Annotated in this window: 58 protein-coding genes and 1 tRNA gene; 25 read left to right on the forward strand and 34 right to left on the reverse strand. The window is 43.6% G+C overall.

Translation table 11 applies throughout. From position 1 onward, the window contains the following. Positions 1-52 precede the first annotated feature (52 nt). The 10 genes from ACM0OZ_RS31295 to ACM0OZ_RS31340 all read right to left on the reverse strand — a co-directional run bounded on the left by ACM0OZ_RS31295 (position 53) and on the right by ACM0OZ_RS31340 (position 9,722). Positions 53-1,357, reverse strand: coding sequence for a hypothetical protein (locus ACM0OZ_RS31295; RefSeq protein ID WP_414586726.1), 1,305 nt, complete (start codon positions 1,355-1,357; stop codon positions 53-55). Positions 1,358-1,646: 289 nt separating this feature from the next. Beyond that, on the reverse strand, positions 1,647-2,249 hold the full coding sequence (locus ACM0OZ_RS31300; RefSeq protein ID WP_414586727.1) for a thiamine pyrophosphate-dependent enzyme: 603 nt from the start codon (positions 2,247-2,249) through the stop codon (positions 1,647-1,649). Then, the gene (locus ACM0OZ_RS31305; RefSeq protein WP_414586728.1) at positions 2,228-2,689 is read right to left on the reverse strand and encodes a hypothetical protein; all 462 of its coding nucleotides are present in this window, start codon (positions 2,687-2,689) and stop codon (positions 2,228-2,230) included. Before ACM0OZ_RS31305 ends, ACM0OZ_RS31300 begins: the two co-directional genes overlap by 22 nt. 45 nt (positions 2,690-2,734) lie before the next feature. Beyond that, the gene (gene aepX, locus ACM0OZ_RS31310; RefSeq protein WP_414586729.1) at positions 2,735-3,658 is read right to left on the reverse strand and encodes a phosphoenolpyruvate mutase; all 924 of its coding nucleotides are present in this window, start codon (positions 3,656-3,658) and stop codon (positions 2,735-2,737) included. 116 nt (positions 3,659-3,774) lie between these two features. Continuing rightward, on the reverse strand, positions 3,775-4,668 hold the full coding sequence (locus ACM0OZ_RS31315) for an aspartyl/asparaginyl beta-hydroxylase domain-containing protein (protein WP_414586730.1): 894 nt from the start codon (positions 4,666-4,668) through the stop codon (positions 3,775-3,777). A gap of 250 nt (positions 4,669-4,918) precedes the next feature. Beyond that, a complete protein-coding gene (locus ACM0OZ_RS31320) occupies positions 4,919-6,109 on the reverse strand; it encodes an ATP-grasp domain-containing protein (RefSeq protein ID WP_414586731.1) in 1,191 nt (396 codons plus the stop codon). Continuing rightward, positions 6,102-7,349, reverse strand: coding sequence for an MFS transporter (locus ACM0OZ_RS31325; protein WP_414586732.1), 1,248 nt, complete (start codon positions 7,347-7,349; stop codon positions 6,102-6,104). The genes ACM0OZ_RS31320 and ACM0OZ_RS31325 overlap by 8 nt, the downstream gene beginning before the upstream one ends. A 280-nt stretch (positions 7,350-7,629) precedes the next feature. Beyond that, the gene (locus ACM0OZ_RS31330; RefSeq protein ID WP_414586733.1) at positions 7,630-8,877 is read right to left on the reverse strand and encodes an ATP-grasp domain-containing protein; all 1,248 of its coding nucleotides are present in this window, start codon (positions 8,875-8,877) and stop codon (positions 7,630-7,632) included. Positions 8,878-8,994: 117 nt separating this feature from the next. Next, on the reverse strand, positions 8,995-9,294 hold the full coding sequence (locus tag ACM0OZ_RS31335) for a hypothetical protein (protein ID WP_414586734.1): 300 nt from the start codon (positions 9,292-9,294) through the stop codon (positions 8,995-8,997). Positions 9,295-9,350: 56 nt separating this feature from the next. Further along, on the reverse strand, positions 9,351-9,722 hold the full coding sequence (locus ACM0OZ_RS31340; RefSeq protein ID WP_414586735.1) for a hypothetical protein: 372 nt from the start codon (positions 9,720-9,722) through the stop codon (positions 9,351-9,353). 210 nt (positions 9,723-9,932) lie between these two features. Here ACM0OZ_RS31340 and ACM0OZ_RS31345 point away from each other — a divergent pair, with 210 nt between their 5' ends. After that, positions 9,933-10,130, forward strand: a complete 198-nt coding sequence (locus ACM0OZ_RS31345) for a hypothetical protein (RefSeq protein ID WP_414586736.1) — start codon at positions 9,933-9,935, stop codon at positions 10,128-10,130. A 467-nt stretch (positions 10,131-10,597) separates the two neighbouring features. On the opposite strand, the gene ACM0OZ_RS31350 is transcribed toward ACM0OZ_RS31345, so the two are convergent. Further along, the gene (locus ACM0OZ_RS31350) at positions 10,598-10,948 is read right to left on the reverse strand and encodes a transposase (RefSeq protein WP_414586737.1); all 351 of its coding nucleotides are present in this window, start codon (positions 10,946-10,948) and stop codon (positions 10,598-10,600) included. After that, the gene (locus ACM0OZ_RS31355; protein WP_414586738.1) at positions 10,933-11,169 is read right to left on the reverse strand and encodes a hypothetical protein; all 237 of its coding nucleotides are present in this window, start codon (positions 11,167-11,169) and stop codon (positions 10,933-10,935) included. The genes ACM0OZ_RS31350 and ACM0OZ_RS31355 overlap by 16 nt, the downstream gene beginning before the upstream one ends. Before the next feature lie 261 nt (positions 11,170-11,430). Here ACM0OZ_RS31355 and ACM0OZ_RS31360 point away from each other — a divergent pair, with 261 nt between their 5' ends. The 5 genes from ACM0OZ_RS31360 (at position 11,431) to argF (ending at position 15,179) form a co-directional block, all read left to right on the forward strand. Continuing rightward, complete coding sequence (locus ACM0OZ_RS31360; protein ID WP_414586739.1) at positions 11,431-12,045, forward strand: IS5 family transposase; 615 nt, start codon at positions 11,431-11,433, stop codon at positions 12,043-12,045. Between the two features lie 30 nt (positions 12,046-12,075). Then, complete coding sequence (locus ACM0OZ_RS31365; protein WP_414586787.1) at positions 12,076-12,228, forward strand: transposase; 153 nt, start codon at positions 12,076-12,078, stop codon at positions 12,226-12,228. Continuing rightward, positions 12,221-12,781, forward strand: a complete 561-nt coding sequence (locus tag ACM0OZ_RS31370; RefSeq protein ID WP_414586740.1) for an IS630 family transposase — start codon at positions 12,221-12,223, stop codon at positions 12,779-12,781. Before ACM0OZ_RS31365 ends, ACM0OZ_RS31370 begins: the two co-directional genes overlap by 8 nt. A 461-nt stretch (positions 12,782-13,242) precedes the next feature. Further along, a complete protein-coding gene (locus tag ACM0OZ_RS31375) occupies positions 13,243-13,536 on the forward strand; it encodes a transposase family protein (RefSeq protein WP_414586741.1) in 294 nt (97 codons plus the stop codon). Positions 13,537-14,192: 656 nt separating this feature from the next. Continuing rightward, positions 14,193-15,179 carry an ornithine carbamoyltransferase gene (argF, locus tag ACM0OZ_RS31380; protein WP_414586742.1) on the forward strand — a complete coding sequence of 329 codons (987 nt, stop codon included), beginning with the start codon at positions 14,193-14,195 and terminating at the stop codon, positions 15,177-15,179. Between the two features lie 234 nt (positions 15,180-15,413). On the opposite strand, the gene ACM0OZ_RS31385 is transcribed toward argF, so the two are convergent. The 6 genes from ACM0OZ_RS31385 to ACM0OZ_RS31410 all read right to left on the reverse strand — a co-directional run bounded on the left by ACM0OZ_RS31385 (position 15,414) and on the right by ACM0OZ_RS31410 (position 21,031). Then, the gene (locus ACM0OZ_RS31385) at positions 15,414-15,656 is read right to left on the reverse strand and encodes a helix-turn-helix domain-containing protein (protein WP_414586743.1); all 243 of its coding nucleotides are present in this window, start codon (positions 15,654-15,656) and stop codon (positions 15,414-15,416) included. A 102-nt stretch (positions 15,657-15,758) separates the two neighbouring features. Further along, positions 15,759-16,472: an HAD family hydrolase gene (locus tag ACM0OZ_RS31390; RefSeq protein ID WP_414586744.1), complete on the reverse strand. Its 714-nt coding sequence runs from the start codon at positions 16,470-16,472 to the stop codon at positions 15,759-15,761. A gap of 148 nt (positions 16,473-16,620) precedes the next feature. Continuing rightward, positions 16,621-17,667 (reverse strand): c-type cytochrome biogenesis protein CcsB, encoded by a 1,047-nt coding sequence (gene ccsB / locus ACM0OZ_RS31395; RefSeq protein WP_414586745.1) that lies wholly within the window; start codon positions 17,665-17,667, stop codon positions 16,621-16,623. Between the two features lie 120 nt (positions 17,668-17,787). Beyond that, entirely contained in the window at positions 17,788-19,512 is a 1,725-nt protein-coding gene (locus ACM0OZ_RS31400) for a DUF3352 domain-containing protein (RefSeq protein ID WP_414586788.1), read from the reverse strand. Positions 19,513-20,142: 630 nt separating this feature from the next. Further along, positions 20,143-20,772, reverse strand: coding sequence for a chorismate lyase (locus ACM0OZ_RS31405; RefSeq protein WP_414586746.1), 630 nt, complete (start codon positions 20,770-20,772; stop codon positions 20,143-20,145). Between the two features lie 178 nt (positions 20,773-20,950). Next, positions 20,951-21,031, reverse strand: a tRNA-Leu gene (locus ACM0OZ_RS31410). Between the two features lie 442 nt (positions 21,032-21,473). Between ACM0OZ_RS31410 and accC the strand changes: the two genes are divergently transcribed. Continuing rightward, positions 21,474-22,826 carry an acetyl-CoA carboxylase biotin carboxylase subunit gene (accC, locus tag ACM0OZ_RS31415; RefSeq protein ID WP_414586747.1) on the forward strand — a complete coding sequence of 451 codons (1,353 nt, stop codon included), beginning with the start codon at positions 21,474-21,476 and terminating at the stop codon, positions 22,824-22,826. 77 nt (positions 22,827-22,903) lie between these two features. Here accC and ACM0OZ_RS31420 read toward each other — a convergent pair whose 3' ends face one another. Further along, on the reverse strand, positions 22,904-23,194 hold the full coding sequence (locus ACM0OZ_RS31420; RefSeq protein ID WP_041037722.1) for a YggT family protein: 291 nt from the start codon (positions 23,192-23,194) through the stop codon (positions 22,904-22,906). Between the two features lie 272 nt (positions 23,195-23,466). On the opposite strand from ACM0OZ_RS31420, the gene psbX reads away from it, so the two are divergent. The 7 genes from psbX to ACM0OZ_RS31455 all read left to right on the forward strand — a co-directional run bounded on the left by psbX (position 23,467) and on the right by ACM0OZ_RS31455 (position 27,308). Next, a complete protein-coding gene (gene psbX / locus ACM0OZ_RS31425) occupies positions 23,467-23,583 on the forward strand; it encodes a photosystem II reaction center X protein (RefSeq protein ID WP_069350153.1) in 117 nt (38 codons plus the stop codon). 318 nt (positions 23,584-23,901) lie between these two features. Continuing rightward, positions 23,902-24,825 (forward strand): Ycf66 family protein, encoded by a 924-nt coding sequence (locus tag ACM0OZ_RS31430; protein ID WP_414586748.1) that lies wholly within the window; start codon positions 23,902-23,904, stop codon positions 24,823-24,825. Positions 24,826-24,871: 46 nt separating this feature from the next. After that, entirely contained in the window at positions 24,872-25,432 is a 561-nt protein-coding gene (locus ACM0OZ_RS31435; RefSeq protein ID WP_414586749.1) for a TolB family protein, read from the forward strand. A 109-nt stretch (positions 25,433-25,541) separates the two neighbouring features. Continuing rightward, positions 25,542-26,069, forward strand: coding sequence for a TolB family protein (locus ACM0OZ_RS31440; RefSeq protein WP_414586750.1), 528 nt, complete (start codon positions 25,542-25,544; stop codon positions 26,067-26,069). Positions 26,070-26,186: 117 nt separating this feature from the next. Further along, entirely contained in the window at positions 26,187-26,744 is a 558-nt protein-coding gene (locus tag ACM0OZ_RS31445) for an ISAs1 family transposase (RefSeq protein ID WP_414586751.1), read from the forward strand. Continuing rightward, entirely contained in the window at positions 26,720-26,944 is a 225-nt protein-coding gene (locus ACM0OZ_RS31450; RefSeq protein WP_414586752.1) for a hypothetical protein, read from the forward strand. Before ACM0OZ_RS31445 ends, ACM0OZ_RS31450 begins: the two co-directional genes overlap by 25 nt. 142 nt (positions 26,945-27,086) lie before the next feature. After that, positions 27,087-27,308: a transposase gene (locus ACM0OZ_RS31455; protein ID WP_414586789.1), complete on the forward strand. Its 222-nt coding sequence runs from the start codon at positions 27,087-27,089 to the stop codon at positions 27,306-27,308. A gap of 145 nt (positions 27,309-27,453) precedes the next feature. Here the strand turns inward: ACM0OZ_RS31455 and ACM0OZ_RS31460 are convergent, their stop codons facing one another. Beyond that, positions 27,454-27,594, reverse strand: a complete 141-nt coding sequence (locus tag ACM0OZ_RS31460; protein ID WP_414586753.1) for a hypothetical protein — start codon at positions 27,592-27,594, stop codon at positions 27,454-27,456. Positions 27,595-27,608: 14 nt separating this feature from the next. Next, on the reverse strand, positions 27,609-28,613 hold the full coding sequence (locus ACM0OZ_RS31465) for a succinate dehydrogenase/fumarate reductase iron-sulfur subunit (protein WP_414586754.1): 1,005 nt from the start codon (positions 28,611-28,613) through the stop codon (positions 27,609-27,611). 1,305 nt (positions 28,614-29,918) lie between these two features. On the opposite strand from ACM0OZ_RS31465, the gene ACM0OZ_RS31470 reads away from it, so the two are divergent. The 8 genes from ACM0OZ_RS31470 to ACM0OZ_RS31505 all read left to right on the forward strand — a co-directional run bounded on the left by ACM0OZ_RS31470 (position 29,919) and on the right by ACM0OZ_RS31505 (position 39,207). Then, complete coding sequence (locus tag ACM0OZ_RS31470) at positions 29,919-30,386, forward strand: AbrB family transcriptional regulator (protein ID WP_414586755.1); 468 nt, start codon at positions 29,919-29,921, stop codon at positions 30,384-30,386. Positions 30,387-30,656: 270 nt separating this feature from the next. Next, positions 30,657-31,541, forward strand: a complete 885-nt coding sequence (locus ACM0OZ_RS31475; RefSeq protein ID WP_414586756.1) for a lysostaphin resistance A-like protein — start codon at positions 30,657-30,659, stop codon at positions 31,539-31,541. A 188-nt stretch (positions 31,542-31,729) separates the two neighbouring features. Further along, on the forward strand, positions 31,730-32,779 hold the full coding sequence (locus ACM0OZ_RS31480; RefSeq protein ID WP_414586757.1) for a caspase family protein: 1,050 nt from the start codon (positions 31,730-31,732) through the stop codon (positions 32,777-32,779). A 95-nt stretch (positions 32,780-32,874) separates the two neighbouring features. Further along, on the forward strand, positions 32,875-33,855 hold the full coding sequence (locus ACM0OZ_RS31485; protein ID WP_414586758.1) for a hypothetical protein: 981 nt from the start codon (positions 32,875-32,877) through the stop codon (positions 33,853-33,855). Next, complete coding sequence (locus ACM0OZ_RS31490; protein ID WP_414586759.1) at positions 33,840-34,826, forward strand: AAA family ATPase; 987 nt, start codon at positions 33,840-33,842, stop codon at positions 34,824-34,826. The genes ACM0OZ_RS31485 and ACM0OZ_RS31490 overlap by 16 nt, the downstream gene beginning before the upstream one ends. Positions 34,827-34,828: 2 nt before the next feature. After that, complete coding sequence (locus ACM0OZ_RS31495; protein WP_414586760.1) at positions 34,829-35,965, forward strand: hypothetical protein; 1,137 nt, start codon at positions 34,829-34,831, stop codon at positions 35,963-35,965. Between the two features lie 237 nt (positions 35,966-36,202). Continuing rightward, positions 36,203-36,823, forward strand: a complete 621-nt coding sequence (locus ACM0OZ_RS31500) for a hypothetical protein (protein WP_414586761.1) — start codon at positions 36,203-36,205, stop codon at positions 36,821-36,823. Positions 36,824-36,831: 8 nt separating this feature from the next. Then, positions 36,832-39,207, forward strand: a complete 2,376-nt coding sequence (locus ACM0OZ_RS31505) for a pentapeptide repeat-containing protein (protein WP_414586762.1) — start codon at positions 36,832-36,834, stop codon at positions 39,205-39,207. A gap of 203 nt (positions 39,208-39,410) precedes the next feature. Here ACM0OZ_RS31505 and ACM0OZ_RS31510 read toward each other — a convergent pair whose 3' ends face one another. From ACM0OZ_RS31510 to ACM0OZ_RS31525, 4 genes are all read right to left on the reverse strand, one after another. Next, positions 39,411-40,535 carry a geranylgeranyl reductase family protein gene (locus tag ACM0OZ_RS31510; protein WP_414586763.1) on the reverse strand — a complete coding sequence of 375 codons (1,125 nt, stop codon included), beginning with the start codon at positions 40,533-40,535 and terminating at the stop codon, positions 39,411-39,413. Between the two features lie 1,154 nt (positions 40,536-41,689). Beyond that, positions 41,690-42,238: a ribosome recycling factor gene (frr, locus tag ACM0OZ_RS31515; protein WP_041037706.1), complete on the reverse strand. Its 549-nt coding sequence runs from the start codon at positions 42,236-42,238 to the stop codon at positions 41,690-41,692. After that, positions 42,225-42,953 carry a UMP kinase gene (pyrH, locus tag ACM0OZ_RS31520; protein WP_414586764.1) on the reverse strand — a complete coding sequence of 243 codons (729 nt, stop codon included), beginning with the start codon at positions 42,951-42,953 and terminating at the stop codon, positions 42,225-42,227. Before pyrH ends, frr begins: the two co-directional genes overlap by 14 nt. A gap of 70 nt (positions 42,954-43,023) precedes the next feature. After that, complete coding sequence (locus tag ACM0OZ_RS31525) at positions 43,024-43,356, reverse strand: hypothetical protein (protein ID WP_414586765.1); 333 nt, start codon at positions 43,354-43,356, stop codon at positions 43,024-43,026. A gap of 974 nt (positions 43,357-44,330) precedes the next feature. Between ACM0OZ_RS31525 and ACM0OZ_RS31530 the strand changes: the two genes are divergently transcribed. Further along, positions 44,331-45,254, forward strand: a complete 924-nt coding sequence (locus ACM0OZ_RS31530; protein WP_414586790.1) for an alpha/beta fold hydrolase — start codon at positions 44,331-44,333, stop codon at positions 45,252-45,254. Positions 45,255-45,533: 279 nt separating this feature from the next. Here the strand turns inward: ACM0OZ_RS31530 and ACM0OZ_RS31535 are convergent, their stop codons facing one another. Together ACM0OZ_RS31535 and ACM0OZ_RS31540 are read right to left on the reverse strand one after the other, a co-directional pair. Next, complete coding sequence (locus tag ACM0OZ_RS31535) at positions 45,534-46,952, reverse strand: LCP family protein (RefSeq protein WP_414586766.1); 1,419 nt, start codon at positions 46,950-46,952, stop codon at positions 45,534-45,536. A 296-nt stretch (positions 46,953-47,248) separates the two neighbouring features. Then, positions 47,249-47,683 carry a hypothetical protein gene (locus ACM0OZ_RS31540; protein ID WP_414586767.1) on the reverse strand — a complete coding sequence of 145 codons (435 nt, stop codon included), beginning with the start codon at positions 47,681-47,683 and terminating at the stop codon, positions 47,249-47,251. Positions 47,684-47,787: 104 nt separating this feature from the next. On the opposite strand from ACM0OZ_RS31540, the gene ACM0OZ_RS31545 reads away from it, so the two are divergent. Then, entirely contained in the window at positions 47,788-49,059 is a 1,272-nt protein-coding gene (locus ACM0OZ_RS31545; protein WP_414586768.1) for an AI-2E family transporter, read from the forward strand. Here the strand turns inward: ACM0OZ_RS31545 and ACM0OZ_RS31550 are convergent. Beyond that, positions 49,028-50,356: a serpin family protein gene (locus tag ACM0OZ_RS31550; protein WP_414586769.1), complete on the reverse strand. Its 1,329-nt coding sequence runs from the start codon at positions 50,354-50,356 to the stop codon at positions 49,028-49,030. The two genes, ACM0OZ_RS31545 and ACM0OZ_RS31550, sit on opposite strands and share 32 nt — an antisense overlap. Before the next feature lie 321 nt (positions 50,357-50,677). After that, complete coding sequence (locus ACM0OZ_RS31555; RefSeq protein ID WP_414586770.1) at positions 50,678-52,267, reverse strand: S8 family serine peptidase; 1,590 nt, start codon at positions 52,265-52,267, stop codon at positions 50,678-50,680. A gap of 78 nt (positions 52,268-52,345) precedes the next feature. Between ACM0OZ_RS31555 and rpe the strand changes: the two genes are divergently transcribed. Then, complete coding sequence (gene rpe, locus ACM0OZ_RS31560) at positions 52,346-53,053, forward strand: ribulose-phosphate 3-epimerase (RefSeq protein ID WP_414586772.1); 708 nt, start codon at positions 52,346-52,348, stop codon at positions 53,051-53,053. Positions 53,054-53,263: 210 nt separating this feature from the next. Here the strand turns inward: rpe and ACM0OZ_RS31565 are convergent, their stop codons facing one another. The 5 genes from ACM0OZ_RS31565 to ACM0OZ_RS31585 all read right to left on the reverse strand — a co-directional run bounded on the left by ACM0OZ_RS31565 (position 53,264) and on the right by ACM0OZ_RS31585 (position 56,847). After that, positions 53,264-53,980 carry an HpsJ family protein gene (locus ACM0OZ_RS31565; protein ID WP_414586773.1) on the reverse strand — a complete coding sequence of 239 codons (717 nt, stop codon included), beginning with the start codon at positions 53,978-53,980 and terminating at the stop codon, positions 53,264-53,266. Between the two features lie 37 nt (positions 53,981-54,017). Further along, entirely contained in the window at positions 54,018-54,668 is a 651-nt protein-coding gene (locus ACM0OZ_RS31570) for a cyanoexosortase A system-associated protein (RefSeq protein ID WP_414586775.1), read from the reverse strand. Next, positions 54,665-55,528 (reverse strand): cyanoexosortase A, encoded by an 864-nt coding sequence (gene crtA / locus ACM0OZ_RS31575; RefSeq protein ID WP_414586776.1) that lies wholly within the window; start codon positions 55,526-55,528, stop codon positions 54,665-54,667. Before crtA ends, ACM0OZ_RS31570 begins: the two co-directional genes overlap by 4 nt. An 89-nt stretch (positions 55,529-55,617) precedes the next feature. Beyond that, entirely contained in the window at positions 55,618-55,857 is a 240-nt protein-coding gene (locus tag ACM0OZ_RS31580; protein WP_414586777.1) for a hypothetical protein, read from the reverse strand. Between the two features lie 93 nt (positions 55,858-55,950). Continuing rightward, on the reverse strand, positions 55,951-56,847 hold the full coding sequence (locus ACM0OZ_RS31585) for a PEP-CTERM sorting domain-containing protein (RefSeq protein WP_414586778.1): 897 nt from the start codon (positions 56,845-56,847) through the stop codon (positions 55,951-55,953). Between the last annotated feature and the right edge of the window lie 625 nt (positions 56,848-57,472).

Consider the following 57,472-nt stretch of genomic DNA (forward strand, 5'->3'; position numbering starts at 1 on the left):
CTTTCTTGTCACACCAACTACACATCTTGCTTATATTGTCAATGCGTAAGTCCTAGGTCGAGAACAAATGGTTTTCAATTTTTTCTACCAATTCTGTGCAAGATAGTATACGAGAATAATTCGCCGAGTAATAACATCTTCTTTCTTTGTTTCCTAAAAGCCGTGGTTTTCTGACATCAAAAATCCCCTCGATGAAACCCAATTTCAAATACTCTTCCACTCTCTTATAGAAAGCTTCAGGGTTAATAAGTGGTACAGAAGCAAAAATCTTAACTACTTGGGAATTATAGATTCCCATGCTGCGAAGCTCTTCAAGAGATCCTCTTAAGCTCAGTGCGCTTTCACTACAAATTAGTAAAACTTTTACAGGAGTCATCAGCTTAGAATCACGTAAATAGCAAGGTATGTTAGCCCAAATCAAATCTCCACCGTGTTCTACTATTACAATGTCGGATTTTTTCGCAACACGATCACGCATTTCCGGATGCATAAATTTTTTAGGAATATTTCCCGGATTCGCTGCATAATTAAATAATTCATACATAGCGTTCAAGTACTTGCCTTGGTCAACATAATAAGTTGTTGGCAGTCCCGCAAATGTAAAATTCAAAACCGGGAAGGCTCCGCTTCTCGCGTGTAACAGCGAGTCTTCGTACCAGCCAGTTCCAGACGCTTTTATTGCTATGCAAGAATACTTACAGGAAAGTTCTTCAAGCAATGCACAAACAGCAGTAGTTTTTCCTACATCAGTAGCCGTACCAAGAACCAAAATGCTTGGAGGAACAGAATTGTCGGAAAGGTCAGCGCTTTTTGGAGTCGAAACTTCCAATGTATTCAAAACTTTACCTTTTTTTTCATCATAGAGAGCACCTAAAATCTCCACATCGGAAGGTTGCCCATAACCGTACTCTTTTTCCAGCGTTGGTGAAAAACCTGTAGCAAAACCTACTCCACCTGCTTGGGCAATAAGCTGTAATTCAAGACATTCTCTTAATTTTGTTATATGCTCGTCGAATTCCCCTGTAATTAACTTGGTAGATCCTCGCTCGCAAAGAACGCCAATGTACTTCTCACCAATTTTCAGGGGAACTCTCCCACCCCACAAAGTTTCCATGTCAGGGTAAGCACCTAAGTTGTTTAATTTGAATAAAACAATGTCACCAACCCGAGCTTCGATACTTGTTCCTGAAACAAGCTTCAAACTTGAAGATAAAGACAAGTGGATATCATCACTATGGGCTAATATTTTCGACTCCAATTCATCAGGGGTATGGCTCAAAATTCCTAAGTCCCGAATCATCGAACCGATTCCGGAAATCACATGTCCTTCAAGCGACGAAATACTTTTCGTATTCATAAACAAAAGTTCAAAATAGTAATTGCAAATACTCCAAACAGATTCCTAGATATCCAGTGGGCGGGGAGCCTGGAAGCCGCTACATTTTTCCAAGACTTAACCGGACAACCTTGGCAAAAAAGGCGGGTAAATCTTTCAACAAGTACGAATAATTGAGAATCACCGCCTTTTTTGCCCCCCACCACAGATATCTGTGGGTGCTTCAAGAGTACTCGTGGGGGAAGGTTGTCCGGTTTTGTCATGGTTTCACCCAACCCCTAATCGAATCCCGCGCCCTTTAAAGGAGGAGTCAATGAGATAACCACTCTGAAAAACGTTTTGCGATTACTTTAGGCTCCTCACTCACTCGAGGAGAAGGGGGGGCGCATACTACCTTGGCTATCAAAACCAACGGCTTGTCCGATCTCTGCGAAGAGTTTACGAATGTCTTTACTTGGGCTAAGTTCGTAGCCACCTGCGTGGGCAGACCTGCTGCCCGACACACGTCTTCTAGGCAGAAACTCTCCGGTTGACTCGGCTGACCACCAGTAGATTCGTAGCAACCATTATCGATAATCACGAGACGGACTCTATTAGAGCCGTAGCGATTCAGTGTTGCCAACGTGCCAAGATTCATAAGCAGCGATCCGTCACCCTCCAGAGCAAAGACTCTCACGTTGGGTCGGACCAAAGAAATACCTAATGCTAACGGAGCAACACTTCCCATAGAGCCCATACAATAGAAGCATTTTTCCCGCTCAGAGTCCGTTAGAGCATAAATATCTCGGCTGATATAACCCAGTGCTGATAGCAAGCAATCCTGATTGTCGATTTCTTGAACGATCACTTTAAGAACTTCAGTACGATTCGGTAAAGTGGTCGTTCCTTCTCCTAGTTCGGGCATATTATCCATCGGCTGCGTCGCTCCAAACAACTCCTAAATTTCTCTATTGCGTTTGGCTCACTCCAATCTACCCAGGAACAGCCTAAAGGCTCTAGAACCTGCTTAGTGCTTTTTGAACTGACTCTTTGCACTGGATTTGGATCTAACTCAGAGCGATCGCAGACAAGAATCGGGAAAAACACATCGTATGCGTCTGCCAGAGTAAAAACAGCGTTAAGGGCATTGCCTACTCCAGACTGCTGCATGAGCACGAGTGGTCTATCTCCTCCTATTGTCAATCCGGATGCGATCGCAACTGCCTCCTCCTCCCGAGTCGTGTAGAGGCAACGATTCTTTTCCTGATAGTAGGCATAAACTACATCAAGTCCGGTAGACGGAAAGACAACAATCCAGTTGATGTTACAGCATCTTAACGCCTCTAGCAGAGAGTCAATTTCTGTCTTTTTCATGGGTTTTTTGGATTTCTATCTGAGAGTATCTTGTAAAAAGGTTTGTTACTGTTGCCAATCATTGCTGTCTGGTTCATTTGTTCGTATTTTTTGCTTGCTCAATCGAAGATAAAGCTCTTCATTATGCTTCAACTGGTACATCCCCTGTAGCTCGAAGGCAGACTTCATTGAGGCAATATTCATCTCAACGTTGACCGACGAGCCAGTACGCAAAATTTCCGCAAAAGTTTTTTCCATAGCACTAATGGCAGCACGAATACCGTGGTTGGCATAAATGACCATCTTTACTCCCAGTTCTTCCAGTTCGCGAACAGTGATAGTGTAATAGGTTGTTGGAATCACAACGAGCGGCACCTGGTAGTTCCAGGCGCTAGTGAACTCTGCGATGGGTTCGGGTGTCATCGCTTTGCTGTGAATTACGATGGCATCTGCCCCAGCCTCAGCATATGCTTGAGCACGCATCAAAGCTTCTTTCTGTCCATGTCCAGCGATTAGTGCTTCCACTCGGGCAATAACCATGAAGTCTGCGCTGCGTTGGGCATTCTTAGCAGCCATGATCTTTGCCATAAATTCAGAAACGGAGGCAAGTTCCTGGCGTCCTGGAATAAAGCTGTTGATTTTGGGAAACTGCTTATCCTCAATGCATACACCCGCAATACCTGCGGCTTCAAATTTACGCACCATATGAATAACGTTGTTTAAGTTACCATATCCCGTGTCGCAATCAGCAACAATTGGAATGGAGGTAGATGCGTTCATAGATTCTGCCACTGCCAAGTACTCGCTCATACTCAGGATGCTGGCATCAGGCACACAATGTGAAGTCGAAATCTCAAAGCTGCTCGACCATACGCCATCGAAGCCAATGCGTTCCGCTATTTTTGCGCCTAATGAATTATGAGCTGCCACAAGTCGGATAATGCCTGGAGTTTCAAATAGCTTACGTAACTTAGTAGCTTTGGTGAACATTATTTTTCCTCCGTATTGTTAAACCAAGAGAGTCTTGGCATGACATAAATTATTAACCTTTGGTTGAATTTAGTTCGCTTCATTTTCTATCTACAGTTCCATAGTTTCATCTCGCCCTACTTCCGCATTTCAACGAAGTCTACCCACACTCTATTCTTGTATTTTAAATACAAGAACTCGTTCAACAATTTCTGAAATATGTAGGGTTGTATCCCTAGTCTATGCAGCTTAAACCTATTATAAAGTACTTTTCCAACACCTTGAATTTCAAACTCTTTAATTATTTCCGTTTTGTATGGATGGACTATTTGCTCATCCCCTAAACACCTTTCAAGGAATGGAGGTATTGAAACATTTGAGTCAGAAAACATTAAGTCGAACGTTTCCTGACTCAATGGCATATCCCACGTCAAGTGATATCTAAACTCATTGCCAAAATTGAAAGCAGAGTGAACGCATCCCTGATTGAAAAGAAAAATTGAACCCGCCTCAAACTTGTAAAAGTCATTATCCAAAAGCATCTCTGCCTTTTCATTAGTAAAAATGGGGAGGTGGAACCTTAGCTCAAGATAACAAGCATTTTTGGAATGCCAAATAGTATCTGCTTTATGTGGAGTTAGACCAGAGTTTGGTCCCAAGCCTAGCAATTTCATGCTTGTAGCGCGAGGAAATGCTTTGACAAAAGCTGTGATATTAGGATAGGTATCTGGTTGGTGGAATCTTTTCCCTAGAACTGATCTATTGTAGTCCGTTGACGGGTCATCAAACTTCCCAGATAGATTTAGTAAAGAAAACTGTACAGAATTACCAAAAGGTTTTGTTGCTTCATGACTGAGATGTTTTTTTTCTCTTACATCTGATGGCTTGTTTTGCTTTATCAGTTGAGCTATCTCATTCTTCAGAGACGCAAAAAAAATGTCATTTACATTGAATAATCTAAGACATTTAATACCACCTTTCTGATAATTTGCTTTTACTAATTCGCTAGAAAGAACCTTGGCACTTATCATTGTTAGCTCCTTTATTTCCTATTGAGCTTCTGACCTAACTTAGCTTAACCTACAGGAGCAAACGCATTTTTATTTTTGAAACGCTCGCTAGACAAAGGTTTCACTCATTTATTAGTTTTGCTGACAAAATCATGTAATTATTACTAGCAAATGCTTCCAGAATTTAGATGCATTTGCCCTAGCTTGACCTGCTGACTTAAATCGGCACACTCTTCGCTCCAGTTGCATTCCTTCTGCGGAGTTTGGGCATTCATTCTACGATAATACTCACCTTTTGCACCAATTGTTCGCAGGTGGTAACTGCCTCTCGGGCATCTGCCCCTTTGGTGATCAAATAACCCAATCGGTCTGAAGATTGGCACACTGACTGCGTTTGGCTACCTACTTTAACAGTCAATTGCACTTCTACCGTCTTCTCGTGGGACTGGACATCTTTCAGTCCAGAAATTTCTCGCACTATACCCGGATGGGACACGAAAAAACGGATCGCTGCTCCAGCGCGGGGTAGAGGTGAGCTTATCAACGCCTCTGTCAACCCGAAAGGATAGGCAAAGGCAAGTGAGATCATATCCACGCCGTAGGCAATCTCAACTAGGGTGTTGATCTTGTCGCCACCAACCCGATTATGCGATTCCAAAATTCGGAGTCCCTTTGGCGTAAGTTTCACCTCGGTATGTGAAGGTCCCTCTTTGATACCCACTGCGTTGAGGAATGTGGTAACAGTACTTAGAACTTCAGACCGAAGAGCATCGTCTAACTGGGCGGGTACTGAATGACCGATCTCGACAAAGTTTGACAAAGTTAACTTGTCAGTGATGCCTATTATCACGTGATGTCCACCGAAGCTGAAGGACTCGACACTGATCTCTGGTCCTTCCAGATATTCTTCCATGACAAAGGAAGAAAAACTCAGAATCTGAATTTGCTGCCATACTCGTTCTATCTCAGCAAGCTCATTGATCATGAAGACACCAAAGCTTCCTGTACCTTCAACAGGCTTGACAATCATCGGCAATCCATAATTCTGGGCAAAGGCAGTCAGATCCGCCTGTGTCCATCCAACTTGCGCGACGACTGGGCTAAAACCTATGGCGTTCAAATGCTGACGCATAGCCCATTTATCCTTAAGCAAATTGACCGTCTTCAGCGAATTGCCCGGTAGACCAAGGGCATCATTCACTTGAGCAGCGGGAATCAGTCCTGTCTCGGTAAAAGAGATCACATACTCAAAAGGAAATGACTCGTAAATTGCCTTTGCCATAGGCAGGAGAACCGATGAATTTTCGTAGTCCACAAAGAGGGTATGATCGGCATGGCTCAGGTCGAAATCCTTGAATAGCTCCTTTTTCTGAATGTAAAGAACCTCTAGCCCGAGAGCTTTTGCCTTCTGAAGGTTCCTCGTGTTTCCGCCAATTACCAGAACCCGCTTGGCATCAATCATAATAATCTTTCTCCTTTTTTTCGTAAGAAATCATTCGGCATGCTAGTAGCCCAGTGGCAGCGACCAGTGCCCCCTGAAAAACGTAGAGCCAACGCTGGGAGATAACCTCTACAAGCAAACCCATGACTGCATACACTCCCAGAGATGCAATAGAGATGAAAGTACTGAAGAACGAGTATACCCGTCCCTGATGGCTAATGTCGGTGCTCTCTTGCGCCTTGGTCAGGTAAAGTACCCACACCTGAAAGGATACACCGATCAAGAAATAGCCCAGAATACCCATCCACAGACTCCGAGATGTGGCGAAGAACAAAAGACTTGCGGACAGTGCCCACACCCCATTGATCATGATCCGGTTAGTACCGTATAACCGCGATAATACTGGCAGGATAAAACTGCCAAATATAGCACCGACAGCGAATGCAGCATCAATATAACCGAGTCCTTTCACTCCAACTTGCAGCACGTTCTTAGCAAAAGGAGCGAGCATAACGTTGATGGTACGCAGAGTTGTGAGGAGGAAGAGCAGCATCAGATATTTGAAGATAATGTCCGAATGCTGTCTGACATATTCAATCCCTTCTTTCATTTCTGCAAAAAAAAATCTCCAACCCTTCGCTTTACTGACTACATCCATTGGGACAATACGCATCTTAGGCATACCTAAGATGCAGAAGGCTGAAAAGAAAAAAGTACCAGCGTTTATGACCATGACTGCTATCGGCGAAAACATGGCAATAATTAAACCCGCGCTTCCGGCTCCCACTAACGATCCAATCTGATTGGCAACTGAGGTGGTGGAATTGGCGGTCAGGAGCATTTTCTGTGGAATCACCTCGACGATCAGTGCCTTAGCCGAAGGACTATAAACTATATCCCCGAGAGCTACCAGAAACGCCATCAGATATAAATGCCAAGGCTGGAGATACTTGAACCACCACAAAAGCGGCACAGATAGTAGGATTACACCTCGGAACAAATCCATAGTGGCAGCCAGCAACTTTCGATCAATTCGATCTACAAAGACACCCAATACTGGCGAGAACAGGATACCAGGTATAGAAGAGATGCCCAGGAGTAGGGCTACTGAATAATTGGCATCTGTCAGTTCCAGAGCCAACCAACTGTTGGCAATAAATTGCATTCCTGTTCCAATTAGGGATACAGTGGTGCCGATAAAGTATAGAGTATAGGGTCGGTAGCGGAAAATTTCTAAACGTTCCCGTGCCAGTTTGAGCATCTAGGGTGAGCCTTTTGTAATTTAGTATTGATAAATACAAAGCATTGTAGTAGGCTGTGAACCGAAAAGATGGAACTTCCCAGAATCCTAGCGGTTCCAATCCGTCTCTTATCTCAGTGCTAGCGCCTTTCATCCCTGCTTTGAAAACCTCGCTTTTCAAAGCGGCGTCTTTATAACGCACAACTCACAAAATCCTGTCACTTGTTTTCGCTTGACAAAAAATCGCGTGCGCTTAGCGCAACTAAGAGCAATATCTACCCGCCATTCTTCACTAGACTCCTTACGCAGACGGGGTTGTTGTATCTGGTTTTATGGTTAACTGGATTGCTTTGTGTGCGAACTCTACTGCCGCACGGGCAGCCATAGGAGTATCACCAGACCCAATTACGTGTCCAGCACGATCCCGGAAGTTTCCCTGGAGATGTATACGGTCACCCATCTGATGATAAATCTGTGCCTCGACAACCCCAGGCACTTGTTTCGCGAAGTCTAGACCATCAATTCCCTTCAACAATCCCTCCCGCGAAGGTAGAATAAAGCGAATAGATGCGTGTTGGCTCGCCTTCTTCTCCAACCGTGGTTTAGCCCCCACAACCAATCTGACGGTTTCCGAAATCAGATCCATGTCATAGGCGAGGTTCATCAACTCAGGAATGTAGTCCCCTCCTAAGCGCGGATTTACTTCTATAATCTTAGGTCCTCCTTTGGTAATGCGTAGCTCAACGTGGGCAGGTCCCCATCCCCAATCCAAAGCGTCCAGTGTTCGCCGAACAGACAAACTTATACTCTTTTCCACCTCAGCCGACAGGATAGCAGGATGATCATGTCCGACCTCAACGAAGTAGGGCAATGGCCCCAGGTGTTTTTCTGTAATACCGACAATTCTTGTCCCGAAGACTTCAACTGAGTACTCCGGTCCCACCACCAGCTCTTCAACCAAAATTCGATGCGGTATGGGTAGTCCTCGCTCGGTTTGTCTTCGTTGAAGCAGAGCATTAGCGTGGAGCACAACCTCATCGAGACATTTACAAAGCTTGACCCCAGTGCTTCCATTGTCGCTCACTGGTTTCAGCACCACGGGAAAACCTATACTTTGAGACGCAGTAACTGCCTGCTCCACAGAAGATGCTGAGCAAAATTTTGGTACATCTACTCCAGCTGCCTGTAGAAGTAACCGCTGTGTTTGTTTATCGCGACAGTTATGGATAGTGCTAGGTTGCGAACCCGGTAGCCCGAGATGGTGGGCAAGGATTGCTGCGATTTCGAGAAAGTGATCAGAACTTGAAGTTACCCCAGCAAGTTTCGAGCTACCTGCAAGATTATAGCATACATCAAGCAAAGCTTGGACATCCCGCGTATTAACTTGAATAGTATCAAGCTTTTCATCCTCCAAGAACTTGTAAGGAGACGGGTCTGCGGTTAGTAGAATTGGTCGAAAACCGTTTAGGCCAGCAGCACGGGCTAGCAAACGTCCGGTTCCGCTTGTATTGCTTTCAACAAAAACCAACCACGAAGCAGGAGCATTCATCGTGTCTCTCGGATTAACTATACTATGATGTGGCTTTTTAAAATTGGGTGGCGGTGAACTCACTCTACACCTAATCGGACAATTTATTTTCTGGAAGTCTCTTAGTACAGCTTTGCATTAATTCGTAGCAAAATTCTCCATCATCTGTGCGACTGTATATGACCATTTGATGGGTTTGGCAGAGTCGTTGTGACGAGCAATAAAATCGGCGATGCGTTGCTGTAACGTCTTGAGGTCAGGAAAATCATTCGGGGTCAGTAATTTACGTTGTAAAATGCTGAACCAAATTTCAATTTGGTCTAACCAAGAGGCATATTTCGTTAAGAAGGCAGAAGTACGAAGGCAGAAGGCAGAAGGCGTCCCCACGAATGAATTCGGGGGATTTAATAAAGTTGCTACGCGTTTATTTTTCTCCATAAATAAATTCAGGGGCTTTAAACCTTATGGCAGAGAACAGAGGACTTATTTTTGTATCAAAGCTTACCTTCTTTCCTTCTGCCCTCTGCCCTCTGCCCTCTGCCTTTCTTCGGTAACCAAATTACTTCTACCGTAAAAGCCCAACCTTCCTCCTGCTGCTTTTGATTTAACCAAGTCTGTAATTGCTTTGGGGCATGGCTAGAGCCATTGTCGAGAATTAAATAGATATGGCGTACACTCCGACGGATGGCTTGTGGTATCAACACCTCTAGCAGAAATCCTTGAAAATCAAGGAATGTTTTCGTTGGGCGACAACAGCCATAAATAAGTCCTTCTGCAACACTTAAAGCCGCGAAAAGGTGTATCGCTCCTTGTAAGTTTTTTGCCGACCAATCATTATCCTGAATGGTTAAGTTATTTTGCTCCATCTTCACCCTAACGTCAAAACTTTTCCCTTGTCAATTCGCTACGAACTTATGCAAAGCTGTACTTAGCTCTAAATGCTGAAACCGTGAGATTGTTGGCGTTTATATTGGGGCACGAGATGAAGCCGCCGCGCGAGAATTGTGGAATTCCCTGCCTCGGCCCATCGACAGTGCGCGAGCACCTACACTGATTTTTGGGCAGCCTATGCATCAGTGTTGCCGAGCAAACGCCATCAACCTGTGGGCAAAGAGACTGGCAAGACGAGTTATATTGAGCGATTTAACAACACACTACAACAGCAAGTGTCCCGAGGAGTGCGAAAAACATTGCCATTTTCCAAATCCTTACGCAATGATATTGGTGCAATTTGGTCTTTTGTCAATCACTACAATGCATCATTACTTCTTTAGGTCTACCAAGATCCTTAAACAAGCACCCATATCTCAATCACCGTAGATGTCTTCTCCGTATTTACTTATTTTTACATTGTGCTGACTTACTTAAATACTTACCTTAAAGTCTGATACATTTTTATCTATCTACGGTTAGATACGAGTAGCAAACAAGCTGTTATTAACTTTTCATATACTTAAAAACATGACTTATATCAAGTTCGGATGATTACTTATAATTAAGCTGCTCTTGTTTTTGGCCACCAGTGGTAGCAAGTTAGACCAGAGATGAAATCATGCTGTTTCATCAGTTGTTGACAACGAAGTACTAAAAGCGCTTCTAGTTCATCTAAAGAAGTTGGGGAGCTATTGGCTACAATCTCGTTAGTCGAGGGGAAAACCTGCACCGAAAGTGCCAACCCTTTTACGATTACCCGTTCTGCGCTCCACGATTAATCGTGGAGGCAGCCAAATCAAGCAGTTTATTAGAAGAAATTTTCAATTAACACGAAAAATCCTGCTTGATTTGGTGAGTCCAGCCCTCTCCGGCGGGCTCCCAACAAGCGGGGACTGGCTCTCCCGTTGGGCAAGGGTTGCGCGTTTTGTGTAGATAAATGCGTCGTCAGAGGCCACAACCGTTCTGCGGGTTGGAGTTCAGGTGAGTAAGCAGGTAAATATATTAAATCGATACCTTCTGGTAAGTCTAAATCATTACTTGTATGCCAACCGGCTTGGTCAATAGTTAGAAGAACTCGTTTGTCACTTCCAAGACCATATTCAGTAGCAAAATCAGCCAAGACTTGATTAAATATCTCCGTGTTTACATAAGAATCCACGCCTTAGTTTCACCGGATTCTGGGTGTACAAACCCATACAACCACATCCATTTATACCTTTGTATGACTGAAGCAATTGGTTGTTCACCTTCTGGTACCCAAACTCGACGCAGGATAGGATGAAGTCCGAGACGATGCTCGTCCATGCTCCAAACCTCGATTTCGGCGTTTGGATATCGAGCTTGAAGAAATTTGAGTCTCAAATCGAGTTTTTTTTCCAATTTTCTTGCTCAATTTGGTCACTCATCCCATGTTCTGGTCGAGGAATACGTAGTGTAGCGAGAAATCGGAGTAAACCGGAATCTACTATTCCAAACTCTCCTCTATAAGCGCAACCAGCCAGCTTTTGAGGACTTGCCTCTACCAAGAGCGGGCGTAATGAAGTAGGAAAGACTTAGAGGATGTCTGAGAAGTAAGAAAGCCCACGTAACGGTATCCTGTCAGTAGAAAAAATACTTAAGTATGACAGCGTTACCTTGGCCATGAATCCATCTATCCTGCGTAACTTGACTTCTGAGCAATGGGAATTGCTATCGGGACTAATTCCAGCAGCTAAAGGTGGCGGTAGAAAACGCAGTGTTGACATGGAAGCAGTAGTGAATGCAATATTTTATGTCTTGTGTGCAGGTTGTGCGTGGCGTATGCTCCCCCATGATTTCCCAAAGTGGAAAACCGTTTACCATTATTTTCGCTTCTTGGCGCAAAGACGGCACATGGCAACGAATTCACTCTTGGGTTGCGTTTGTGGGTACGTGGAGCGTCAAGACCGAGAACCATCGCCATCCGAGGCGATAATGGATAGCCAATCGGTTGAGACGGCAACAATGGTATCTCAAGAAGTTGGTTACGACTCAGGTAAAAAAATAAAGGGACGTAAGCGGCACATACTGATTGATACATTGGGCTTACTGATAGTTGTCGTAATTACTGCCGCAAATGTCAGTGAACAAGCAGGCGCGAAACAAGTTTTGTTTAAACTTGATCAAGTACGCGATCGCCTGGGTCGATTGATTAGGATTTGGGTTGATGGCGGATACCGTGGTCAAAATTTCGCCCCGCCAGGTTATCGATGTTTATCGCGCTTGTCTGGAGCGTAGTTACGCGGCACCAAGAACAGAAAGGATTTGTTGTACTTCCCAAACGTTGGCGCATTTGTAAGAACTTTTGGTTGGTTTAACTGGTGTCGCCGATTAAGCAAGGACTATGAAATTTTACCGCAAACTTCAGAGGCTTTTATTTATGTCGCGATGATTCGTTTAATGTTAAAGCAACTTGCGTAGTGAAAATCACCTCTTCAAAACTTTTCAGACATCCTCTAAAAAAAACGAAATTAAGCCGTGGTTGAAAGAACAATGGTGCATTCCTAAAGTGGATGCCGAGTACGTTTTACGGATGGAGGACTTATTAGATTTATACAGCCAGCCCTACGATCCACTTCGTCCAGTAGTCTGTTTTGATGAACGTCCTTATCAATTAATTGACGATGTTAGAGAGGCTTTACCTCCTAAACCAAAACAGCCAGAACGTTATGAGTACGAGTATAAACTTAATGGTAATGTCAATTTATTTGCTATGTTTGAACCATTAGCTGGCTGGCGACATATAGAAGTCACGTCACAAAGGACAAAGGTTGATTTTGCTAAACAGATTAAAGAATTGGTGGACGTTTATTATCGAAATGCTGAGGTTATTCGTCTGGTAGTCGATAATCTCAACACACATAATCCAGCTGCTTTGTATGAGGTTTTTAAACCCGAAGAGGCTCGTCGGATTGTCCAAAAATTAGAGTTTCACTACACCCCCAAACATGGTAGGAGCGTTAAATCAAGTTGAGATTGAATTCTCCGTTTTATCGCGTCAATGTTTGGAAAGACGAATTGCTGACGTACAAACATTATCTCAAGAAATCTCGCTTTGGGAGAGCGATTGCCCAGAGGGCACTGCGCTTCGCGCAATCGCAATTCCCGGAGTGCAAGTGTAAATTGGCGCTTTAGGATTACGGATGCACGTAATAAAATGGCGCGCTTATATCCACCCGTTTCACTTTGCAAAGTTGCCTTGCCAGACTACTAGACAATTTACCCAACAGACAGCGTACAACTTTTTGTTCCCAATCAATTTCAAAATCTGCCAAACCAAATCCCTTACCTGCGCGTGATTGCCATTGGGAATCACGCTTGTGCAGGACCAACGCGCATCCACGTTATATTCATGTTTAGAATCTACAAGTAACAGGGCTATTTCATTCTAAAAGGTAGAATTTTATGGTACAGAGAAAATAAAGATAGCTACAGATGAAGCAAGCCGCGATTTTAAAAGCCTTCGCTGATTTACCCGACCCTCGCAGGCGTGCAGGTCAGCGTCACAACCTACCTCTGTGCCTTGCCCTATTTACCTTGGCAGTTGCAGCAGGTAATCAAGGCTTTATGGCAATTGGAGACTGGATTCGGGCTTATCAAACCCAGTTGCTCGACCTATTGCGGGTAGAAAAGAGCAGACTACCGTCCTACAGCACCATTCGACGCGTGTTGCTGAATCTGGACTACCGGGTATACTCCGAGTGTGCGCGCAAAATTTTTCGACATTGAGCCAAAAAGTGGTGAAACCATCGCTGTTAATGGTAAAGTGTTGCGCTGTTCTTATCAACTGGAAACTGACAACCCGAACTGCGAATCTCATCCAGCAATCATGCTGGTGAGCGCTTACTTGGTAGAACGGGGCACGTTTTTCTGGCTCCTTCGGAAATATATCTTCAAACAACTTCCACTCTAAATCACTCAATCCCTCAAAAGGTCCTGCCATAGCCTGATACACACTTCTGTGCCGATAAAAAGGCTACCACATTTTTTGATTAGTGGGATAGGTTCATGAATACTCTTTCCTGCCAGGGAGGTTACTGTTGTTCATAAACAGCTTCTAAACGTAAAATTAGTGGTGGTTCTCGCTTAATGGAGAGATTTAAACACACCGTCAATTTGTTGAGTGTGGTGCAAGCTTGTCGTCGTCAAGGACACTCTGTAATTGATTTTTTTGCACAGGCTTTATATCAAATCCGGTAGCATCTGAATGATTAAAAAACCGCACAGACCCTGAGAACGCACAAGGAGAGGAAGGAGAAATAATTCCGATACAAACGGATTTGATATTACTCGCTCTCTCAGACAATTCTCTGTTTCGTCCGTCTCTAATTCCTCAATTTTAGACCTGAATCCTTACTCAATAAAACTTATAGGGAGGCAATAAAATGGAAAGACCGTCTGATTTGAAACAAAGGATAGCCGCCAGTAGGGAACTACTTGACGCACGGTACTCTGCCAAACGGGGAAAGCCTGAGCGTTCCTTTTTAACAATTTCAGACTTGACTGAAGAGCAGGTAATCGACATACTGAACGGCGGAATAAACATTAAAAAAAACTCTAGCAAGTATAGAGAGGTGCTGAAAGACAAATCTGTTGCTTTATTGTTCCAAAAAACTTCAACCCGCACCCGATGCTCTTTTGAAATAGGGGTTGGCGAGATGGGAGGGCAACCTATGTATATAGACTGGAAATCATCGAATTTTACCCTTGCCGATCTTCAGGATGAAATCAGAGTTCTGTCGCGGTATGTAGATTTAATATTGGCGCGAGTTCACAAGCATGAAGACCTTTTGACAATGAGGAAATATACTGAAGTGCCTGTAGTAAACGGGCTATCCGATTTATACCATCCTTGTCAAGGTTTGGCTGACTTCATGACCATCAAAGAGTACTTTGGAGAGCTTGAGGGATTAAACTTATGCTATGTCGGAGACGGCAACAATGTTTGCCACTCCCTTATCAATGGTGCAATCAAGACGGGTATGCACATTACTATAGCCTACCATCAAAACTACGCACCCAATCCTGAGATCGTGGAAGAAGCGAAAACCAAAAACGCGATATATCTTACAAACAGTCTCGAAGATGCGATCAAGGATGCGGACGTGATCTACACAGATACGTGGGTTTCTATGGGCAACGAGAGCGAAACAGATGCTCGAATCCAAACATTTTCTGGTTTCCAAGTAAATGAAGCGTTGCTAAGTAAGGCTCCCGATCATGCTCTCGTGATGCATTGCCTTCCGGCACACAGAGGATATGAAATTAGCGCAGATGTTCTGGACTCAAAAAATTCGGTGGTATTCGACCAAGCAGAAAACAGGAAGCACGTTCAAAAGTACTTGATAGCATGGATACTCGAAAGAGTTTAGCTCGAGGCACTGGACAGCTAAGGCGTGGTAGGCAGATAATATCTAAGAATCCTTAAGGTTCAAGTCTTCCGCAAAAATCATACCTGCCCAATCACAAAGATTGTGGGCTAGAAGCCAGTGATAGTCGAGGGGAAAACCTGCACCGAAAGTGCCAACCCTTTTACGATTACCCGTTCTGCGCTCCACGATTAATCGTGGAGGCAGCCAAATCAAGCAGTTTATTAGAAGAAATTTTCAATTAACACGAAAAATCCTGCTTGATTTGGTGAGTCCAGCCCTCTCCGGCGGGCTCCCAACAAGCGGGGACTGGCTCTCCCGTTGGGCAAGGGTTGCGCGTTTTGTGTAGATAAATGCGTCGTCCTTACGCTCAGCTAGAGCATAGTTGTACACCTGACGGCATTGTTCAAGCCAGTCTGCAAAAACGGCTGCTTGTTCCGCTGTCGGCTTGAGTTTAAATTCGTATGTCAGACTAAACACTTGCATCACCTCCTCTTCTTATTAGACTCTTTTTTTAAGAAACGACACTGTCCTTTTTAAGTTACGTAGACAAATAAAAAGCCGCTCCTTTAGGACGGGGCTTTAAACCCAAATTTTCGGTAAATCTCGTAAGTCTTGAATTACTAAATCAGGAGTTGGAATATTTGAAGAAAGTTTTTTATTATCTGAATTAATCCATATTGCAGATAAACCTACTTTCTTTGCTCCTGTAATATCAAACAGCAAATTATCCCCTACAAATACAATTTTGGATTCAGACACTTCCATCTGTTCTATCGCTTTTTGAAAGATTAAAAGCGAAGGTTTTATAATGCCATAATCAGAAGAAAATATAATCGTTTTAAATAAATCAGTAATTCCTACTCTGTGAAATTCCTTGAGGCAGAATTCGCTTTTGCACCAAATATTTGACACAACACCCAATTTATGAGTTTTTCTCAGTTGTACAATGGCTTCTACGTAACTATCTGGAATTTTGCCTATTTCGTGAATTCCAAAAACTTCTTCTAATAAATCAATGTCATTATCAGGTAAGTTGTTCTCTTGAATAACTTTAACAATATAGTTTTTAACGGCTGGGAAGCATTCATAGTATTTTGGATTTTCATAATCCTTGCCCATCTGATTAAATACCTCAGAAATTATTGATTTAACTTGGGCGTTGTTGAATACAGTTCCATTTATTTCACGATATGTTTTGCCAAAATCCTCTAAGTCAGAAAATCGGTCACAATCGAACATGAAAGTGTTTCCCATGTCGAGGAGGATGGCATCAAATTTATCGATAAAACGCATTTTCTTCTATATTGCAGTTAGATAAAAATTACGGCTCGTTACTATTAATAACCCCCTCTCCCTCCGGGTTCGCCAGTCGCCTACGGCGGGAAACCCGCCTGCAGCGCTGGACTCACCGCTGGTGGAGAGGGGGTAGGGGGTGAGGTTCTTAAAAGAACCAGCCGTATGAGTGTAAACCTTTACCTAACAAATTAACTCCCAGATAGCAAATCCAAACAACAACAAAGCCACTGGCGGCTAAAATCGCGGGACGACGCCCTTGCCAACCGCGAGTGATGCGGGCATGAAGATAAGCAGCAAAGACTAACCAGGTAATGAGCGCCCAAGTTTCCTTGGGGTCCCAACTCCAGTAAGTTCCCCAAGCTTCGTTCGCCCAAACAGCACCAGCAATAATGCCAATAGTTAGGAGGGGAAAACCCAACCCGATAATGCGATAGCTGATGTTATCTAGAGTTTCCGCAAGGCTGAGACGCTGAGGTGAAAGGGGTTCGGCTGTTGTTACGGCTTGAGACTGAGGCACAGTGACTAAATCTAAAACAGCAGTTTTGCCGTTGCTATTGCTTTCAAGACGAACGACTCCGTTATTGTCATCAGCAACTGCTTGTGTTTGAGAAACTAGTTCACCGGCTTTGCGTAAGCGGTAGCCGTTGTTGCGATATCCACCGGTACCTACAGAACTCCCTTGTAATTGGATGTCTTGACCACGCGTGACAATGAGGAAGGCGATCGCTACCAGCGAACCTACCATCAAAGCCGCGTAACTCAACATCATGACGCTAACGTGCATCATCAGCCAATTGGATTTCAGCGCAGGTACTAAGGGTTCTGCGACTTGCATTTGTGATGGTAGAGTGAGGGTGGCAAAAGCAGTGATACCCATAGCTACAGGTGCAGTCACGACTCCTACCAAGCGGCTACGGCTCGTGTTTTCGGCAATCAGATGGACAGCCGTTATTCCCCAAGTTAAGAAAAATAAAGATTCATACAAATTACTTAAAGGAAAATACCCAGCTTCTAGCCATCTTGCCCCTAGTAGGGTCGCTATGCACAAATTAGCGATCGCCATCCCTGCTGTCCCTACAGCAGTTGTAGGCAAATTTGGAAAAGCCGCCCCACCCCAATAAACCAGCATTGTGACAAATAGAATTGCAAATGAGGCATTGTCTAGCCAGCTCTGGAGTGCAATTAAATTCATAAATAACGTTATCTCCACTCGATATAGTATTGATTCTGATTGTTACGATCCTATCTGTTTTAAGGAGGTTAGAAATGTTAATGAATCATGAATGCTGAAATTTTCATCATTCATCATTATTTATTTTGCTGGACTTGGTAAAGGCTCTGGTTTTCCAGCTTTTTTAAGTGATACAAAAATATCGTAGCGAGTACTGCGGCTATCGCTGACAGCAACTGTCACTCCTGCTGAGCGTGTTGCCTCTAACAAAGCTCGTTGATTTGGTACAAAGCTCGCTAAGGGAAAATACTTAGCCGTCCTTTCCACATCTAAGAACAACTGACCATTTGTGGGATTGGGTTCGCTTGGAACTGTATTTTGGAATAAGGCAGTGTTAGCTAAAGTGTTATTCTGTCTAGGAATAACTCTATCATTCACAGGCGCTCCAACCGTTAAGAAAGCCACATCTCCATCCAACCAACCATGAGTGGCTGTTAATGTTCCAAAAGGTCCGAGCCAGTTGACAACAGGTTTCCCATCAACTGTCGTATATTTTACCTGAAACTGGTATTGATTTTTCATGACTTCATCGAGCTGTTTTAGGGCTATTTCAGCACGGGAACGATTGGTTGCCTGTACCATGAAAACCAAAGCTGCACGAAAATTTTCTGGCAAACCTTCTTTGGGAGTATTGGGAATCACAGAGACAGAAAACTCTCCTCGCATCCAGTTCAGCAAATCCTCATCTAAATCGAGAGTTGTCAGAGATTTCACACCTTTTCGCAGTTGTTCTGGTATGACTGGCGAGTAGGGATTTCTTTGGGAAGTTAAAACATAGTCTGCCCACAACTGTTTTAGGTTCCCGCCAGACAGCATCATCAAAGTCTCTGCAGGCAAGCGGTTTTGCATTTTTCCGGCTTTGTTTTCCACGGAGAGTACCCGCTGGCTGTTAGGATTGAGCCAAGAAACGCTCTTCAAACGGATTCCTTCTGACTCCAGAGTCATTGTCCCTGCTAAACCTTGGTTATTCTGAAGTTGAGTCAAAACTTGAGCAGGCAAAGGACGGTTTGGAGATGCACCTGTTATCTTCGCAGAGTAAGGCACATTCACATAGAACTGAGCAAAGGGTCTGGATCTGGCAATTTTTGGGAAATTTTCGGCAAAACCCGCACTTATAGCCAGAGATGCTTTACCTTTATAGGCGTCAATCGCTTGTTCTGTCGTTTTGGGATTATCGGTGACAACTAAAAAACGCCCATCTAGTAGGGCTGCTGAGAATTTTTCTCCTACTTGTCCTTGAGTTTCTTTGATGGGAATATTTTCATAGGTGCGGTCAATCCATTTGCCATCTTTAACTGCTTTCGGTTGTGCCAAGATGCTGCTGGCTCTTTGTAAATTTTTCACTGGCAGAATCATCACCATCGACTGCTCGTTGGTTGTCGCTTCTCCATCGGTAGCAACAGGTTTTGATGTGGTTTTACTCGCGTTTGGGGCAACAATTGCGATTGTGACTTGATCGCCAACCCAAGGACTGATATCTTTCTGGAAGTCATAGCCATGATTCGTCAAAAAGCGATCGCGCAACTGCACTAAATTTTTATCGAGTAAGCTTTGAGTTTCTTTTGTCCCAAACTCTCGTAATTTCTCCCATTGTCCTGGATCGGTAGTTAGGGAAACTGCAACTAGGGCATTTTGGGGAATAATATTGGCACCTGGTAGTAAATCTCTAGAAAATAGATTTCCCTGAGTTAACACCCAGTAAAGCGCACTCCCGGCACCAATCAATAACCCAGTGAACGAGAGCGTCAGTACCAGAGACGGTTTCTTTCTTTTCCTCATCGAATTAGACACAACGGGCAGTGCCATTGAAACCAATACCTCATACTTGCGTGCATCATAATTGCTTGTTGGCATTAACCAAAAGGTTTCCTGATCTTAGCGGGTTGCTTTTTACATTTTTTTCTTTACCCTAGACTGAGACGCCTTTCGGTAATTAACCTACCACTTTTTCTAAGTTTGCTACTACGTAAGCTCTTTTAAAATGATGGTTGAAATGTAGCTAAAATTAACAAAACTTTCTCAATACAGGATCATAGCACAGACAACCTAAGTACATTTTTTTTAACATAGGGTAAATCTTTACATTATGCAATGCTTTACTCTGATTCCTCAAGCACGGCATTGAGAATGTAAACAATCATTTTTTATTTGAAATCTAAAATTAGTTAATAAAAGTTTAAAAATATTTTATCTAGGGACTTCCAATTAAAAAAATCTCCAATTTGTAGTGACAGAAACAATGGTGGGTTACGCCGCAATGCAAGTCCTGCATGTAAAACCTCAACTGTCGTGCGCCGGAAGCCCCCCTACATAATGGATAATTTATTTTTTGGTAATCCCTTATACAAAAACTCTTCTTGACGGTAAAAAATTTAGAACTCAGAAGCGGTCTTGAAAATATAGCCTCACAGACCTTCTGAGTTCGGAAATTTGGGACTAAACCTTACCATTGGTAGAACTTAGCTGCATGGGTCCGAGATATTTTGTTAAATACGGCGAAAAAACCTCGTAAATTAACGTCAGCGGCTGTCCATGATGCCAAAACAAGTAGTGGCGACCCCAAAAAGGTCCAGTCTCATCAAAGCCTGACTCTAAAGCATTCGATTCGCCGTAGTAAATCCCCTGAACATCCCGATACAGCTCTGTACGCAGACGAGCTAAACTTGCCCAAATAGGTAATGAACGGTTTTGCAAATACTCATCTACATGAGAAGCTTCCCACCATGAAGTGGCATACGCCAATCGTTGCCCAGAGGCGGTACGCAACCACACCTGTCGCCGCAGTCGTGGTCCTGGTACTGCTTGGATCAGTTCAGGCGCACTATCCAAGTCCAAGCCAATCAATGACATATCAATGACATCCACTTCTGTAGGCTCGCCTGTCAGCAGTTGTAAGTGCCTTGTTGGGGAACCGTCACCTAAGAGCAGTAATTGCCAAGTCGGTGCCAGCTGAGTGTGTGGCAAACCTTGTTGAATGACTTCCTCCCCACCTTGCCAAATCGGACTCAGGCGATGCCATCCCGTAGGTAATGTTAAGTTGTTTGTCGGCGTAAAAGTCGCAGTCAAGGTTCTTTACAAAACTTCATTTATCTCTATAAAAGCACAACTGAAGCTCTAAGTGCGAAAGAAAGTTCTGAGCGCTAAGTCCCAAGCCCTAAGTGACAGACAATTTGATGTGAGTCATCTTGCCTGAATTTGTGAAATCCTACTAATCACTTGGTACTTAGGACTCATCATTAAAAAATGCGGATGGCGAGACTCGAACTCGCAAGGCAAAGCCACACGCCCCTCAAACGTGCGCGTATACCAATTCCGCCACATCCGCAAGGTTTCCCTGAATATAAAATATAGCATAACAGAAAAAATTATAGTAACTGATACCCAAGTTACAGAAAAATTAAGTGCAGGAATTCACAACAAAAAATAATGGGTATACTCGACGGACACAAATGTAGTCGCTCCACACGTGATATTAAAAAGGGGTATAGCCAATTTCCTTTGCAGGTGCGATTCGCAGGTGCAAAGGAAATTAGGTCTATCGTGAAGCGCACGGTATGCATGAAAATGCCAAAGTCGGGAAACTAACTCCGGACTAGCAACATTGCTGCTGCTAGTGTAGTTAATACCTGTAGAGGCAAGCAGCGAAATCCTTCCTTATATTTAGGAAGAGTGTTGGGAGCCAGTCAGAATTTGAAATGAGGCTCTGCGTAATTTCAATTTTGACGGTAGAAAATGTCAATCTACTGGACTGATATCAAAGCTAGAAGATGAAGTTTGACAAAATATTAATTGCTAATAGGGGAGAAATCGCGCTTCGCATTCTCCGCGCCTGTGAAGAAATGGGGATTGCAACGGTTGCGGTACATTCCACCGTTGACCGTAATGCTCTGCACGTCCAACTTGCTGATGAAGCGGTTTGCATTGGCGAAGCTGCTAGCAGTAAAAGTTATTTGAATATTCCCAATATTATTGCAGCGGCATTGACACGTAATGCCAGCGCCATTCATCCTGGATATGGCTTTTTGGCAGAAAATGCTCGGTTTGCAGAAATCTGTGCTGACCATCATATTGCTTTTATCGGTCCATCTCCGGAAGCCATTCGGCTAATGGGGGATAAATCTACTGCCAAAGAAACCATGCAAAAAGCTGGGGTTCCGACGGTACCAGGTAGCGATGGGTTGGTAGAATCGGAGCAAGAAGGTTTGGCGATCGCCCAAAAAATTGGCTACCCAGTGATGGTTAAAGCCACAGCTGGTGGTGGCGGGCGGGGTATGCGCTTAGTCCGTTCTGAAAACGAGTTCGTCAAATCCTTCCAAGCGGCTCAAGGTGAAGCGGGAGCTGCATTTGGTAATTCTGGGGTTTATCTGGAAAAATTTATTGAGCGTCCCCGCCATATCGAATTTCAAATCTTGGCTGATAACTACGGAAACGTTATCCACTTAGGGGAACGGGATTGTTCTATTCAACGCCGCAACCAGAAACTTCTAGAAGAAGCCCCTAGCCCGGCTTTAGACCCAGACTTGCGAGAGAAAATGGGACAAGCTGCCGTCAAAGCAGCCCAGTTTATCAACTACAGTGGGGCAGGTACCATTGAGTTTCTCTTGGATAAATCCGGTCAATTCTACTTTATGGAAATGAACACCCGGATTCAAGTCGAGCATCCCGTGACAGAAATGATTACTGGGATAGATTTGGTTGCCGAACAAATCCTTATTGCCCAAGGGGAAAAACTCAAGCTGACACAAGACCAAGTCGTCTTGCGAGGTCATGCGATCGAATGCCGTATTAATGCAGAAGATCCTGACAATGACTTTCGACCCTCCGCTGGACGTATCAGTGGTTATCTCCCCCCTGGAGGTCCCGGAGTCCGCATCGACTCCCATGTTTACACCGATTACCAAATTCCGCCTTACTACGACTCACTCATCGGTAAATTAATCGTTTGGGGACCAGACCGCGCCACTGCTATTAACCGCATGAAACGAGCACTGCGAGAATGTGCCATCACGGGACTACCCACGACTATTGGATTTCATCAAAAGATTATGGAACACCCGCAGTTTTTGCAGGGTAAAGTCTACACTAATTTCGTACAGGAGATGAAAACTCTAGTGCAGTAGCATCGGGGATTCGGGACTGAGAACTAAGCAATACTCGCACCTTACCCCAATTCCCAATCCCTAATCCCTAAACTCTACTAAACACGAGACAGCATGGTCAGCAGTCCTTGCTGACCTAGGAGAATTTCCCGTAAAAGACTGAAGATACCAACCCAAATGATTGGGGTAATGTCCACCCCGCCTATAGGTGGTACTATTTTTCGCAACGGCACTAGAAACGGTTCAGTAGGCCAAGCTACGAGATTAAAAGGCAAACGATTCAAATCAACTTGGGGATACCAAGTTAAAATAATCCGGAAAATAAACAAAAATGTCATCAGTCCCAACACTGGACCGAGAATCCAAGCGGCAAGGTTAGCACCAGTCATGATTTCAGCTTGACTTTCTGTGTGAATAAAGCAGACAGAGAATAAAATTTACTTTAATTTCTGTAAAGCCTTTCTCTAATTGTAACCAAAGCCTGCTACACAAAAAAGAATAGGGAATACTGGTTGTCAGTTGTTAGTTGTTTCGTTGTTTCGTTGTCAAAGTAACACTAACCCTGAACCAGTACCCACTGCCATAAATGGCTTTTCAAGGGTCGAATAGACCATTAGAATTGTTATAAAGTGTGTAAGTGTGTAAAAAAAGGTTGAAATCTATGACGCCCTCTTTAGCAAATTTTCTTTGGAGTCTGGTTTGGGGAACAGCAATTGTCGTTATCCCCGCAACAGTAGGATTGATTTTTGTCAGCCAGAAAGATAAAATCCAACGTTAATAAGAGTTGTGTAGAGAAGCGCTGTTTGCAGCTTCTCTACTCTTAAAACTCGGTTTGTGTCACTGAATTGCGATGGTTGCTGACTCTGAGCAATTCATCACAGAAGTATATTTATACTAAACCGACACACACAGGCTTGTTAGCTTTAGGTCATAATGTAAAGACGCGTAAGCGTTGCTCAACCCTCATGAGAAGCCGCCCTACGGGCGTCTACGTGGAGTTAGGCAACTTCGCGTCTTTAAAGTATATTGTGTCTGATTACAGTAGAGATTTAAATTCTAACTCGCTAACATAGATTCTAATATTGGGTAAACAACAATGCTAATATTTGGGCTGAACTCAGCCAGTGTTCTGGCTCAGGTAAATTTTGGGGCAAACTCAGCCAGTATCCTAGGAATTTTCTTGGCTGTGGCTGGGGCAGCACTCTATTTTCTCCGAACTGTGCGTCCAGAGCTCTCACGCGATCAAGATATCTTTTTTGCCGCTGTGGGCTTACTGTGCGGCTTCATTCTCGTGTTCCAAGGTTGGCGTCTTGACCCAATTCTACAATTTGGTCAGTTGCTTTTGGCAGGCTCAACTATATTTTTTGCGGTTGAAAGTATTCGTCTGCGCGGTATAGCCACTCAGCAAGCCAAGCGCAACACGCCTATTGTGGATGACGAACGAGAGGTCAGCGACAACTATAGGTATAACAAGAAGTATAAGGCACAGGTAGACGCTGAGTTAGAACCATTGCCTTATGATGATGATTACGATGAGCGCCCGGTACGTGGTCGAATTTCCGGTAGCAGGGATAACCGTTCATCTCGGGATGATTACTACGAAGATGAACCCCCGCGTCGTCCAGAACGTCGCAATGGTAGCGAAAGGCTGACAACAAGCGACAAAACTGACAAACCCCGTCGCCGTACTTCTGGGCGTTCTGTACGTCCTTCTGAAAGTTTTGAAGATGAGAATTGGGGTGCTTCCACCAGACCAGTTGATGAGTGGGATAGCTCAACTACCGAAGAAAGACGACCTTCACGTCGTGGGAATAATGGACCAGTGCGTCCAGAAACGCGCGATGAGGATGTTACTCCTAGACCAAGAAAACGCCGTCCACCCACTGAATCAACTCCGAGAAAAGAGCGCGACGATGATGAGGTGATTTCTACTGAATATGTGGACTACAAACCATTAGACCGCTTAGAGCGTCCGGGTAAGGATCAAGATAGTTCATCAAATTTTGATGATGATTTGTAAATAAGCTGAGGTGGAGGAGGGGAAAGCGGCGACGGAAAAAGTTCAGGTGAAAAAAATTACACCTAGTTTCTGGCTCCAAAGACAAATTCCTTGGGGTCTTAGTCTTACATTGGCAAGTTTACTTGTATCTTGTAGCTACAGCGACATCCCAATTGGACCTACTTCCCTCAACAGCCGCTACACAGAGCAGCAAGCAGCCTTGAGTGGGAATGGTCGTTTTTTAGCGTTTGTATCTAATCGTAATGGTAGTCATCTAGTGCTACTGTATGACTTGGAACAGCAGCAGTTTATTGCGACACCTGGCTTAAACCGACCAGAGACAATTGCCGAAAGCCCTAGCCTCAGCTACACCGGACGTTATATTGCTTATATCACCAGCGACCAAGGTAGACCAGTTGTGGCGCTTTACGATCGCGCTACGCAACAGTCACAAATCCTTACCCCCATTTATCCTGCTTGGGTAAGAAATCCCAATATTAGCCCAAATGGACGTTATGTTGTTTTTGAAACTGCTAGCCGTGGTCAGTGGGATATTGAAGTTTTAGACCGGGGACCGAATATTGAGTTAGATATTCCCAACGGCGCAGCAGTGGGTGAACCCCCGTGAGGAGGGATGAGGGAGTGAGGGAGTGAGGGAGTGAGGGGGATGAGGGAGATGAGGGGGATGAGGGAGTGAGGGAGCAGAGGAAGAACTAATGACTAATGACTAATGACTAATGACGAAACGCTTTATTTTTCTACCTATATTTGCCTTGGCTAGTTTGTTAGGTGGCTGTGCTGGGTACCCGCGCCTAGTCAATTATGGATATGATCCGGGGGGTCTAAGTCTGAATAGTTCTGCTTCGGAATTAGATCCCCAAATTTCAAGAAGATATATTGTTTTTGCGAGTGACCGACGAGGGAGCCAAGATATCTATATGTTTGATACGGTCACTCGTACTTTGGTAGATTTGCCTGGTTTAAATTCTTTTGATACTGTTGCTTCTCATCCTGCTGTTTCTGAAAATGGTCGTTCTATCGTGTTTGTTGGTAGTCGTCAGGGTCGCTCAGCTATTTTCCTTTACGAGAGAGAAACACGTCAATTAAGAAATTTGACTGCTAACCTGCAAGCAGAAGTCCGTAATCCAACAATTAGTGCTGATGGCAGTAGGATTGCTTTTGAGTCTAGCGTGAATGGACAATGGGATATTTTCGTTTATAACCGTTCTGGACAACCGCTGAATGTACCTCAAGACCCCCGTTAAGGGAGATCAGGGCAATACGGTTCGGATAAGACTTGATCCCCGCAACCCCCCTAAAAAAGCAGGGCTGTTTCATTCCCTAAAAGACGTAAAATTACAAGTGTCGAGGGAGTGAAAGTAATGGGTGCAAATTTAATTGAACAACTGCGGCAGGTTAAGGACTTTCGCACGAAAGATGGACAAAGACATCCTCTGTGGTTAGTTTTGCTCTTTGTAATTATGGGAACTATGAGCGGGTATGTTGGATATCGTGCATGGGGAGACTTTGTAAAGCGTCATCGTCGTGTATTGATTGAAACATTTGGCACACAAAAACATGGTGTGCCATCTTATTCAACAATACGGCGCATTTTGATGGGAGTCGATTTTGACACACTTGCCGCAACGTTCAATCAATGGGCACAAAACTATGTTTATTTGGAGACATCCGAGTGGTGTGGAATTGATGGTAAAAGCATTAAAGGAACAGTGCAAGACTATAAAAGCGAGTATCAAAATTTTGTGAGTATTGTCTCGGTATTTGCAGGCAAAAAAGGGTTAGTTTTAGGTATGGACAAATTAGAGAATAAGAAAGGTAGCGAAATTACCACAGTACAAAACTTGATTGCAGTACTGGATATCAAAGGTGCTGTTTTTAGTTTGGACGCTCTACATTGCCAAAAAAAACTTGCAAGTTAATTATTGATGGTGGCAATGACTACGCGATTGCCCAAGGGGCAGTGCGCTCCGCGCAATCGCCGTTAAAGCTAACCAAAAAAACTTGCATCGCCAAATTCGGTGTAATACAGATAATGCCAAACCAACAAGTCGCTATATCAGCAACGAAAGAACTCGAAACCGAGCTACAACACGAACGGTGCAAGTTTTTAATGATTTAACTGGCATTAGTCAGGAATGGGCTGGGCTGAAAAAAGTTAATTAAGATTGAACGAATTGGTACTCGTGCAGGGAAAGCATATCATCAAGTTACATACTACATTAGTAGCCTGGTACATTCGGCAGTTGATTTCGCGATCGTGAATTCGGACGCATTGGGGAATTGAGAATCGTCTCCATTGGGTTAAAGATGTGGTTTTTGAGGAAGACAACTCGACCATACGCAAGGGTAATGCTCCTGCGAATCTATCGGTAATGCGAACGATCGCCCTGAATGTGTTACGCCGAAATGGTTATTCTTCCATTACCTCTGCTCAACGATTTATATCTAATGATATTGACAAACTGTTATCCCTTGTGAAATGAAACAGCCCTGCCCTAAAAAAGGGGGGCAAAAAGCCTTTCAAAGTCCCCCTTTTTAAGGGGGATTTAGGGGGATATAAAATACTTCGCGTAACAAATATGACTTCTCAAACATCCTCTAAGAAGAGGGGCTATTTTCCCCCCTTTACTAAGGGGGGTTAGGGGGGATCTTTGAGGAATGAACATGCACTTCCCATACGGTCTTGGGAGTCGGGGAAGATGAGGGAGATGAGGGGGATGAGGGAGAAATTCCCGGCTCTTGAGTTCTCCTGGTTCCCTCAATAATCACTTGTGTCTGTACTCCTAGACTTTATTCTCTTGTTGCTGAACGGCTTCAATGAGCGATCGCACTTGTTGAGTTCCTTGTGAAGGTTCAAACGAAAGTGGGAATTTACTTCGGGCTAGCATTCGCAACCCAAGGGGAACAATACTGAGCAATCCTTTGAGGTCTTTAAAGTAGTTTCCAACGACTTGTAAGCCAAATTGACGCTCATCAATCCAGCCGCCTTCTTTGACTAAGTCTATTAATACTTTGCGATGGCGAATTGAACGGCTGTCGCTTGCTTGTTTGTGATCAAGAATTTCCTGCTTGATTTTGGTGATTTGCTCTAATGGGGCAACACCCATTGGACATACAGAATTACAGTAAAAACAACGGGTACAACCCCAAACTCCTTTTGTGCCTTCGTTATATTCTTCTAAACGACTTTCGGTTTGGCTATCACGAGAGTCTGCTACCATGCGGTAAGCTTTGGCAAGGGCGTGGGGACCAACAAAGTCTGGGTCAACTTCACGAGCATTGCACTCAGAGTAACAAGCTCCACACATGATACAATTACCGCTTTCATCAAGGCGCGATCGCTCTTCGGGTGTTTGTAAAAATTCCCGTTCTGGGACGCTACGCCCTGCTGTACTCACATAAGGAGCAACCCTCTCAAGATTGTTCCAAAAACTGCTCATATCCACGACTAAATCTTTGACCACAGGCATATTGCCAAGTGGTGCGATCGTTATTTCTGGAATGACATTTGCATGACCTCCGGTTATTTCGGTCTGTTGTAATTTGGCAATTTCACTGCCAACATTTTCCTTACAAGCCAAAGCTGAACGCCCATTGATTCGCATCGCGCAGCTACCACAAATTGTGTTGCGGCAATTTTTGCGAAACGCCAATGTTCCGTCTTGCTCCCACTTAATACGATTAAGACAATCCAGAATTGTATTCCCTGCTTCAGTATCCAAAACGTAAGTTTGCACAACCGGGGAGGAATTTTGTTGCTGTCGTATGACCTTAAAAAGAACTTCCATTGTTACCTACCAAAGTCTTGAAATTGCTATACGTATCTATAAAATTTTTCCCACACATCGGTCGCCCACCAACAAGTGAGCTATATTCTTGCTGCCCTTAATTCTAAGGTAGCTGTTAATAGGCTGATGATTAAACGACTCATTCTATTTTAAGGATAATCATGAAAATCTGAGTTGTATCAGCACGTAATGGGTTTGGCACCAAATGTGTCAACACATTCAGCTAAAAAAAAAATAATCGCTGCTTGACAATTCATTCATGTGTTTGGGTTCATGGAGAAGGCGAGTAAGAGAGAGGCACAGGGGAAATGGGGCTTAAGTTCATCCTTTAACTGAAAATCTTCAAATTGAATGCTCCTTAGGTTATAACTGTATCTTGATGTCAATACGAGTGAAAGACCCACTGATTGAAAAAATCGCGTATGGCAGTCGTGAAGCGCCAATTTTTTGGTTATATAGAATTGTTAAAGCGATTAATGAACATCTTGACCTCTTAATCAAGAAACTCTTGGTTGTAACTCACTCCTTAAAACTGGTTGTCTAAATTAAATGAATTTTTATAAAATCCCGACGGTAATACTCATCCCAAGGATAGGGATTTACATAAAAGTGTATCAGCAAGTTTAATTCAAAATTAAACAGCAATTTTGCTATTATTAAACCATGCTACTATTTAATATAAAATTATGAGGCAACAAAACCAGTATCAATCGCCGTGTAAGGGCGGCTGTTACTGCTTTGTTTCTTTGTAATTAAGTAGAGGCAAGAAATTTCTGGTCTCTACTGGCAGGAGAAAAGGTTGTATGTCGGCACAACCCTATGAAAATACTATGCTGTCTTATGCTTCTTGAGTATCAGTGGGCAAAACCACACGACTCAAGGTTAATAAAGACAGAGCTAGGAAAGTAAAAAGCCTGCAATTTGTTGAGTCTACGACTTGTTTCTAGTGGTAGAACTTAACGGCACAAAAGCGGGATGAAAATCCTCTGCACGTTTTGCCTCCGCCATTTGTAAAGGTTGCTCAAAGTTGTACCACTCTGTAGTGCCAAAAAAGAGAATTATCTCATTTCAGATGGCAAATAATGGTTAAAAATGCCGTAAAATTAGCAAAATTAATGCCTGTGACAACTATACCTTAATCTGTTGTGGGCAACCATAAGAGATTCTCTTGTGGCTCTTGTGTATGGAGGAATTAGCCCTTCATTCTAGGGTCTTAGGTAACTTTGTGCAAATGTCAAGAAGCCAAGAATTGCCAAAAGACGGCTTGTTTATTAGTTTGGAGAAAGTGAGGATATTTGAAGCGTAATGACTGAAACTGCCACCGCACCACTAACTGGAAAAGCACTGCTAGCGAAAGTAAAAGAACTTTCTAATTTACCACGGCGAGAAAGAGCAAAGCAGTGTGGTTATTATACAGTTACTAAAAATAACCAAGTTCGTGTCAATCTTACTGATTTTTATGATGCTTTGCTGTCGGCTAGAGGAATTCCTCTAAGTCCAGAAGCACCTAAAGATGGTCGTGGACGTGAACCGACTTACAGGGTAAGCGTACACCAAAACGGTCAAATTGTTATTGGCGCGACTTACACCAAAGCTATGGGCTTAAAGCCGGGTGATGAGTTTGAAATTAAGCTGGGATACAAGCATATTCACTTAATTCAAGTTGATAGTGATAAAAAGCTACTCCAGCATGATGAAGATGCAGAAATCTATGAGGATGAAGACCTCGAAGACGAAGATCTAGAAGACGAAGACGAAGAAGACGACGAGTAAAGTTTTCTTATAGTAGAGACAAGTTTAAGGCAAAAGTTTTATAACTTGTCTCTACAGCTACACAGAAAGCTTTAAAATTTGTTGCAACTTAAAAATACGATCAGACTTATTGCAGAATTTAAGCACTTTGGCAAAGGCTTGATTGAGAATAAAGAAAAGCTATTCATAAATCATACTTAAGGCAGTTGCAAAAGCAGGATAACATTGCTATTCCTGTTTGAAAACTGCTCTAAATCAAGAAAAATTTTTCTTGCCAAGCCAAAAATTATTATGCAAGAAGTGTATCGTGTTTTTTTCGCTGATTTTATAGCGTTATTTGAGCTATCACCCGACTTGTTACTGTCATCTTTAAAAGATGCACCAGTACTGTTTGTTGTGATAGCTTTTTTTATTGTTTGGGTGGGTTGCTGGTTGCCTATAGCAGCACTCATAGCATTTGCCCTAAAGTGGCAACTCTCTAAAGGTTTGCAGCCAGAACAAAAGTTACCTTTAGTGGTATCTCTCTACCTGTTAGCACCTTTTATTTTATGGGGAGCTAGTTGGCTAACCAATACACCTTTCTCAGATTACGGCTTACCCAGCAACATTTCAACTCTATATTCTTTGGGGTTCGGTTTAGCCTTAGGAGTGTTGAGCATCGCAGTAGTGTTTTCTGGGCAATTGTGGCTGGGATGGTGCTCTTTTCAATGGTCGAATTTCAAGCTTGTGCGACCTATCTTGTTACCTATTTTATTAGTGGCGTTATTTGTAGGTGGTATTGAAGAGTTAGTTTTTCGGGGTTTTCTGTTTACTGAACTTAATAAGGATAACTCTGTTTGGATAGCAGCGCTCATTTCTAGCTCGATTTTTGCGTTGCTACACTTGGTTTGGGAGCAACGAGAAACGACACCACAATTACCTGGGCTTTGGTTTATGGGAATGGTGTTGGTACTAGCACGCTTTGTCGATGGGGGGAGTCTCGGCTTAGCTTGGGGACTGCATGCTGGATGGGTGTGGGCGATCGCCACTTTAGACACAGCGCAGCTGATTGATTACACAGGTAAAGTCTCAGACTGGGTGACAGGTAAGAATAAAAAACCCCTTGCTGGTGTAGCGGGAATTGTTTGTTTACTGTTCACTGTAGGGATTTTTTGGGTTTTTTCTGGGAATATTTAATTTCGCCCATTGACAAAGGCGCAAAAAAAAGCGGTAGTCACAGAGTGAGGTAAACAACTCAGAACATCTTGGTTTCCCAAATATTTGCCGAAAAAATCTGGGATGTCTTGACTTGGCTTGGTAGATTAGTGTATCTCTCCTCAAAAGGGATGTCACCAAGCACTTTCAATAAGTCAAGAGGATAGGGCGTGACAAATCAAACTTTTGCTCATGGTTATGCATTACTCATCGGTGTTGGTGCTGATTTACCCATCACCGTCAAAGATGCTACTGCCCTACGAGATGTTTTAATTAACCCTAATCGAGCTGCCTATCCACCAAACCAGGTCAACTTGCTAACCGAGACTTCTGCTACTCGGCAAGAAATTCTCACGGCTTTCGATCAGCTTATCGAACAGGTAAACCAAAATCCTGATGCAACAGTAATTATTTACTACTCTGGTCATGGTGGACGGATTAAGCGTACAAATGAATACTTCTTAGTGCCTTATGGCTACGATCCCAGCCAACGTGTAGACACCGCCATATTAGGATTGGAGTTTACCCAAAAAATTGAAGCAATTAGAGCACGTAAGCTCGTCGTTTTGCTCGATTGTTGTCATGCAGGAGGAGTACCTGCTCTTAAAGAAGCTGAAGAAACTTTTATCAAATCACCTGTACCACCTGACCTGTTAAATATGCTGGGAACAGGAACTGGTCGAGTTGTCGTTGCTTCATCGCGGGAAGACGAATATTCCTACACAGGTCAGCCCTACAGTGCTTTTACGGTTTGCTTGTTAGAAGCTTTACAAGGCAAAGCAACCGTGAATAAAGAGAATAAAGATGGCTATGCTCGTATTCTTGACGTTATGATTTATTTGTTTGAGGAAGTACCCAAGCGAGCTTCGGGACCACAGCATCCGTTTGTTAACAAAGTGCTTGATTTGGGTGATAATTTTCCACTTTGCTACTACGCAGGTGGAAGTAAATTTTTACCTGGAGAAATAGCAGTGACTGAGGTTAACTCGACTACCAGTGGCTTGACTGCTGGACAAAAGCGACGATTAGCGCAAAAACGAGACACACTCCAGGCAGAATGGGATCTCCGTAGCGAGAAAGTGAAGCGAATGCGGGATGCTCTGGCTATTGAGGCTGGTACGGCTGTTAAGTTCCAATTAGAAAAGCAGCTTTTGGATGAAGAAGCTCAACTAGCGCGTCTTGGTGATGAGTTGGATGAGATTGAACAGGCGTTGCAGTAATTTAGAAAGCTGGGGCTGAATAGAGATGTCATCCGTCAAAGCTCTAATAAATAAAAGTAGGGTGAGCGTTGGTTTAAGATAATTTATTATTATTGATGTCCTCAGTTCGGCATTTACAGCAAAGACACAAAGAACTTCAGCAGCAGTACGATCTGCTCAGCGAAAAGATACGACGTTTGCGGGCTGATTCTGCTATCCAGGCAGGTACTTTAGTAGCTTATCAGCTAGAAAAGGAGATTGAGCGGGTTGAGGCTGAGCGCGATCGCCTCCTTAAACAAATTCAAACTATTGAAAGGTCTTTAGATAATGAGCGAATACACAGTGAACTGTTTCGCCTGAATTATGTCCAGCAGGTGCGGCTGTTCCGAGAATTTATTGAAGAAAAACGAATAGGAGCTTTTTTGGTTCATGGCTCACCGGAACACGGTCAAATCTTTCTGCTTAAGCGCTTGTTACACGCAATTCCAGAAAGTACTGTGACTCCCCCAATCCAGTTTTATCTCTCCCGTAGGGCATTGAGAACAGACATTGCTGCTCTATGGCGAGAGCTTGGTCGTCAAATGGGAGTACAAAACTTCTCATCCCATGAGGAAATTGCTAAGAATGCGGTAGCTCAGTTGCAAACCCAGCACATCATCCTGGTTTTTCATGACTTTGACTGCATTGATGAAGACTATCTGCATGAACTCATCCAAAAATTCTGGCTACCGTTGGTAAACTCAGCTCAACAGACAATCTACCCAACCAACGAGTTTTTTCTCCTCATGTTTTTAGTTGACCATGAGGGTTGTGTCAACACCTGGAATATCCAATATGCAGACGAGCTCGATCCAGTTTGGGAACCCTGTATCCCCATCAGGTTGCCAATGATAGATCGCCTATCTGACCAAGTATTGGCTAATTGGATGGAAAATGCAATTGATGCATTACCAACCAAGGTCACTAAACAAATTGACTATACAGTTAAGGTGATTTTAGAAAAGAGCGAAGGGGTTCCAGAGCATGTGTTTGCCCAAATTTTTGGTTTGTGCGGCTGTAACTGGCAGGAGGAAGAGGTTAGGTGGTTAGAACTGTAGACGGAAAGCGGCTGAAATACACGGGCAAGGTGCAGCCCAAGCCAGGAGAGCAAGACCCGCAGACGGGGCAATTGCTGTATCCCTACCTGCCGAGTGAGAAGTTGGTAGAGGCGGTTAATTTGGCTATAACCCTTGAACGACCCTTATTACTCAAGGGAGAACCGGGCTGTGGCAAGACAAAATTAGCCCGTGCGGTGGCTTACGAACTGGGTTTGCCTTATGAAGCTTGGTACGTCAAATCTACTAGTCGGGCACGCGATGGACTGTATACTTATGATGCGGTTGGACGGTTGCGGGATGCTCAACTTGCTGCGTCGCAAATTGATGATGAAGCCGCAGTTCGGGCGAAAAATGCGGACGGCTACGTAGAGTGGGGACCGTTAGGACGTGCTTTTCGCAGTGACTTGCCTAGTGTTGTGTTAATTGATGAAATCGATAAGGCTGACATTGACTTCCCCAATGACCTGCTGCTGGAACTTGATGAGAAACGGTTTGAGGTGGCAGAGGTAAAACAGAGCAGTCGCTTCAAGAAAATCCAGGCGAAGGTCACGCCTATTGTCTTTATTACCAGTAATGATGAGAAAGACTTACCCGACGCCTTTCTACGCCGTTGTTTGTTTCACTATGTCAAATTCCCTGAGCGTCAGCAGTTAATTGATATTGTTAAGGCACACTTCCCAGTTTCGTCTTTGGATGTGGTGGACGCCATTATTTACCGCTTTTTAGAACTGCGCGAAGAAATGCGGCGGGACAAGGGCGAGGCTGGCAAGAAGGTCAGCACTAGCGAACTGATGGACTGGGTGCGGATTCTCCGCCATCATGAGGATGATGAAATTCTTGCCAAGTTGAAGACAGAACTGTTGTATCCGGGGGTGTTGCTCAAGAGTTGGGATGATTATCGGCGATATGGAGAACAGGTGCGATCGCCTCAAGGAGACGGTTCCTCTGCGCGATCGCCATCGGGCATGTGAACATGGAAGCTCCCCAAGAAGAACTACCGCTGCTTGACCTCTTTACTCGGCTGCGAGAGGCTGGCTTACCTTTAGGTATTAATGAGTACCATATTTTTTTGCGTGCGTTACGGGAAGGCTTTGGCACGACTGATCAGGAGGCTTTGGCGGAACTGTGCCGTACCTTGTGGGTGAAATCTCAGGATGAGGAACACCTGTTTAACTACCACTTTCAACAGGTCATCGCCAAATCAAGCAGCACTGTGCCAGTTTCTTCTCCCGCAACAACCTTACCCGAAAAACCAGTTGTATCAGACTCGACCACTATTGATTCGGATACTGCCCCCACGCCCGAACCTGTCAAAACTACGTCGGATTCAGTGCCCATCTCGTCGGAATTGATGCAAGTGGAAGATGAAATTCAAGTAGCGGAAGCGGTACAGATTACTACTCAACGAGATGAGGATATTACTGTTAATCGCTTCACTCAATCAGATGAGTATTTCCCTGTCACTCGACGGCAGATGAAACAAAGCTGGCGACATCTCCGCCGTTTTGTGCGGGAAGGTTTGTCTACAGAATTAGATGTGGAGGCAACCATTGACCGAGTTGTACAACAAGGGGTTTTGCTGGAACCTGTTTTGCTTCCCCGTCGGATAAATCGAACTGAGTTGCTGTTGCTGATTGACCAGAAGGGATCAATGGTGCCGTTTCATGCGCTGTCTCAGCGGTTAGCGGAGACTGCTCAGCGAGGAGGACGTTTGGGAGAGGCTGGTATTTACTACTTTCACAATTGTCCCACTCGATATCTCTACCAAGATCCGACACGCCAGAAAGCTGAAGCTGTCACAGATGTTTTGGCTCAACTGCGCCCGGAACGTTCCGCTGTATTAATTTTTAGTGATGCAGGGGCAGCACGGGGCGGCTTTAGCATAGAACGGCTGGAATTGACCCAAAAATTTCTCGACCAACTAAAACAACGTGTGCGTTATGTTGCATGGCTTAACCCAATGGCAAAAGAGCGCTGGTTTGGGACAACAGCGGGTGAAGTTGCCCGATTAGTGCCGATGTTTGAGTTTAGCCGTCAAGGCTTGGATGGGGCAATTGATGTGTTGCGGGGACGGGGAAGTTATGCACAATTAGAATATCGGCTGTTGTAGTAACAGCTTTGGACTCAAGTTTGAGCATAAAGTTTGGGCTAACAGCTAAGAGGTCATTTATAAAGTAAAAATAAAATTCTTGTAGGGTGTGTTAGGCGTATATATTCGATATGATTTGTAACGAAAAACATGACGGGAGCGCCTAACGCACCGCCACATAACATGGTGCGTGATAGCAAAGCCGTAACGTACCCTACTTAAAATTTACTGAGTAAAAATGAGAAGTACAAGAAACAGATGGCATACAGTGATTTTACTCTCGCTAAAGCTAAAAATACATTGAGCTTAACTCTGGATGAAACTCGCAATTTGTTTCGGAATGTACCAGGGGTACAGCCATCTGACTTGCTGACACGCTTGCTAGATGAAAACTTACCTTTAGCAACTGCCATCAATAGTGAAAAAGCCCGTTCCGAGTTCCTCATTGCTCCCATCTTGTCTGAGGTCAGACGACAGATGGATTATCGAATCAGCTTATTTTCTGGCATAGAGTTTAATGTTGAACCAGCTCAAGGACTCTCAGGCTTTTGTGACTTTCTTCTCAGTGCATCTGGTGAGCAGTACTTTATCAGTGCTCCAGTAGTCACAGTGGTTGAGGCAAAAAATGAGAATATAATAGCAGGGTTGGGGCAATGCGCTGCCACAATGGTTGCTGCTCAGATTTTTAATCAAAGGGCAGGAAATGATATTGAAGTTATCTATGGAGCAGTTACAACTGGAACCAACTGGAAGTTTTTGACTTTAGAACAAAGTACTGTCTGTATCGATTCTATTGAATACTACATTAAAGAAGTTGATAAGATTTTAGGAATTTTCTTACAACCGTTCCAAAATTCTTTGTCTAAAACTTCAGTTTAGAAAAGCCAATGAAGCCAGAAGTCGCCACTCGCCGTATTAAAACTTTTGGGGAACGTTTTGGAGAAGCGCACCTCTATCTGGCTTACCATGCTGCTTTTCCGTTAGCCCTGACGCCAGATTTGCTTTACCAGATGTGGGCTAATTTTCAACGTGATATCAACGGTGAAGCGCTGAACATCCCTTGGATGGGGGTGGCGGATTTACTGCTTTCTAGCCTTTGTGATGAAGTAGGGAATGAACTCTATGAAATGGATACGGTAGTGAGAAATGCTCTGCTGAAGGAGTTGAAGGAGAATCCCCGATTTGCTGAAAAGCGGATTAATGAGTTGTCTGATTTTTTACTTGCTTATGTGCAGCAGCAGCTTGACAGCCATGATCCGGATATGCGGGATTTTGCTCAGACTCAAAGGTGGACAGCGTTAGCTTATACAAGACCTAATGAAGTGGCGCGGGAGATAGCATCTACTCTTGCAGGGTTGAAATTGGAGGATAAAGCAGAGTGGGTTCGGATGGCATCTGTTGTAGAAACCTTTGCCGATCCATTGGCAGGATTTGAACCATTACTAATTTATACTCGTAGTATTAGAGATTGGGTACGTGGCGACAGAAGTAGTGCTACTAATCAATTGAAAAAAGCCTTGGGAAAAGAAAGATCTATACAGTGTGAAGGAGTAAATTTACTCGTTCCCGAACCGATAGCAAGTCTTGAAAACCTGAAGACACAGCAAGAAAGTCAGATTAATGAAGTAGAAAATTCTCTAGAGTTTGAGGGAATAAATACATCTACTGAACGGTTAAAGATTAACCGTAGGACTCCAAATCAAGTAAAAAATCTAGGCTCCGAGCGTATAAGCCCCCAAAGTAATATTTCTGGAAGACTAGATTATTCTGGACAAAATCTTCGAGGTCGTTCTTTTAAGGGACAAAACCTTGTATATGCTGACTTTAGCTACAGCGATATTCGAGGTGCTGATTTTACCCATGCTAACTTAATAGGTGCAAACTTTAGCAATACCATAGCTGGACCACGGTATATAGGTGTTCTAGGAGGAACCAGCTTTCGTAATGCTAATTTAACAGATGCCAATTTTACAGATGCGATTCTTAAGAATACAGACTTTAGAAAAGCTATTCTTACCCGCACCTGCTGGTTTAATGCCAGAAACCTTGAGCAGGCTCGCATTAATGGCACATATCTGGAAGCTCCAGAGGTGCGGCAATTGGTAATCACAAAAGATGGTCGAGAAAGAAACTATGATCGCAAATATTTAAGGGGTTTGAATCTTCAGGATGCCAATCTAGAAGATGCCAGCTTCATCGTTGCGGACTTGGGCGCAGCTAATTTACAAAATGCCAATTTATCACGTGCAAAGCTCATACAAGCGTTGCTAGATAAAGCTGATTTGACAGGGGCTTGCTTAACAGGAGCTTTTATTGAAGACTGGGCGATTACCAGTAACACTCAATTTGATGGGGTACGGTGTGAATACGTTTATATGCGTCTCCCCACCAAAGAAAACCCTAACCCCCTCCGCAAACCCGAAAACAGAGAAGAGGTTTTTGCTGATGGGGAGTTTGGAGATTTTATCAAAGCCATTGTTGCCACACTCGACCTTTATCATAACCAAGGCGTTGACCCCCGTGCCATTGCGATTTCCATCAAGCAGTTAGCTGAGAACCATCCAGACGCAGAACTTCTAATCGTAGCAATGGAGAAACCTGGCACAGATAAGTTTTTGCTTCGTGCTAAGACTGCGCCAAATGCAGATAAGTCAGAACTGAGTGCAGAATATTTTGATACTTATAATCACATTAAAAGCTTACCAGAGCAAGAAATTAAATTACTATTAGCAGAAAAAGATAACACAATCCGTCATTTAGAAAATATGATAATATCGGCGCTTCAGCGCCCTAACTTTTATTCAAACGTTGAACAGGTAGGTACTATGACTAATAATCCTAGTGGAATCTCTCAAAATGTTAGCGGTGGTAATATAGGTGGTGTTGCTGCCCTAGGTGAAAATTTATCAATGACAGGAGTTGCAAGAGGTGCAATCAGCACCAGTCTTACCAATACTATCAATCAGTTAGCTGGCTCAGGTGAACCGGACAAACCAGGAATTAAGGAACTGCTGACAGAACTCCAAGCTGCTATTGAAGCTGACACGAATTTGAGTGACGAGGACAAAGTAGAAGCCTTGGAACAAGTAAAAGCGATTGCTGAAGCAGGTCAAAAGCCAGAAGATGGAGCAATGCAGAAGATAGCAAAAACAGCACTGAAATTACTGAAAGGAACAGTTGCGGATTTGCCATTAACTACGGAGCTAGTTCAAAGTTGTAACAAGCTCTTGCCTCAGGTTACTAAGTTTTTCCACTTACCATAGGAGTATGGAATCAGTTCCCGTGCCCATACCTCAGATAATCTGTCCAGAATGCAGTGCTAGTTTTGCTAACACTAACGTGTGGATTCCCGCTTTGTCATCAAACTAGGGCGATCGCCCAAACTAAGAAAGCAATCATTCAGCAAAATTTCTGTGGTTGAATGGTTGAGAAATAACTCAAGTGGCGATCGCGCAATGACTAATAACTATCCACCAAAACCAGGAACTAACCGCTTGAGCGCCCGACCAGTGACTTCGCTGTAACGCACTTCACCACACAAAAGTTTGCCCATAATTTGGACAGATGAGGGGCGCTTCACACCCACTTTATATCCAATACCGGGGAAGCGGTAAAACGCCCCAGCTAATTTCTGCGCCCAAGCCATATCACTACCCCATTGTTCGTTAATTATCTCGGAGTATTTTTCCAAGGCGTTGATATCACCACTTAAGGCTTGGTCAATAGCTTCTGCCGCTTTCATCCCACTAAAAATTGAGGGGCGAATGCCTTCTGCTGTGAAGGGGTCAACAACACAAGCAGCTTCCCCAGCTAAAACCGCATTTTCAGTGTGCAGCTTTTGATTGCCATTCCACAAGCACAAGGCATGACCATACTGCTTGCAGATTTTGATATCCACACCAAACAAGCTGCCATACTCGTTCAAAATGCTTTTGAAATCTTGAGCCTCACCGCCGCCCAAAAATCTGCCAATTCCAATAGAATATCCATCTGCTTTAGGAAAGTTCCACAGATACCCGTTTTTGATCATGCCAAACTCAAAGTGGGCAATGTGTCCGTTCTCCACTTTGGCTGATGCTTCTGCTTCTAAGGCTGCTGCTAGAAGGCGTTTGCGGTCTTTGAAGCCTAGGAATTTTGCCATTGGTCCTTTTGCACCATCAGCAGCAATTAAGTAACGTCCACTGACAGATCCATTTGCTGTATTAACTTGCCAAGAGTCACCTTTAAATTCAATGCTTGTGACTGCTGTATTATCTTTGAGTTCAGCCCCTTGCTTTTGCGCTTGCTGAATCAGGAAATGGTCAAATACATCGCGCCTAACCATCCAAACTGGTTCAGGAGTTTTTAGTTCCGCTTCCACAGGTTCGCCCATGTTCCAGGTACAGCGAATTGTGTCTGCTTTGCTTGAAATTGCAGGGCTAAAGTCAAAGTCAAACCATTGGGCGATCGCTGGCGATACTCCACCTCCACAGGGTTTATATCTTGGCAGCGTTTCTTTTTCTAAGACTAATACTGAACGTCCCCGCTTGGCTAAATGATATGCGGCTGTTCCACCAGCTGGTCCCGCGCCGACGATAATACAGTCGTACATATGGCTGTTGTCTTTGCTCCTGTATCTGTTAGTTGTCCAGTTTCTGTTTTTACTTTCTAAATCGGCAGTCTGACGAGACTTTCATGAATTTTCGTAGTTTGCTGTTCAAAATGGTATGTATCTTGGTTTGGCTTGTCTAAATCTTTATTCTTTCTAAACTATGCTTTATCCGTAAATATTACTATGTATCATCACTCTTTTTATTTATTTTTCTTAATTACGGTGGTATTATAGCAGTCCTATTTGATTTTTGAGAAATGAAGTGCAAAGGACAACAGAGGCTACAGAACAAGAAAATTCGAGAATTGCACGGCTGTTTTAGAATTTGAATATTAGTTTTTATATTAATATTATATGCATAATGGTTGGTTATTTAAACAGTTTTTTTGCTACCAAATAAAAAGTCTCTTTTTTGTCAACTTATACGAAAATAAATTCATTTGCTTCACTGTTATATAGGACTCCTCCGCAGATTTTTGAACGGCACGCTTGCGGAGGGCAGTGCGAACGCAAAACCGGATGTAGTGGGCAAAATACGGTAAGCACTGCCCACCCTACAATACTTAAGATTTTTCATAAATCCTGCGCGGATTGTTATAGCAATCCTAAATCATAAACCTTACGGGCTGCCTTCGGCTACGTGAACAACAAGATTCCCGACTTTTTTAAGAAGTCGGGAATCTAAGCATACGCGATTTATGCACTTGCGCAGGCACTTTCACACAAATCAAATAGGATTAATATAACAGCTTTCTCACCAATTCTTTATCTTTCTTCATTAACTTGTAGTAAATATTTTGGAAATGAAATGTTTCAGAGCTAATGCTTGAAAAAGTTTATATTATGCCACAAGTAGTCACAAAGCAACTTTCTACCTCTACAAAATATTTTGAGGTAGTACATGAGCATTTATTTCTATGCTGGAAAAGCTATGAGATGCACTGACGCGGTTCTATTGGACGCGAAGAAGACCAGACGTAGTGACACTGCTGATAAGGTGAAGATAACTAAACGAGGTGACACGGAGAGTCTTCGGTGAAAAATTTCCCCGTGTCTGGTATGTCTCCTTGTCCTTGTGTCGTTTTCACCTTATGCTCATGTCTCCTTGTCGTTGAGAACCGCGTCTCCCTGATAAGCATTTTTCCGTGTTCTTTCTAGACGGTTGTGATGTCTTTTTCTTTTTCTGTCAATAATTCGTCTATTCTGGCGGTGTACTTGTTGGTCAATTTTTGCAGTTTGTCTTGCTGATCGCGTGCTTCATCCTCTGAGATTTCGGCATTCTTTTCCAGTTTGCGAATCGTATCTAAAGCATCGCGGCGGATGTTGCGAATGGCAACGCGTCCTTCTTCGGCATACTTGGCGGCGATTTTGACTAATTCTTTACGGCGATCGCTCGTCAACGGCGGAATGTTTAGCCGAATTAAGGAACCATCGTTGTTTGGGGTTAAACCCACATCCGACATGGAAATTGCCTTTTCAATCAGGTTTAAAGTATTGCGATCATAAGGCTGAATCAGAATCGTTGTGGAATCTGGCGTGGTGATGTTTGCCAGTGATTTCAACGGCGTTGGCGAACCGTAGTAGTCCACCGTTATCTTATCCAATAAACTCGCATTAGCGCGACCAGTGCGAATCGTGTTAAAAGCCCGTTGAGTCGATTCAACGGTCTTTTGCATCGTACTCTCAGCTTCAGCTAATTTCACAAGAACCTCCCACAAGCGTCCCTATCGATTCTCCCATGACTGCTCGGCGGATGTTACCCCGCACTGTTAAGTCAAATATAAGAATAGGGATATTATTCTCCTTACACAAGGCTATCGCGGTACTGTCCATTACTCGCAAATCTTTTGCCAAAACATGCCCGTATGTTAAGGTATTGTAACGTTTGGCGTCTGGGTAGATGTGGGGGTCAGCATCATAAACCCCGTCTACCTTAGTGGCTTTAAAAATCACGTCAGCTTCAATTTCTGCTGCTCTCAATGCCGCAGTCGTATCGGTGGTGAAAAAGGGATTTCCAGAACCAGCACCAAAAATAACCACCCGCCCTTTTTCTAAGTGGCGGATGGCACGACGACGAATATACGGTTCGGCTACTTCTTGCATAGAGATGGCGGTTTGTACCCGCGTCTGTACCCCGATTCGTTCCAGCGAATCTTGCAATGTCATAGCATTCATCACCGTGGCAATCATCCCGATGTAGTCAGCGGTTGCTCGATCCATCCCAGCCGACGCCGCCTTGACACCACGAAAAATATTTCCGCCTCCAACGACGATGGCGATCTGAACGCCTGTTGATACCACCTCTGCTACTTCTTCGGCTATTTCCTTGACCACTTGTGGATCAATTCCATAACCCATATTGCCCATGAGGGCTTCACCACTCACTTTAAGTAAAACCCTTCGGTAATCTGTTCCCATGAAGTTACGTGCTTATCAAAAATTTGTTATTGCCTCCAATTTAAGATAGCAATACAGTGGCATTCTGTCTCTAGTTTCTATATACCAAAGAAGTGCCAATTGATTCAGTCTCGTTGGGATGAATTTCTTGAGCTTTCAACAAATTGGCGATCGCCTTCTCAAGAGCGCAGACGCTGCGCGCGTAAGTCCTAAAGGAGGCTTGTGCCAACACGTTCGCGTAGCGTGCGCCTTTGGCGCTCAGTGTGCGCTTTGCGCTTACGGCACTGGCACCTTTACAATCGCCGTAACTCCTAAAGGTGGCTTGTGCTAAGCGCGTAAGCTCCCACCGGGTGAAGGCACAAAGTAGCGTTCCGCAGGAAAGGCGGGGCTGAGGGAAAGCGGACACGCACTCGCGTTTGCCCATCGCTCTTTAGCGGGACAAAAGCGCGATCGCAATCATCCGAGCACTCTGTGCCATTCTAAGGCAGCGCCCTGCTCGAAGGCGAATGTGTACCCAGTTATGGGTACGAGGAGCAATGCTAGGCTTGTTGATATGCTCTAACTTAGTTGTGCAGTCCCAACGCCAGGAACCAAGCTAGGATATCTACCGTCTAGATTGATAAATTAATAGTCAAATATATAGTCAAAAATACTTTTTCTGTAACAAAGGCGTGGTTATAAGTAGTTGGTTGTTACAAAAAGACTTTCCTGTCCTCCTTGTCCACTTGTCCACAGACACTTTGCAAGGGCGGGAGAACCCCGGTACGCAAGTGTCCTCTCCTTGTCCATTCGTTCACCAACAGATTTTGACTACAGCCTTGTAAAAATCGACTTCATTGCTTGTTGCATCGAATTTGGGTTTTGGGCAATTTTCGGACTTTAAAGACCGTTAATTGTTTTTATTTGATGAAATATGCTTATTTTTTAGAGAAATTAAGGCAGAAAGCGCATTATTACAGAGAATTCCTATAAAAGGGTATTTGGTCGGTTTTCGCAACTTCAACAATGATAGGTAGTTGTTGCTTTGTAGGAAATGGGTCATATAACTACACCTGCTTTATCATAAGTAAGAGCAACATCAAAGCCGAGAAATCCCATGACGAAGTAGATGATGCTAATACTACGACTACGACGACGCAAACCCTGTTTGCGTTACTAGATATACGACTCCCTATCCTTAAATCAGTTATCAGTTATCAGTCCTGACGGCGGGCTGGTGGGGGATGCGCGACCACTCGTATTTAACTGATAACTGTTTACTGTTCACTGTTCACTGTTAAAGCTTATTATTAATCATTATTAAGTACTGCTACAAGATCAAGTACTGTAACAATAAAAACAGCAATGCCTGCAGCAAAAAGCTGCATATCTACTCCTTGTACTCATTATCTATCTTCGATGACGACCTCTACTTCCACTCCAGCATTAACCTCAACAAAAACCTGGATTTGGCAAGGCTTTCCCATTTGCTACCAAACCCAAGGAACCACCGGACCAGCCGTTATCTTAGTGCATGGCTTCGGAGCATCATGGTGTCACTGGCGGAAAAATATACCCGTGCTGGCGGATAACTGCCGTGTCTATGCTATTGATTTGATTGGGTTTGGCAGTTCAGCGAAACCAAAACCTGGTGAGAAAATTGCTTACACAATTGAAACTTGGGGACAGCAAGTGGCAGATTTTTGCCGTGAGGTCGTGGGTGAACCTGCTTTTTTAGTTGCTAACTCCATTGGCTGTATTGTAGTGATGCAAGCAGCAGTGAGTAACCCAGACATCGCATTAGCAGTTGCACTGCTCAACTGTTCTCTGCGGCTATTGCACGATCGCAAGCGGGGAACTTTACCGTGGCATCGACGCTTCGGAGCGCCCTTACTTCAACGTATACTATCTGTCAAACCAATTGGCGACTTCTTTTTTAATCAAGTCGCCAAACCGAAAACAGTACGAAAAATTCTTCTGCAAGCCTATGCTAATTCTGAAGCAGTCACAGAAGAGTTAGTAGATATACTCACAGCACCAGCACGAGATCCAGGGGCTGTAGCTGTTTTCCTCGCCTTTACCTCTTATTCCTCAGGTCCTTTAGCTGAAGACCTTTTACCTGAACTAACCTGTCCAGCGATGATCTTGTGGGGAACAGCAGATCCTTGGGAACCAGTTGAGTTAGGTAGAGAGTTAGCCAACTTTCCACAAGTGCAAAAGTTTATTCCTTTAGAAGGCGTGGGGCATTGTCCCCAAGATGAAACTCCTGAAGTGGTGAATTTGATTATACAGGACTGGATTTGGAAGCAATCAGCCAGGAACGCAATAGGGCAACTCAGTTAGATAAGTTGATTTGCTCCAGCTTACGAATCCCACGGCGCGATTGTGTTTGCCCTCAGGAGTGCCGCAGGCATACCCGGATCCGTGGGAGTGTAAACTCAGTATCCTTATTTGTTATGTAAAATAAACTTTTTGCAAAAGCAAAAATAGATTGATCGTAACAGGAGAACGCAGAACGCAGAACACAGAACACAAATACAGAGCAAATTTTACTTCTGCTCCTGGCTCCTGAGTCCTGAATTCTGCTGTAAGGTGTTGCTAGAACATTCGTGACAGACAAGCTTAAGGTTGGACAGGATTTTCAAGGTTTTCCCTGTGTTGTAACCAATCCTTACCCACTTGGATACTAATATCAGATCCGAGATTGCCAGTGCTTTCTACTCGCACTTCTCCAATTCCTAAAGTGTTGCGAATTGATTCAGCACTGCTACCATCTCCTTGCTGGGCAACAATATGAGTCACTTCTAAGGGTTCACCCCAGCTTTTAGCTATGTAGACGTTAGTATAGCCAGATTTTTCTAATGCTCTAATCAAAGGTCGGAGATTAGCTTTATCGCTACCTGTGCTGTCTTGAATTGCAATTCGCAAAGAAGCTGGATTTATTACCTGAGGTGTAGAATCTGTTTCCATTTCAAAGTGCTGAGCCATCATACTATTAATGCGTTCCTTTTCTGGTAACCAGTAGCTAGCATTAAACTCGCCTTTTTGACTAAAACGACCAGGCAGCATTAACATTTGCATATTAGAGCGATTTGTTCGCACTCCAAAACCTGCCAGTGCCAATAACTCTTCAATTGTTAAGTTAGTATCAATATGTTCTTTGACTACGTTAAGAACTTTGGGCAATTGAGTTAGGGTCGCTGGGTTGAGAGATTGATCCATCAGCGCTCGCATGACCATTTGCTGTCGCTGAATTCGACCAATGTCTCCATTTTCATCATGTCGGAAGCGCAGAAGTTGCAGCGCTTGCTCGCCATTGAGATGCTGCTTTCCTTTCTTCAAATTAATATAAAGGTGCTGAGAATCATCTTGATATTTCATATCTTTGGGTACGTAAACTGTGACTCCACCCAAAGCATCAATCAGCTTACCAACTCCCAAAACGTTAATTCGGATATAGCGATCAATTCCTACTCCGTTCAACAGGTCACTAACAGTTTTAGCAGTCAAAGCTGGTCCACCAAAAACGTTTGCAGAATTAATTTTTTTGAGACCGTGTCCCTCTATTTCTATACGGGTATCTCTGGGAATAGAAAGCATGACTAATTTTTTCTTCTCTGGATCAAATTTGATCAAGAGCATGACATCAGCAAGACCATCAAAGGAGTTGACTTGGGGCAGATATCTAAGATTTTTAGTTTCACCGGGAGGGTTTCGCACATCGGACGGGAGTACGCTCATCCCCATGATTAAGATATTCACCGGGCGAGTTAATTCTGAAAATCGCAGCCCACTCCCGGAAATGCGATCGCCATCAAACACCGCCGCTTCATCTGCACTTAAAGAAGCTTGCATTAAAGGTGTACTTGTTAAAGAAACTGCCAACAGCGCCCCTGCAGTTGCTGACACCATTGCAATACCGCTCATACCCACCCAAAACCACAACCACCGTCCAGATTTATGGCTGCTGGCATTTTTATCACTTAAATTGTTAGTGTTTGTGGAATGGTTTTCTTGCGCCGAAGTTCTTTGAATGGTCACTGACTTCCTCACACTTACTGAATAAAATCCGGAAAATCCACTGCTATCGAAACAGAGAAATTAACCCATAATACCTAACTATTAGATTATCAGTGGTAAAATTGCCACTTTAGTGTTAACCAAAACACTTATTGCAGTAATTCTCCTATTTTTTGGCAAATCCGGAGAGGTTTTCTTGAAGTATGATAATCGCAAAAGAGATTTAACTAGAATTGTTAGGAATAAAATGCGTAGTTTTTTGGCATATACAAGTAGAAACACTGGCAGCTGCCTTGATCCCTTAAGATTTACCATAGTTATTTGCCAAGCACTATCGAGGCGAAGCGACTGGCAAGAGGCAACCGGTTTGATTTGCCTTTAGCTACACGAACAATTAACCAGATACTAACTAAAAAGTAGCTAGAGGTGAGAAAGCTATTAAGGATAAGTAGACGCAGTGTTAAAAACTCTGAAGTTACCGCCCCAGTCGCTAGCAAGAGGTAACCCAAAAGCCAGGTCAATACTAAAGTTATTGACAGACGACTCACAGCAAGTTGTTCCCGACTTCCGTGACGGCGGTACGTCCATAGAGAAGGGAAAAAACCAATGATTGGAATCAAAGACAAAAGCAGCCTTGTAGGACGAGTGGCTTGACTTGAGATGAGGGGTTGGGGATGAGAAATCACCAATTGAGAAAATTCTTCCCCGAAGGTCAATCCCCAGTTCCCAGTTCCTATAGCAAAATTTTTCATTTGGGTAAGTGTAATCCTAAACAAGAGGGATGAATCACAGTCATATAGTCAGAGATAATAAGCTATAGAAAAGAATTTATTTAGTTGTATCCCGCAATCGGCAGATGCAAACACGCAAGCTCTTAAACTGGTGGCAAACACTCACACCTCTAGCACGATTTTTGGCGATCGCTCTGTTCGCTCCACTGCTAGTGCTCAACGGTTGGGCGATTTCAGCAATTTTTCATTACTTTCACTCGCTAATTGTCATTCTAGTCGGAGCGTCAGTGCTAGCGTTTCTGCTCAACTACCCTGTAAGTTGGATGGTGCGTCATGGTGCCAAGCGAGAGCAAGTTGCTATTTTAGTCTTTTTGCTCGCTTTATCGATTTTACTGGCGTTGGGTGTCACCCTCTTCCCGTTAGCTCTGACCCAAGCTCAGCAACTGGTGGCTCGTATACCAGAGTTAATTGATTCTGGGCGATCGCAGTTGATGTTGCTCAACGAGAAAGCAGAAAGCTTTGGCTTACCGATTAACCTTGATGCTTTAGTAGTACAAATTAATGACCGTGTCAAGGGACAATTGCAGGCGATCGCCGGACAAGTTTTGAATCTGGCGGTTGTCACATTCACCAGCCTCCTGGACTTTGTTTTGACAATGGTCTTGACTTTCTTTCTCTTACAGCATGGGGATGAACTTTGGCAGAGTTTGGTAGATTGGCTACCGAGCAAATTCCGCGAGCCTTTTTCTCAAACAATACGCCTCAGCTTTCAAAATTTCTTCATCACCCAACTGATTTTAGCGACCTGTATGGCGTCAGCCCTGATTACCACCTTTTTGTGGCTGAAAGTGCCATTTGGTGTGCTATTTGGCTTAACTATTGGCATCATGGCTCTCGTTCCCTATGGAGGAACTGTAGGTATTGCCACAACGACCTTACTGGTAGCGTTGCAAGATGTTTGGGTGGGAGCAAGAATGTTAATTGCCGCCGTCATTGTTCAGCAAATTCTAGAAAACATTATTGGTCCCCGCATTTTAGGGAATTTTACGGGTTTAAACCCCGTTTGGGCACTCATCTCGGTTTTGACAGGCGCGAGAGTTGGTGGGCTTTTGGGTGTGATTGTGGCGGTACCCACCGCTGTTGTTATTAAGACTGCTTTAAGTGCTTTACGTCCTTCTGCTTCCAGTCATAACGTGGAGGTGGTTTCTGAAGGCAGTGGAGAATCTTCTTATAACGCCCAAACTGATAACACTGCTGTTGATAATCTAACGCGCTCAGAAGCTCATTCGGTTGAGGTAGCTGCACCCGTTGCTGGAGAAGCATCGCCTCCAAATGTTCAAGCTAACCGTTCTGATGTCAATCCTTCTAAGACTGTGGCTCCACAATTGAACCCATAAACAAAAGGCTTCCTGTCTGATTATCCCGAATCGCACAGAAGAAAGGACGGTCAACAATCATTCGGAATGGCTCTTGTGTTGGTACTTGAGCTGACAGTGGTACAATTGTCACGGAAGTGGCAGCAGCAGCTTCTGTACCTTCTTCATTAACCTCAACAAAAGTTTTATGCTTGACCTCGCTCATTTTTAAATTTTTACCCATGAGCGAAAAATTCGCTTTGTCGCTGAAAGCTTCGCCCATACCTAAAGCTGTTAGAGCATTATTCAGCGTCACGTCATAGTCCATTTTAAAGCGAGGCAAGCGAACAAATCCCTCGCGTTTGCTGAACTGAGTCATCCAATTTTCCCAGTTCTCTGCATTGAGGTTTTGATAAAAGCTTTTTAGGCTAGAGTTCTGTTTCGGTAAGAAAATATAAAAGCTAATCTTACCATCTTGACCATAAGGTAAACTGACTGCCTGAAATTGTTCATTGTCATAGTATCTATAGTCATCTGATTGCGACATCATTGGGTGTTGTTTCTGCTTACCTGACGATAGGTAAAATGGGTATTCTGCTGTTTGCTGTTTGTCGAATTCATTTGTCCAGCTACCTTTAAAATAGATAGCATTTATGAGAAATAACACTTGATCCGGTTCGATTTTTTCAACTATTTTGTTAATTTTTCCGCGTGTATTCTCATTAACCCAATTATTGATGATGTCAGGCGCTGCTGCATCTCTAAAGTTTAAATTTGTAACCTTAGCTGTGTAAAAATCTTTATTTCTTTGCAAGAAATCTGCTTTAAAGTTGGTGTCTTTGTTTGCCCAAAGCGAATTAGCAATTGTCAGTTGCACTTTTGGGTCTGGGTTTTCAAGTAATTTTTTCAGCGCCGCGTAAGAGGAGTTAATTTGTTCCAAGTTCAACCCCTGTAACTCCAGCGTTTTAGTCATTGCTTCTTTTGTAGTGCCACTCGCACCGTTGTAAGTCATGGCAAGGGCAATTGCTACACTAGAAGGTGAAACAAAAATGTTATTGCTTGGGTCTTTTTCTAAAACTTCCGAAAACAGTTTAAAGCCAAATTTGGTGTTGGCAGCAATAAGTTTGCTGTCAGGATTTGATGCTGATTTTGATATGGGAGATTCTGAACGAGGTAGACGTGATTGGGCAAACGCACTCGTGCTAGTATTAACTTGAGAGCATCCTATGACACCCATAAGCACAACGCTAGCAGCAGCCAAAACGTAACGTCTCCCCAAACGAACACCGTAACGTCTTTGCAGGAACTTTTCCCGAGCATTGCTGAATTTCTGCTTCATGTTACCACCATTATCGCCAGAGTCTGTGTTTTGACTATGGCATCTTAGGTGACATGATCTCTGAGCCGTTACAGTTTTGGCAACAGTGATTGTACAGTTTTTGATTTTCTTTGGGTAACAGGTGATTAGGGTGATTAGTCAATAAGTATTAATCGTCATTAGTCATTAGTCATTAGTCATTAGTCATTAGTCATTAGTCAATTAATTATTCTCCCTCACTCCCTCATCTCCCTCATCTCCCTCATCTCCCTCATCTCCCTCATCTCCCTCACTCCCTCACTCCCTCACTCACTCCCTCATCCCCCTCATCCCCCTCATCTCCTACTTCACGGGTACAGTCCACCAAGCTAAAGCATAGGGTTGAGTTGCTTGGTTGAGCTGCTTTTGAAATTGAACACGGATTTTGTAATTACCAGTCGTAGGAACGGGACAGAAAATATGTTCTACACTATCAACTTGACTGATTGAGGAACATATAGCGTTAGCATTTCCATTATCATCAGCTTTGACTAGATAAAGGTTGAGGTTGTTTAAGCCGCGATCGCGAAAATTTTCTCCTGCATCAAACTGACCATTTTTATTCTTGTCATTGAGTTCTACTAATCTATCCCAAGCTAAGGAGATAGAAACAAAACTCCCCTGCTTTAAGGGTTTTGCTAGCTCATATTCTACAGATTCCTCTGCATTGACTGTGCGATAATCCCAGCCAATAGCTGGTACAGTTTGCGCTGGATTCCATTGAAGAGCGCTAAATTGTTGGTAAGCACGAAACGCATTCAAATGACCAGCTCCCATTTGGGCATCTAAGGGAATTTTTGGGTCTTTGTATGCATCAGAAGCGAACCAGTCTTTATTTTGTTTATCAATCAGCGATCGCGTCATTCCTAAACGCAAACCATCGCCATAATCTTGGACTTTGTCTGCGGAATTCAGCAGTACAGCTTTCATCACTTCATGTCTGCGAGAATCTATGCTCCAGTTGGGTTGTTTTGTCCGCAGTTGTCTGTCACCGAATTCCTGCAATAAGGCTACTGTAGCCGTTACCTGAGGCGATGCAAAACTCGTACCTGTGACTTTGTTGTTTTTCCCATCTGGATTGAGCAAAGGAATGTTATTTCCAGGAGCAACTAGACCAATCGCACGACGCGGACCAAGATTAATTTCCTTTCCTGCAAGCCGCATCATCATTAGTTCACTCACAGCAGCCAAATTAGAAACGTCTACTTTATTAAAAATTCCTCCCCGACGCGATGAAAAAGCCACGTTCAATCCATTAAAGTTGTCAGTAGGTATGGGAATGCCACCCTTTCCTTGATTGCCTGCAATGACATATAAACTATTGTGAACACGAGTAGACCAGTCAATACATAAAGTGAGTAAGGCGTTACCATCTAAAAGAGCGTCTGGTCGTGGGTCACGGTTTAAAGGTTCACCAAAGCTAAAGTTAATCGCGCGGACATCTCCCCCATTTTGTAGCGCTATATGTTGCGCGGACAAACACTCCTGTGGTTGACCTAAGCTTCTACCACCACCCACAGCAGAGGAATACAGGCTTGCTCCTGGGGCAATTCCACGAAAGCCTTTATCTGTACTGACCATGATACTAGCTACATTGTAGGCGTGGGGGTCAACACCCGTATTTGACTTAGCAGGTGCATTGCGGAGGAACGCTCCTGCTAAAGAGACTGCGCGATTTTTAGAGACTGCTTTATCCAACCCGAACTTACCCGGACGTCCAATCTCTACTTGACCAATAGCAATCTTGCGACCGATTAAATTATATGGAGGTTGGTGTAGTCTCAGAGCATCAATACCGTTGGTTCCAAAAGGAGATTCTACAGCAGCAAGTACCGGCGCACCTAAGCAACAAGCACTGAATCCCCAAATTATCCAAGTTTGTTTGTTCGGCATAGTTTCAGTTAACAGATGAGCGCTAGCTCAAGTTTTGTTAAAATACTTACAGACGAGGACGCTTAGAACCCACGAGCCATGACCCAAACGCAATCAAAAAAGCCCATTGTAATAGCTCCATCCATCCTATCAGCAGATTTTAGTCGTCTAGGAGACGAAGTGCGTGCTGTAGATCAGGCTGGTGCAGATTGGATTCATGTAGATGTAATGGACGGTCGTTTTGTACCTAATATTACAATAGGTCCTTTGGTTGTGGAGGCGATTCGTCCAGTGACGCAAAAACCTCTCGACGTCCACTTGATGATTGTAGAGCCAGAAAAGTACGTAGAGGATTTTGCTAAAGCAGGGGCAGATCACATTTATGTTCATGCCGAACACAATGCTTCCCCCCACCTGCATCGCACCTTAGGGCAAATCAAAGAGCTTGGTAAAAAAGCGGGAGTGGTACTTAACCCCGGTAGCCCGCTAGAGCTGATTGAGTATGTCCTGGAGCTGTGTGACTTGGTGTTGATTATGAGCGTCAACCCCGGTTTTGGCGGTCAAAGCTTTATCCCCGAAGTCGTGCCAAAAATCCGCAAGCTGCGTCAAATATGCGATGAACGCGGTCTTGATCCTTGGATTGAAGTGGATGGGGGACTCAAGGCAAATAATACCTGGCAGGTTTTGGAAGCTGGAGCAAATGCGATCGTTGCTGGTTCAGCTGTGTTCAAGGCTAAGGATTATGCTGAAGCAATAGAGGGTATTCGCAACAGCAAGCGTCCTACTCCGCAACTAGCAACAGCGTAAATAAACCTGTTTTCAGTTGAATGCAATAAAAGTTTGTAGGCTGAGATCTTGCAAGAGTTGCAACAGTGAGTCGTCAGAGGCTCCAAACCCTCGTTACCAGGTTCAACCTGGTAACGAGATATTAGAGCCTCTGGCTCTTGTTGGGTGCAAGATCTGAGTAGGGGCACAGCATGCTGTGCCCCTAGCTTATGTATTAGCACAATACTTATGTTAGTTTCTCGCCCAACGCGTTCCCTTCCAAATCAAGATAAACAAAGTCCCTGCAACTAAAGCACCAAGATTCCATTTTGCAGAAGTCTTAATCAAGCTTAGACCTCGAAGGGACTGAGTTGCTTCTGCTTGAGTTTTTATCTGTTTCTTAGCTTGTGAGACTTCTGATAGAAGTTGATTTTTTAATTCATCAGGGCTTTTGCCATCTATTTTGCGACCTTGGCTCTTCAAAAACTTACTTATTTGTTCAGGTGAGGCTTTACTCACCTGCTGTTCCAATTGTTCAGCCTGAGAAGCTTGTTGACTAGATACAGTTTGAATTTGAGCTGTACTTTGAGTATTTAACCGAATGGTGTTAGTCAGTCCTAAAGGTATCAGGAGAAAAAACAATATTCCAAATACTAAAGTCAACCAAGATAAAACCTTTAAAATAGGAATTTCCCATTTTGTTCGTGAATGTAGCTCTCCAAAAAATACTAAGACTAGCCCAATTAAAGGTACTGGTACCCTTTCAACTAGCGCCCCAATTGTTTGAAACTCCCAAGCAGGGTTCATAAAATTGGGCGGGATAAACATCACAATGATGTCGAACAATGCCAATAACAATAGACCGTAGCCTAGCACTCGTACTATTGTCATGGAGGATTGCTGACTGAAGGCAAAGTCTTGTAGTTCTTGAACTATAGGGTTGAATTTATCGCCACTTGATTTTGTCATTTTACTGATAGAATATTAGAGAAAAAATGATGATATTTTAGGACTTAGGAAAGCGAGGTTTCCACCATTGATACCAAGAAAACCAAGCGTTTTCTAAAACTTGGTAAGCTGCTTCAGGGGAAGATTTCTTTAAGGGAATTGATAAATGCGCCCAAAGACAGCGCTTGTCTTTGAAACCTTCCTGACCCAATAACCAAGACAGGAGTCGTTGAGGTTGCAGATCAGAGAAATACTGATTTTGGTCAAACTGTTTTTGAGTAAATGTACTGCCGCCTTGTGAGTTAATACAGGCACTTAGATAAGCTCGCTGCTTGTCAACTCCAAGACCGTAGTAGCCTACTCCTTCTCGCTGACGCACATTAGCAGACGACGAAATAGATGTGTATTCCCTAAAAAGCCTTTCACCATCTCCATTGGTCAAATAGCGCATTTCGATATCTAGAAACAAGTCATTTTTCATGTACCGATAATGCTTTTGAGCGAGGAGTTCGGAATGCTGTTTTGTTGGCTTTGTCAAAGGAGGACTTATACTGAGTTGCCACTGTGATAACGGAACTCGTTCAGGGAACACAAACGGAGTCACTGCACGTTTGTCTTTTGTAGGAAGCAATAGTACACTTCCCAAGGCCAAGACGACGCTACTAAAAGTCAGTGCTAAAAGCGGTACGCGGAATTGTTTCCAAATCACTTTGATGACTCCGTAGCGTCTTTATTTCTTAATTCAGTCCTTCCAAGTAAGAACCAGCAAAATAATCCAAAAAGTAAGACAGCAATCAGTGAAAATAATAGGGAACCATCTCCTTCATGCCAGTAGTTAAATGCTGCCATCTGTCGTTGTGCTACCAAGATAGCCATTAAAGCAACTCGTGCCCCGTTGACAATAAACCCCAAACTAACAGCTATTATCGGTACAAGAATTTTTTTCTTTCCATTCTGAGGAAACATTAAGAGAAAAAGTAGTGCTAAGCCCAGCATTTGAAAGATAAGTTCTATCCCTGAACAGCCAGAATAAACTTCTACGCTTCCAGTAGGAAGATTAATTTTAATTCCATTTTGAGCGACTGGAAAACCTGTGTACCAAAGAGCGAAACCTGCAAACTTGGCAGTTAAGGGAGATATATCAGTTAGCGATGAGGGTAATACTTTGGGTACGGTGATAAAAAACAGGACAAGCAATTCACCTGTGTATTGCTTTAAGCCCTTAAAGCCAGACGCCATCAGCGCCAGCCCAAAAGCAAAAATTCCTGGTGAGATATACAAGAACCCACCAAAACTTGTCAGGGATATAGTCTTTATAAGTAAAAGCGTAATCAGTGATAAACCAAAAAAGCTGGAGAAAATATCGCTTTCTAAATTTAAACTGTGGCGCTTATCCCAAACTAGAGAAGATATAGCCGCCCAAAATAGAAAACTCATGCCTAAAAGGCTGGAATTGTCCGCTTTCCAAATTAGAGTTAAATGAATGGCAATGTAGGCTGCGCCTATAGCTAATAGCCAGAACTGGGGATATTTTAATTGTGAGCTTAGAGTAAGGTGGGAAGCTTTCATATTATGATGGCTGTAGCGATCGCCTAGGGGTGATAAACCCCTGGTTGGTGGTGAGATGGTTGCAGGATGTAGATTATGTCTGCTTATGCCTAAACTTTTCCAGTCTCAAAACCACCGTTGACAACTGCGGCTTGAGATGGACTAGCAACAACAACACCTGCTATACCCATCAGACTGAGTGCGCTTACTTTCATAGTTGAACGCTTGACAAAGCTAGAGAAAGCCACGTGACTGGCATTTCCATGCTTTATACTAAATGCTCCGACGGCAACATATTTTGCTTTAGAGCAAGCTTTGCGTAACTTTCTTTTAATCTGAAATCTAGTCATTGGACTCACTCCTAAATACAGGTAAAGGTTGATGGCAGATTTACCCTGGAGTGAGATTCGCTAGCATCTCAAACTAATTGTATGTGAAATTTCTTACACTTTTGCAGTATCTTTTTGTTGCTGCTTGTACTTGCGGCGTAGAGCTGCACCGACGCCGCCGGCTGCTAATGAACCTAATATAGTGAGAGGTTCGGGAACAGGTTCAGCAGAGGAACAATTACTAGTACTAAAGCAGATTGACTCCCCGTTCCTAATGACTGGTGAATTGAAAGACCACTGTAGATTTCTACCATTTGATTGCCCGTTGACATTACGAATGCCCACTGTTGCACTCCCGCCAAAGGATCTGAAATCACCAGAGTCAAGATCTTGGTAAGAGAACACAATATCGTTGCTACCCTCAAACAGCACCGACTGGAAGGAAACGGTGCTTGGTGAACTGAAAAATCCGCTTGCTAGGTTCCATTGGGTGATAAATTGTCGGTTGCCTGCTGTACCTACCGTCTGGTAGTACACCGCGTCCGTGCCTGATGAGAAAAACTGCCAGTCGTCCCACAGAACGGCGATACTTGGATTGTCCCCAAAGACAGCTGTGGTCAAGTTTTGGTTACTAAACTGATTATTGGAACTTACAAACGATATCAGTCCGTTAGTACTGAAGGACGCGCTATTATAGTTCGTGCCATAGAAGTTGAAGTCGAAACCCAGGTTCGCTGATGCCGAAGCGTCGTCCTGACCTGCCAGTACGCCGGTACCTGTTGTAGAAATATCTTGGAACGTGAACGGTATCTCATCAGTGGCTGTGTAGCCAAAAGCATCTGCTCCGATGGTAACTGCCTGTGCCTGTCCTGTGCCAAGCGTTCCTGCTCCCACAGCAACAAATGTTGCTACGGTACCAGCCTTCAGCATCTTTTTTCTGACATAAAATCCAGTCAATGTTGTTTTAGAGCAAGCTTTGCGTAACTTTTTTCTCACCTGAAATCTAGTCATTGAACTCACTCCTATAAATAGGTAAAGGTTGCGGTAGATTTACCCTGGAGTGAGATTTGCTAACACCTCAAAAATCATTGCACGTAAAAAACGCTACAACAGGCTAATGTTCGACCTGTCGCACCTCTTGTAGATAAAATGACAGCAGTTCTTAACGAATTCTCGGCTTTAAGGTGCTAGCGGTGTTTTCAGTAATGATTCTGAAGAAACTATAGTTAAGAGTGTTACTCTTTACACAAACAAAATCAAGTACTTTTATTTTGTCTTAACGCAAACTTTAAATTTACATATCTTATAAGTATATATTTTCTACTGCCAAAAGTTAGATTTTCTAAGGTTTACACACAATTCATCACTTAAAGTCTTGTGTAAAAATTTTGTGAATTTGGGGGTAAGTACGTAGACTGTTTATCCCACGTTGATTTACCCCACACGCCAGTCGCCTGCGGAGGGAAACCCTCCTGCAGCGCTGGCTCCCCTTAATCCCCTCCCCTTGTTAAGGGGAGGGGAAGTTTTGGCGTTAGACAAAACCGGGGTAGGGTCAAAGCGTGTTGTATCTAAACAAGAACCGCTATTAATAGAAAAGGTGGGCAACTTGCCCACCCAACAAATCTACGAAACCAAC

The organism is Scytonema sp. PCC 10023 (assembly GCF_963920835.1).
GTDB lineage: Bacteria > Cyanobacteriota > Cyanobacteriia > Cyanobacteriales > Nostocaceae > Kalymmatonema.

Coding starts and splice junctions, on each gene's coding strand:
- ACM0OZ_RS31295 (WP_414586726.1), bottom strand. CDS start 1,357: ATGAATACGAAAAGTATTTCGTCGCTTGAAGGACATGTGATTTCCGGA.
- ACM0OZ_RS31300 (WP_414586727.1), bottom strand. CDS start 2,249: ATGGATAATATGCCCGAACTAGGAGAAGGAACGACCACTTTACCGAAT.
- ACM0OZ_RS31305 (WP_414586728.1), bottom strand. CDS start 2,689: ATGAAAAAGACAGAAATTGACTCTCTGCTAGAGGCGTTAAGATGCTGT.
- aepX (WP_414586729.1), bottom strand. CDS start 3,658: ATGTTCACCAAAGCTACTAAGTTACGTAAGCTATTTGAAACTCCAGGC.
- ACM0OZ_RS31315 (WP_414586730.1), bottom strand. CDS start 4,668: ATGATAAGTGCCAAGGTTCTTTCTAGCGAATTAGTAAAAGCAAATTAT.
- ACM0OZ_RS31320 (WP_414586731.1), bottom strand. CDS start 6,109: ATGATTGATGCCAAGCGGGTTCTGGTAATTGGCGGAAACACGAGGAAC.
- ACM0OZ_RS31325 (WP_414586732.1), bottom strand. CDS start 7,349: ATGCTCAAACTGGCACGGGAACGTTTAGAAATTTTCCGCTACCGACCC.
- ACM0OZ_RS31330 (WP_414586733.1), bottom strand. CDS start 8,877: ATGAATGCTCCTGCTTCGTGGTTGGTTTTTGTTGAAAGCAATACAAGC.
- ACM0OZ_RS31335 (WP_414586734.1), bottom strand. CDS start 9,294: ATGGAGAAAAATAAACGCGTAGCAACTTTATTAAATCCCCCGAATTCA.
- ACM0OZ_RS31340 (WP_414586735.1), bottom strand. CDS start 9,722: ATGGAGCAAAATAACTTAACCATTCAGGATAATGATTGGTCGGCAAAA.
- ACM0OZ_RS31360 (WP_414586739.1), top strand. CDS start 11,431: ATGAATCCATCTATCCTGCGTAACTTGACTTCTGAGCAATGGGAATTG.
- ACM0OZ_RS31375 (WP_414586741.1), top strand. CDS start 13,243: ATGAAGCAAGCCGCGATTTTAAAAGCCTTCGCTGATTTACCCGACCCT.
- argF (WP_414586742.1), top strand. CDS start 14,193: ATGGAAAGACCGTCTGATTTGAAACAAAGGATAGCCGCCAGTAGGGAA.
- ACM0OZ_RS31390 (WP_414586744.1), bottom strand. CDS start 16,472: ATGCGTTTTATCGATAAATTTGATGCCATCCTCCTCGACATGGGAAAC.
- ccsB (WP_414586745.1), bottom strand. CDS start 17,667: ATGAATTTAATTGCACTCCAGAGCTGGCTAGACAATGCCTCATTTGCA.
- ACM0OZ_RS31400 (WP_414586788.1), bottom strand. CDS start 19,512: ATGGCACTGCCCGTTGTGTCTAATTCGATGAGGAAAAGAAAGAAACCG.
- accC (WP_414586747.1), top strand. CDS start 21,474: ATGAAGTTTGACAAAATATTAATTGCTAATAGGGGAGAAATCGCGCTT.
- ACM0OZ_RS31420 (WP_041037722.1), bottom strand. CDS start 23,194: ATGACTGGTGCTAACCTTGCCGCTTGGATTCTCGGTCCAGTGTTGGGA.
- psbX (WP_069350153.1), top strand. CDS start 23,467: ATGACGCCCTCTTTAGCAAATTTTCTTTGGAGTCTGGTTTGGGGAACA.
- ACM0OZ_RS31430 (WP_414586748.1), top strand. CDS start 23,902: ATGCTAATATTTGGGCTGAACTCAGCCAGTGTTCTGGCTCAGGTAAAT.
- ACM0OZ_RS31440 (WP_414586750.1), top strand. CDS start 25,542: ATGACGAAACGCTTTATTTTTCTACCTATATTTGCCTTGGCTAGTTTG.
- ACM0OZ_RS31445 (WP_414586751.1), top strand. CDS start 26,187: ATGGGTGCAAATTTAATTGAACAACTGCGGCAGGTTAAGGACTTTCGC.
- ACM0OZ_RS31465 (WP_414586754.1), bottom strand. CDS start 28,613: ATGGAAGTTCTTTTTAAGGTCATACGACAGCAACAAAATTCCTCCCCG.
- ACM0OZ_RS31470 (WP_414586755.1), top strand. CDS start 29,919: ATGACTGAAACTGCCACCGCACCACTAACTGGAAAAGCACTGCTAGCG.
- ACM0OZ_RS31475 (WP_414586756.1), top strand. CDS start 30,657: ATGCAAGAAGTGTATCGTGTTTTTTTCGCTGATTTTATAGCGTTATTT.
- ACM0OZ_RS31485 (WP_414586758.1), top strand. CDS start 32,875: ATGTCCTCAGTTCGGCATTTACAGCAAAGACACAAAGAACTTCAGCAG.
- ACM0OZ_RS31495 (WP_414586760.1), top strand. CDS start 34,829: ATGGAAGCTCCCCAAGAAGAACTACCGCTGCTTGACCTCTTTACTCGG.
- ACM0OZ_RS31500 (WP_414586761.1), top strand. CDS start 36,203: ATGGCATACAGTGATTTTACTCTCGCTAAAGCTAAAAATACATTGAGC.
- ACM0OZ_RS31505 (WP_414586762.1), top strand. CDS start 36,832: ATGAAGCCAGAAGTCGCCACTCGCCGTATTAAAACTTTTGGGGAACGT.
- ACM0OZ_RS31510 (WP_414586763.1), bottom strand. CDS start 40,535: ATGTACGACTGTATTATCGTCGGCGCGGGACCAGCTGGTGGAACAGCC.
- pyrH (WP_414586764.1), bottom strand. CDS start 42,953: ATGGGAACAGATTACCGAAGGGTTTTACTTAAAGTGAGTGGTGAAGCC.
- ACM0OZ_RS31525 (WP_414586765.1), bottom strand. CDS start 43,356: ATGGGCAAACGCGAGTGCGTGTCCGCTTTCCCTCAGCCCCGCCTTTCC.
- ACM0OZ_RS31530 (WP_414586790.1), top strand. CDS start 44,331: ATGACGACCTCTACTTCCACTCCAGCATTAACCTCAACAAAAACCTGG.
- ACM0OZ_RS31540 (WP_414586767.1), bottom strand. CDS start 47,683: ATGAAAAATTTTGCTATAGGAACTGGGAACTGGGGATTGACCTTCGGG.
- ACM0OZ_RS31545 (WP_414586768.1), top strand. CDS start 47,788: ATGCAAACACGCAAGCTCTTAAACTGGTGGCAAACACTCACACCTCTA.
- ACM0OZ_RS31550 (WP_414586769.1), bottom strand. CDS start 50,356: ATGAAGCAGAAATTCAGCAATGCTCGGGAAAAGTTCCTGCAAAGACGT.
- ACM0OZ_RS31555 (WP_414586770.1), bottom strand. CDS start 52,267: ATGCCGAACAAACAAACTTGGATAATTTGGGGATTCAGTGCTTGTTGC.
- rpe (WP_414586772.1), top strand. CDS start 52,346: ATGACCCAAACGCAATCAAAAAAGCCCATTGTAATAGCTCCATCCATC.
- ACM0OZ_RS31565 (WP_414586773.1), bottom strand. CDS start 53,980: ATGACAAAATCAAGTGGCGATAAATTCAACCCTATAGTTCAAGAACTA.
- crtA (WP_414586776.1), bottom strand. CDS start 55,528: ATGAAAGCTTCCCACCTTACTCTAAGCTCACAATTAAAATATCCCCAG.
- ACM0OZ_RS31580 (WP_414586777.1), bottom strand. CDS start 55,857: ATGACTAGATTTCAGATTAAAAGAAAGTTACGCAAAGCTTGCTCTAAA.
- ACM0OZ_RS31585 (WP_414586778.1), bottom strand. CDS start 56,847: ATGACTAGATTTCAGGTGAGAAAAAAGTTACGCAAAGCTTGCTCTAAA.